35 protein-coding genes, 1 tRNA gene and 1 pseudogene are annotated in these 45,049 nt (G+C 73.9%); 26 read left to right on the top strand and 11 right to left on the bottom strand.

Going from position 1 to position 45,049, the window contains the following annotated elements:
• Together VGI02_RS24360 and VGI02_RS24365 are read right to left on the bottom strand one after the other, a co-directional pair.
• Positions 1-1,457 (bottom strand): hypothetical protein (locus VGI02_RS24360; protein ID WP_331631765.1); only part of this gene is annotated, 1,457 nt, incomplete at its 3' end.
• Complete coding sequence (locus VGI02_RS24365; protein ID WP_331631768.1) at positions 1,454-2,932, bottom strand: dynamin family protein; 1,479 nt, start codon at positions 2,930-2,932, stop codon at positions 1,454-1,456. The genes VGI02_RS24365 and VGI02_RS24360, both read right to left, overlap by 4 nt.
• A 214-nt stretch (positions 2,933-3,146) precedes the next feature.
• Here VGI02_RS24365 and VGI02_RS24370 point away from each other — a divergent pair, with 214 nt between their 5' ends.
• The gene (locus VGI02_RS24370; RefSeq protein WP_331631770.1) at positions 3,147-3,575 is read left to right on the top strand and encodes a hypothetical protein; all 429 of its coding nucleotides are present in this window, start codon (positions 3,147-3,149) and stop codon (positions 3,573-3,575) included.
• Here VGI02_RS24370 and VGI02_RS24375 read toward each other — a convergent pair.
• Complete coding sequence (locus tag VGI02_RS24375; protein ID WP_331631772.1) at positions 3,548-4,450, bottom strand: SDR family NAD(P)-dependent oxidoreductase; 903 nt, start codon at positions 4,448-4,450, stop codon at positions 3,548-3,550. The two genes, VGI02_RS24370 and VGI02_RS24375, sit on opposite strands and share 28 nt — an antisense overlap.
• A gap of 175 nt (positions 4,451-4,625) precedes the next feature.
• On the opposite strand from VGI02_RS24375, the gene trmB reads away from it, so the two are divergent.
• The 7 genes from trmB (at position 4,626) to VGI02_RS24410 (ending at position 10,788) form a co-directional block, all read left to right on the top strand.
• Positions 4,626-5,384 (top strand): tRNA (guanosine(46)-N7)-methyltransferase TrmB, encoded by a 759-nt coding sequence (trmB, locus tag VGI02_RS24380; RefSeq protein WP_414638370.1) that lies wholly within the window; start codon positions 4,626-4,628, stop codon positions 5,382-5,384.
• Between the two features lie 44 nt (positions 5,385-5,428).
• On the top strand, positions 5,429-6,139 hold the full coding sequence (locus tag VGI02_RS24385) for an NYN domain-containing protein (RefSeq protein WP_331631774.1): 711 nt from the start codon (positions 5,429-5,431) through the stop codon (positions 6,137-6,139).
• A gap of 86 nt (positions 6,140-6,225) precedes the next feature.
• Complete coding sequence (locus VGI02_RS24390; protein WP_331631777.1) at positions 6,226-6,942, top strand: TetR/AcrR family transcriptional regulator; 717 nt, start codon at positions 6,226-6,228, stop codon at positions 6,940-6,942.
• 45 nt (positions 6,943-6,987) lie between these two features.
• A complete protein-coding gene (locus VGI02_RS24395) occupies positions 6,988-7,155 on the top strand; it encodes a hypothetical protein (protein WP_331631779.1) in 168 nt (55 codons plus the stop codon).
• A 99-nt stretch (positions 7,156-7,254) separates the two neighbouring features.
• The gene (locus tag VGI02_RS24400) at positions 7,255-7,509 is read left to right on the top strand and encodes a hypothetical protein (protein ID WP_331631781.1); all 255 of its coding nucleotides are present in this window, start codon (positions 7,255-7,257) and stop codon (positions 7,507-7,509) included.
• A 14-nt stretch (positions 7,510-7,523) separates the two neighbouring features.
• Complete coding sequence (locus VGI02_RS24405; protein ID WP_331631783.1) at positions 7,524-8,840, top strand: amidohydrolase family protein; 1,317 nt, start codon at positions 7,524-7,526, stop codon at positions 8,838-8,840.
• A gap of 58 nt (positions 8,841-8,898) precedes the next feature.
• Positions 8,899-10,788, top strand: a complete 1,890-nt coding sequence (locus VGI02_RS24410; protein WP_331631785.1) for a propionyl-CoA synthetase — start codon at positions 8,899-8,901, stop codon at positions 10,786-10,788.
• Positions 10,789-10,839: 51 nt separating this feature from the next.
• Here VGI02_RS24410 and VGI02_RS24415 read toward each other — a convergent pair whose 3' ends face one another.
• Positions 10,840-11,661: a transglycosylase SLT domain-containing protein gene (locus VGI02_RS24415; protein WP_331631787.1), complete on the bottom strand. Its 822-nt coding sequence runs from the start codon at positions 11,659-11,661 to the stop codon at positions 10,840-10,842.
• A gap of 513 nt (positions 11,662-12,174) precedes the next feature.
• The gene (locus tag VGI02_RS24420) at positions 12,175-13,128 is read right to left on the bottom strand and encodes an alpha/beta hydrolase (protein WP_331631789.1); all 954 of its coding nucleotides are present in this window, start codon (positions 13,126-13,128) and stop codon (positions 12,175-12,177) included.
• A gap of 763 nt (positions 13,129-13,891) precedes the next feature.
• Here VGI02_RS24420 and VGI02_RS24425 point away from each other — a divergent pair.
• Together VGI02_RS24425 and VGI02_RS24430 are read left to right on the top strand one after the other, a co-directional pair.
• Entirely contained in the window at positions 13,892-14,125 is a 234-nt protein-coding gene (locus VGI02_RS24425) for a hypothetical protein (protein WP_331631791.1), read from the top strand.
• Complete coding sequence (locus tag VGI02_RS24430) at positions 14,122-14,607, top strand: hypothetical protein (protein ID WP_331631794.1); 486 nt, start codon at positions 14,122-14,124, stop codon at positions 14,605-14,607. The genes VGI02_RS24425 and VGI02_RS24430 overlap by 4 nt, the downstream gene beginning before the upstream one ends.
• A 49-nt stretch (positions 14,608-14,656) precedes the next feature.
• Here VGI02_RS24430 and VGI02_RS24435 read toward each other — a convergent pair whose 3' ends face one another.
• The gene (locus VGI02_RS24435) at positions 14,657-15,253 is read right to left on the bottom strand and encodes a TetR/AcrR family transcriptional regulator (RefSeq protein WP_331631796.1); all 597 of its coding nucleotides are present in this window, start codon (positions 15,251-15,253) and stop codon (positions 14,657-14,659) included.
• A 146-nt stretch (positions 15,254-15,399) separates the two neighbouring features.
• Between VGI02_RS24435 and VGI02_RS24440 the strand changes: the two genes are divergently transcribed.
• Both VGI02_RS24440 and VGI02_RS24445 read left to right on the top strand, forming a co-directional pair.
• Complete coding sequence (locus VGI02_RS24440) at positions 15,400-16,695, top strand: cytochrome P450 (RefSeq protein WP_331631799.1); 1,296 nt, start codon at positions 15,400-15,402, stop codon at positions 16,693-16,695.
• A gap of 16 nt (positions 16,696-16,711) precedes the next feature.
• Positions 16,712-18,226: a long-chain-fatty-acid--CoA ligase gene (locus VGI02_RS24445; RefSeq protein WP_331631801.1), complete on the top strand. Its 1,515-nt coding sequence runs from the start codon at positions 16,712-16,714 to the stop codon at positions 18,224-18,226.
• 97 nt (positions 18,227-18,323) lie between these two features.
• Here the strand turns inward: VGI02_RS24445 and VGI02_RS24450 are convergent.
• Positions 18,324-18,397 (bottom strand) — tRNA-Gly (locus tag VGI02_RS24450).
• A 268-nt stretch (positions 18,398-18,665) separates the two neighbouring features.
• On the opposite strand from VGI02_RS24450, the gene VGI02_RS24455 reads away from it, so the two are divergent.
• Positions 18,666-19,310, top strand: coding sequence for a hypothetical protein (locus tag VGI02_RS24455; RefSeq protein WP_331631804.1), 645 nt, complete (start codon positions 18,666-18,668; stop codon positions 19,308-19,310).
• Positions 19,311-19,555: 245 nt separating this feature from the next.
• Positions 19,556-21,271, top strand: a complete 1,716-nt coding sequence (locus VGI02_RS24460; protein ID WP_331631805.1) for a GGDEF domain-containing protein — start codon at positions 19,556-19,558, stop codon at positions 21,269-21,271.
• 6 nt (positions 21,272-21,277) lie between these two features.
• Here the strand turns inward: VGI02_RS24460 and dcd are convergent, their stop codons facing one another.
• A complete protein-coding gene (dcd, locus tag VGI02_RS24465; RefSeq protein ID WP_331631808.1) occupies positions 21,278-21,850 on the bottom strand; it encodes a dCTP deaminase in 573 nt (190 codons plus the stop codon).
• Between the two features lie 547 nt (positions 21,851-22,397).
• Positions 22,398-24,854: pseudogene (locus VGI02_RS24470) on the bottom strand ((Fe-S)-binding protein); the annotation flags it as partial.
• A 431-nt stretch (positions 24,855-25,285) separates the two neighbouring features.
• Here VGI02_RS24470 and VGI02_RS24475 point away from each other — a divergent pair.
• The 10 genes from VGI02_RS24475 to VGI02_RS24520 all read left to right on the top strand — a co-directional run bounded on the left by VGI02_RS24475 (position 25,286) and on the right by VGI02_RS24520 (position 37,851).
• Complete coding sequence (locus VGI02_RS24475) at positions 25,286-25,600, top strand: hypothetical protein (RefSeq protein ID WP_331631813.1); 315 nt, start codon at positions 25,286-25,288, stop codon at positions 25,598-25,600.
• A gap of 5 nt (positions 25,601-25,605) precedes the next feature.
• Positions 25,606-26,403 (top strand): hypothetical protein, encoded by a 798-nt coding sequence (locus tag VGI02_RS24480; protein ID WP_331631815.1) that lies wholly within the window; start codon positions 25,606-25,608, stop codon positions 26,401-26,403.
• A 262-nt stretch (positions 26,404-26,665) separates the two neighbouring features.
• A complete protein-coding gene (locus VGI02_RS24485; protein WP_331631838.1) occupies positions 26,666-29,533 on the top strand; it encodes an ATP-binding protein in 2,868 nt (955 codons plus the stop codon).
• A 194-nt stretch (positions 29,534-29,727) separates the two neighbouring features.
• Positions 29,728-31,503, top strand: a complete 1,776-nt coding sequence (locus VGI02_RS24490; protein WP_331631817.1) for an MFS transporter — start codon at positions 29,728-29,730, stop codon at positions 31,501-31,503.
• On the top strand, positions 31,487-32,071 hold the full coding sequence (locus tag VGI02_RS24495; protein ID WP_331631819.1) for a hypothetical protein: 585 nt from the start codon (positions 31,487-31,489) through the stop codon (positions 32,069-32,071). The genes VGI02_RS24490 and VGI02_RS24495 overlap by 17 nt, the downstream gene beginning before the upstream one ends.
• A 120-nt stretch (positions 32,072-32,191) precedes the next feature.
• The gene (locus VGI02_RS24500; RefSeq protein WP_414638371.1) at positions 32,192-33,199 is read left to right on the top strand and encodes a C40 family peptidase; all 1,008 of its coding nucleotides are present in this window, start codon (positions 32,192-32,194) and stop codon (positions 33,197-33,199) included.
• 162 nt (positions 33,200-33,361) lie between these two features.
• Positions 33,362-35,212, top strand: a complete 1,851-nt coding sequence (dnaK, locus tag VGI02_RS24505; RefSeq protein WP_331631823.1) for a molecular chaperone DnaK — start codon at positions 33,362-33,364, stop codon at positions 35,210-35,212.
• Between the two features lie 68 nt (positions 35,213-35,280).
• A complete protein-coding gene (gene grpE, locus VGI02_RS24510; protein WP_414638372.1) occupies positions 35,281-35,955 on the top strand; it encodes a nucleotide exchange factor GrpE in 675 nt (224 codons plus the stop codon).
• Positions 35,956-36,049: 94 nt separating this feature from the next.
• Positions 36,050-37,321 (top strand): DnaJ C-terminal domain-containing protein, encoded by a 1,272-nt coding sequence (locus tag VGI02_RS24515; protein ID WP_331631827.1) that lies wholly within the window; start codon positions 36,050-36,052, stop codon positions 37,319-37,321.
• The gene (locus VGI02_RS24520) at positions 37,318-37,851 is read left to right on the top strand and encodes a heat shock protein transcriptional repressor HspR (protein WP_414638368.1); all 534 of its coding nucleotides are present in this window, start codon (positions 37,318-37,320) and stop codon (positions 37,849-37,851) included. Before VGI02_RS24515 ends, VGI02_RS24520 begins: the two co-directional genes overlap by 4 nt.
• A gap of 15 nt (positions 37,852-37,866) precedes the next feature.
• Here VGI02_RS24520 and VGI02_RS24525 read toward each other — a convergent pair whose 3' ends face one another.
• Positions 37,867-39,432: an FAD-binding oxidoreductase gene (locus VGI02_RS24525; RefSeq protein ID WP_331631829.1), complete on the bottom strand. Its 1,566-nt coding sequence runs from the start codon at positions 39,430-39,432 to the stop codon at positions 37,867-37,869.
• A 302-nt stretch (positions 39,433-39,734) separates the two neighbouring features.
• On the opposite strand from VGI02_RS24525, the gene clpB reads away from it, so the two are divergent.
• Positions 39,735-42,332, top strand: coding sequence for an ATP-dependent chaperone ClpB (gene clpB, locus VGI02_RS24530; protein ID WP_331631831.1), 2,598 nt, complete (start codon positions 39,735-39,737; stop codon positions 42,330-42,332).
• Between the two features lie 67 nt (positions 42,333-42,399).
• On the opposite strand, the gene VGI02_RS24535 is transcribed toward clpB, so the two are convergent.
• Positions 42,400-44,055 carry an ABC-F family ATP-binding cassette domain-containing protein gene (locus VGI02_RS24535; protein ID WP_331631833.1) on the bottom strand — a complete coding sequence of 552 codons (1,656 nt, stop codon included), beginning with the start codon at positions 44,053-44,055 and terminating at the stop codon, positions 42,400-42,402.
• 137 nt (positions 44,056-44,192) lie between these two features.
• On the opposite strand from VGI02_RS24535, the gene VGI02_RS24540 reads away from it, so the two are divergent.
• Positions 44,193-45,049, top strand: an 857-nt coding sequence (locus tag VGI02_RS24540) for a TtfA family protein (RefSeq protein WP_331631835.1), incomplete at its 3' end; no start/stop codon positions are given.

A 45,049-nucleotide genomic window follows, 5' to 3' on the forward strand; every position in this document is an offset into this window, starting at 1 on the left:
GCGCGGTCGAGCGCGAGCGTGATCTCCCGCTCGGCCACGATGAGGGCACCCACGAGCACCCGCTCCAGGTCGGCGCGGGCCTGCCCCAGGGCCTCCGCGAGCCACGCGCGGGCGTGCGCCCGGTCGGCCGCCCGTCGCCGGGAGCGGGCGAGCCAGCCCGCCGCGCCCAGCCCGATCCCCACCGAGACCGGGACCAGCGCCGCGCCCACGACCGGCGCGACGGGCACCGCCAGCAACGGCAGCAGCGCCAGGCGGGACAGCCCCAGCCCGCCGGAGGCCCCCGCCACCACGAGGAGCCGGTCGGGCCGCCGCGGGCTCGGCACGGGCAGGTCCGGGCGCGCCTCCGGGGGCGGGATGCGCAGGCCGGCGAGCTCCGCGGGCGCCAGCAGGCTCGCGAGGGTGTCGACGACGAGCGCCCGCAGTCGCTCGCCCAGGTCCGCGACGACCGCGTCCGCCTCCCGCGCGACGTCCCGGGCGAGGGCCTCCGCGAGGTCGTCGAGATCGGTGCGCGGCGTGGCGTCGAGGCGCTCCCGGTGGTCGGCGGCGAGCGCGCGCAGGCGGCGGGCGAGGTCGTCGACCACGGCGATCCGGGCGGCGGCGAGCTCGGCCCGCCAGCGCACGTGGTGCTCGCGCCGCAGCGATACCCGCGCCGTCTCCAGCTCGGCGCGCGTGCGACGGAGGTCCTCGTCGGTCGAGGCGTCCGCGGCCCGCGCGCCCACGGTGCCGAGTGCCGTCACGTCGGCGCGCAGCGCGTTGGCCTCGTCGAGCATCCGGCGCCGCCGCGCGAGCAGGCCGTGCAGGTGGCGCTGCAGCGGGGCGGTCCCGGCCTGGCGCCGCAACGGTTCGCCCGCGGTGCCGGTCCCGCGGGCGCGGGCGGCCAGCGCCGGGGAGACCGGGAACCACGCCGCGTCCGCCCAGCGGGGTATCCGTTCGGCGACCAGCTCCCGGTCGGCGTCGAGCACGGTGCGCCAGCCCCGGTGCGCCTCGGTCCCGACCAGCGCGAACACCGCCGACTCGACACCGCCCGCCGCCGCCGCGAGCGCGTCGAGCTCGCCCGCGTCCACCGGTGCCCCCGCACCGGCGACCACGACCAGCAGCGAGGCGTCCGCACCCGGATCCCACCCGCCGTCGCGGGCGCGGGCGGGGATCGCGAGGTCCAGGTCCTCGAGCAGCGGGACGTCAACGACGATCCCGCTCGCGCCGGGGTCGCCGACGATCCGGGTCACGTCCGGCCCGACGGCGTCCGCCGGCAGGTCGAGCAGGGCCGCCGCGAGCGCCCGCCGTCCGCGCCCGGGGGCGCCGACCAGGGCGGCCACCGGGCGCCCGGGCGCCGGATCGACCAGCGGTGCGGGCAGGCCGGCCTCGGCCAGCACCCGCTCGACCTCCCGGCGCGCCGACGCCAGCTCGGTGGGCAGTGCCGCGAGCCCGGCCTGCGGATCGGTGGAGGAGGCGTTCACCCGGTGAGCTCCCCCCAGAGCCGCGCCCAGCCGCGGTGCACCGCGTCGGCGACGTCGGACCGTGCGGGCGGGCTCCCCCAGGCCGCGTAGGACCGCCACGCGGCGGCGCGCCGCGCGGCGTGCCCCGCGAGCTCCCCGGGCGCCGCGTCGGCGAGCCCGACGCGTCGCGCGAGGTCGGCCAGGTGCGCCCGGTCCGGCGCGGCGAGCCCGGCGCCCGCGAGGAGGTCGAGGTCGTCCACGAGCTCCCCGGGGAGCGCGACCGCCCCGCTGCGGGCACGGGCGCCGGCCGCGGCGAGCTCCAGTTCGAGATGCAGCGGCCGGGCGCGCAGGTCCTCGAGCAGGTCGGCGAGCCGGGCGAGGTCCCGGGTCCCCGTGGTCGACGCCCGGCCGGCGTGGCGGTCGGCGCGCACCGCGGCGCGCTCCCGATCGAGCAGCCCCGCCACCCGTCGCTCGCCCGCGGCCGCCGCGAGCAGGTCCGCGCGGTCGCGGACCCCGGTGCGCAGGCGCTCGACGACCCGGTCGAGCCCGGAGGCGCCGAGCAGGGCCGTCGCGATCTCTCCCACCCCGGCGTCCGGGCGCTCCCGCAGCACGCCCACCGCGAGCGTGATGCCCCGCCGGTCCAACAGCTCCAGCAGACGGGCCCGTGCCGGGGCGGGGACCGGCAGGTCGGCGCGCGCGAAGAGCTCCGGATCGGCGAGGGCGGCGTCCACCGCGGACGGGTCCGTCCCGGCGAGCGCGGCGAGCGCGTGCCGGTCCTCGGCGCGCAGGGCACCCGTCGTCGCGGTCTCGGCCAGCAGCCCGACCACGGGTGTCACCGGACCGAGCCGCCCGCCGAGCCGGTGCCCGAGTGTGGTCGCGACCGTGGTCGCGTCCTCGGTGGACCCGACCGTGTCGGCCCGGCCGAGGACCGCCACCACCCCGGCCGGTCCGTGGCGCGCGGCCTCGGCGAGCCGGTCCACCTCGTCCGCCCGGGCCGAGGAGGGCAGCACCACCAGCGCGGCCTCGGCGTCGTCGAGCGGAGTCGGACCGCGGCGGCGCGCCGAGCCCGCTCCCGGCGTGTCGACCACGGAGAGGCCGTCGAGCGCGTCGCTGGTCAGCATGACGAGCAGGTGGTCGACGTCGGCCGGGTCGACCCCCAGCCGGTCCCCGACGGCGGCGGGGACCCGCCCGCCGTCGGCCAGCGGCAGCGGGCGGCGGGTGCCGTCGGCGAGGACGACGTCGAGGCGGTCGACCGGCCCGCGCACGTACCGCGCGACGAGCCGGGTGCACTCCCCGGCGCCGGTGGGGGCGACCCGGCGCCCGACGAGCGCGTTGACCAGCGTCGACTTCCCCGAGGACACCGGCCCGGTGACCACGAGCGACGGCGTCCCCTCGGCGCGGGCCGCCACCGCGTCCAGCGCGTCGGCCGTCGGCAGCGCCACCGCGGGCGCGGCCGCCCGGCATGCCTGCGCCGTGTCCCGGGCCCACCGCCCCACCGCCACCTCCGTCGTCGCGTGCCCTCCCGTCGCCGCAGCGTAGGGAGCGCCGGGGACGCGCGGAGGCCGTTCGGACAGACCCGTCCGGACCTCATCCGTCGCGTCCGTCGCTGGTGTCACGCGCGTACCGGGTTTCGCCTGATCGCGCGGACGGGGATGCTGGTCCTCGGACCGGTGATGACAGGGGGTCCGACGACGGCAGAAAGGCACCACCGTGGCCACGAGTGCCGACACGGGCACCTACCTGCTCATCGTGGGGATCGCCGCTGTCCTGACGCTGATCGTCGGGCAGATCCTCATGCGCTCCGGAGTGGGCTTCCTCCGCGATGTCTTCGAGGACAACGACATCGCCATGTCGATCACCCGGCTGCTGGGGGTCGGTTTCCACCTGGTCGCGCTGGGTTTCCTGGCGCTGATCTCGACCTGGGACCCGGTCACCGTCCAGAACACCGCCCAGCTGGTCGTCACCAAGATCGGCGGGATCCTGTTCTTCCTCGGGATCCTCCACATGGGGACGCTGTTCGTCCTCACACGCGTGCGGAACAACAGCCGCGCCCAGCGGATGGCCGCGTCGCTGCGCAGCGGCGGGCGACGCCCGCCGCACGACTCCCGGGATCAGACGAAGGTCATCGAGTCCGGCTGAGCGTCGGGCGTCCCGGCCTGCGCCGGGACGTCCGGCCCGCCCAGCGTGGCCGCGACGGTCTCCTCGGTGCGCCGGCGCAGCTCGGCCCGGACGTGCTCGTCGGAGACCTGGGCGTGCAGCGCGGCGTCGTCGGGGTAGGAGCCGGAGAAGAAGCCTGCGGTGCGGTGGTCGAGCTCGGGATCGAGCGTGAGCCGGACCAGGGCGGTCACGCCCTGCTCGACGGTGCTCTCCGGGGGCACCTCCGCCTCCCGGATCATGGCGGTGTCCATGAGCGTCGCCGGGTGCAGGACGTGGACCGCGACGCCGGTGCCCCGGAGTCCCTCGGCGAGGTCGAAGGCGGACATCGTGGCGGCGAGCTTGGAGCGGCGGTAGGCGAGCGTGCCGTCCCAGTCGTGCTCGGTCTGCAGGTCGTCGAGGTCCAGGGCCGCCTGACCGATCGAGGTCACCGCGACGACGCGAGCGGGGGCGGACCGGCACAGCAACGGCGCGAGACGGCGCAGCAGGTGGTGCGGCGCGAGGTGGTTGACCGCCCAGCGCAGCTCGTGGCCGTCCGGGGAGACCTCGCGGTGCCCGGTGGGCGGTCCGAACCCGACACCGGCGTTGGAGACGACCAGGTTCAGCTCGTCGACCGAGGCGAGCACCTCGTCGGCCAGGCCGTCCACCTCCGCGAGGCGCGAGAGGTCGGCGCGCAGTGGCCGCAGGTCGCAGGCGCCGGTCCGTTCCCGGATGGCCGCGATCGTCGCCTCGATGCGCGCATCGTCGCGCCCGTGCACGAGCACCGTCGCGCCGAGCTGGGCGAGTCGCGTGGCCACTTCGCGGCCGACGCCGTCGGTGGCCCCGGTCACGAGAGCGGTCAGGGACTCGGGCGTGCGCACGAAGAGGACCTCCCGGCGGACATCGGTGTCAGGGTTCGACCGGAAGGGTGACCGGCGCGACCGGACCGCCATACCCCGATGTGAGACGTCTCCCCACGACCGGCCGGTGGCCGTGCCCGGACGACCGGGATGTGAGGATCGCGGGGTGGGTCAGGAGCACCCGAGGCCGGTCGGGGTGGAGGAGCGCGCGACGCATGCCCGCCGGGGCATCGTCAGCTTCGCCGACCGCGGTGGCCGCATGACCGCGGGCCAGCAGCGGGCCTGGGACCGGTCCTGGCCACGGCTCGGGGCGGACCTCGCCGATCTGACGCCGGACGGCCGCCGGGCCGACCTGCTCGACGACGACGGGCGCCTGGACCCGGCCGCCTGGTTCGGCCGCGAGGCGGATCTCCGTCTGGAGATCGGTTCCGGGATGGGGGAGACGACCGCCGCCCTCGCCGCGGCCGAGCCCGACGTCGACCACGTCGCCGTCGAGGTCTATCCGCCCGGGCTCGGCCAGCTCCTCATGCGCGCCGACGAGGCCGGCCTCGCGAACCTGCGGCTGCTGCGGGGCGACGCCGTCGTGGTCCTCAGCGACCGCATCGCCCCGGACCGCCTCGCCGGGCTGCGGGTCTTCTACCCGGACCCGTGGCCCAAACGCCGCCACCACAAGCGTCGTCTGGTCCAGCCCGAGACCGTCGCCCTCATGGCCTCGCGCCTGCGGCCCGGCGGCGTCCTGCACCTCGCCACGGACGTCGCCGACTACGCCGACTGGATGCTCGAGGTCACCGACGCCGAGCCGACGCTCGAGAACCCGCACGGCGGCTTCGCGCCCCGTCCCGCGTGGCGGCCACGGACCAAGTTCGAGAGCCGGGCCGAGGTCGACGGACGCCCCAGCCGGGACCTCCTGCTGGTGCGCACGGGTGGGTTCCCGACGTCGGGCACCGGCTCGTGATCGCGCGGCGGACGCGGCGACGGCGGGCGGTTAGAGTCGCCCCCGTGTCGCCCTCCCCCTTGCCGTCCCCGGCCGACCTCGCGCACGCCGTGAGCGTCCCGGGTGGGCTCGCAGGCGGGGCGCCGGACGTCGATCCCGGCCCCGTCGTCGAGCACGAGGGACCCGAGCGCACCCTGCTCGTCTGGGACGCGCCCAACATGGACATGAGCCTCGGGTCGCTGCTCGGCGCGCGCCCGACCTCGGCCTTCCGGCCGCGCTTCGACGCCGTCGGCCGGTGGCTGCTCGGGCTCGCCGGACCGGACGGGCTCGCCGAGGCGACGGTGTTCACCAACGTCGTCCCGGGGTCGACGGAGATCGTGCGCCCGTGGGTCGAGGCGCTGCGCAACGTCGGTTTCGCGGTCTTCGCCAAGCCCAAGTCCGCCGACGACTCCGACGTCGACGACGACATGCTCGCCCACATCGAGGCGCGGCACGCCGAGGGCGGGCTGGCCCACGTCGTCGTCGCCTCCGGGGACGGGCGCGCGTTCCGTGAGCCGCTCGAGGAGCTCGTCGAGCAGGGCGTCCGGGTCACCGTCATCGGGTTCCGGGAGTACGCCGCGTTCGCGGTGGCGTCCGAGGTCGTCACGTTCCTCGACCTCGAGGAGATCGACGGCGTGTTCCGCGAGCCGCTGCCGCGCGTCAGCCTCGACACCCTGCCCGCCGGTGGTGCCTGGCTCCAGCCGCTGCGTTCGCTGCGCTCGCTGCTCGACCGGTAGACGCGGGGCCCGGCCACCGTGGGGACGGACCCGGGCGAACGGCGTTCCAGCGACGAACGACGTTCCAGCCACGCTAGGGTGGCCGGGTGAACCCGCGAGAGCGACGCGCGGCGCGCCACCAGCCGCCGACCCCCGGGGGCGAGCCCGGCCCGCGCCGCCGCGCGGCCCCGATCACCGTCGACCAGGTCGTCGACGCGGCGCTGGACGTCATCGCCACCGAGGGCTACGAAGCGCTGACCATGCGCCGGCTCGCCGGCGCTCTCGACACCGGTCCCGCCTCGCTCTACGCGCACGTGGTGAACAAGGCCGACCTCGACGAGCTGCTCATCGGGCGACTGTGCGCCGAGCTCGTCCTCCCCGAGCCCGACCCCGCGACGTGGCGGGACCAGATCCGCGGCGTGTGCACCCGGATCCGCGACCAGTACCTGACCTACCCCGGTATCTCCCGCGCCGCGCTCGCGATGGCCCCCACCGACCTGGAGATCGCCCGCGTCAGCGAGGGAATGCTGGCGATCCTGCTGACCGGCGGCGTCGCCCCGCAGACCGCCGCCTGGGCCAACGACGCCCTCCTGCTCTACACCGCCGCCTACTGCCTCGAGACCTCGATCGTGCGCCAACGGGCCACGCACGACGACGACGCGTGGGTCCTCGACCGCGAGGAACTGCGGCGCCGGCTCACCGCGCTGCCCGCCGCGACCTTCCCCCACACGACCCGCCACGCCGACGAGCTCACCGCGGGCGAGGGCCACGACCGGTTCGACTTCACCCTCGGCCTGATGATCGACGGCCTCGCCCACCCCTGACCCGACGACGGTGTGGGGCGGCCGCCGCGCGAGCACACTGCGGGGGTGGACGCGCCGGAGCACTGGGGGACCTCCTCGGCGGAGCGCGCCCGGGCGACGCCCGCCGACGCGCTCGTACCCTCCCCGGCCACCCGCTGGACCCGCGGCACCACGGCCGCCGCCACTCCCGACCGGCTCTGGCGATGGCTCTGCCAGCTCACCGTCGCGCCGTAGGGCTACGACCTCCTCGACAACCGGGGCCGTCGCAGCCCGCACACGATCACGCCCGGCGCCGACGAGCTGGACGTCGGGCAGCGTCTGCTCGTCCTCTTCGTGCTCGACTCGTTCGTCAGCGGCGAGCACCTCACGCTGCGGCGTTCCCGACGTGGTCGGGGACGGGTGGCCGAGTTCGCGGTCACGTACGCGGTGCGCCCCGACGGTGAGGGACGCACCCGCCTCGTCGCCACCGTCGTCGTCGACGGCACCCCCGGCGCCGTCGCCTCCGCCGTCCGGTACGCCCTCGCGTGGGGCGACCTCGTGATGATGCGCCGCCAGCTGACCCGTCTCGCCGCCCTCGCGGCGCTCTGACCAGACTGGACTCCATGAGCGCCCGGCGACTCCACGCCCCGATCGTCCTGACCTGTGAGGAGAGCCTGCCCGTCCTGCGCGACGCGGTCGTGGACGTCGACGACGACGGCCGGATCACCTTCGTCGGGTCCCGGGCCGACGCCCCCGCCACGGACGCCCCGACGACGGCGCTGTCCGGCCTGCTCATGCCCGGGCTGGTCAACACGCACGCCCACACCCCGCTGGCCCTGCTGCGCGGGATGGGCGGCGACCTGCCACTCATGCGCTGGCTCACCGAGGTCGTCTGGCCCGCCGAGGCTCGCCTCGAGGCACCGGACGTGCGCGCCGGGATGCTCGCGGGCGGTCTCGAGATGCTGCGCCACGGGGTCACCACCTCCACCGAGATGTACTTCTGGGCCGACACCGTGGTCGACGCCGTCCTCGAGCTCGGCTCCCGGGTGGTGATGACGCCGGGGATCATCACGGCCCCGGGGATGGACCGGCTCGGCACCTGGGAGCAGATGCGTGACGGCATCTCGCGCTGGATCGACGCCGACGGGCTGCGCTTCGGGCCGGGCGAGCGCGTCGAGCTCGGGTACGGCGCGCACTCGGCCTACACGCTGACCCCGGAAGCGGTCGCGTCGACGGCCGCCGCCGCCCGCGAGCGCGACGCCCTGCTGCACATCCACGTCGCCGAGGCCGCGGGCGAGGACGACGAGGTCCGGGGGGTCTTCGGATCGGTGCCGGCGATGCTGGAGACCACGGGCAGCCTCGACGGCCGTGTGCTCGCCGCGCACGCCATCCAGCTCTCCGACTACGACCTCGAGATCTTCGCCCGCCACGACGTCGCCGTGGCCCACTGCCCCGGCTCGAACGCCAAGCTCGCGGCGGGCGTCGCGAAGGTCGCCGAGATGCTCACCGCCGGGCTGCGCGTGGGCCTGGGCACCGACTCGCCCGCCTCGAACGACGACCTCGACCTGTGGGAGGAGCAGCGGCTCGCGTCCCTGTTCGCGCGCCAGCGGGCAGCCGACGCCACGGCGCTGACCGCCGCCGACGTGCTCCACCTCGCGACGGCGGGCGGCGCCGAGGCCCTGGGTCGGGACGACCTGGGCCGGCTGCGGCCGGGTGCGTGGGGCGACGTCGTCCACATCGACCTCGACGACCCCGCCTTCGTCGACCCGGACGACGACGCCCAGCTCGTCTCCAACCTGGTGTGGTCGGCGGGCGCGCGGGCGGTCCGTGACGTCTGGGTGGCGGGCGATCCCGTGCTGGCCGACCGCGCCCCCACCCGGGTGGACCCGGGGGAGATCCTGGCCGCCGCCCGGACGTCGGGCCGCCGGATCAAAGGGTGATCACTGCGTCCGTCCGGGCGGGTGCGCTACGTCACCTGTCGTGGCAGCCTCGTCCACCATGAGCGGTGAGTACCAGCAGGCGTATCAGCGGAGCATGACCGACCCGGACGGGTTCTGGCGCGAGGCCGCCTCGCTCATCGACTGGTACACCGAGCCAGAGACGATCATGGACGACTCGGCACTGCCGTTCTCCCGCTGGTTCGCGGGCGGGGTGCTGAACACCTGCCACAACTGCCTCGACCGGCACGTCGATGCGGGGCGCGGCGACCAGGTGGCGCTCATCCACGACTCGCCGGTGACCGACGGCCGCCAGAAGTTCACCTACACCGAGCTGCGCGACCTCGTCGCCCGCTTCGCCGGGGTGCTGCGCTCGGTCGGTGTCGGCAAGGGCGACCGGGTGATCATCTACATGCCGATGGTCCCCGAGGCCGCGATCGCGATGCTGGCGTGCGCGCGGCTCGGCGCGATCCACAGCGTGGTGTTCGGCGGGTTCGCGGCCCGCGAGCTGGCGGTGCGCATCGACGACGCCAAGCCCTCCGCGATCGTCTCGGCATCCTGCGGTATCGAGGGCAAGCGGGTCATCGAGTACAAGCCGCTGCTCGACCGGGCCATCGATCTCGCCGAGCACGACCCCGGCCGCTCGATCGTCCTGCAGCGTCCGCAGGCCCGGGCCACGATGACCGACCGGGACCTCGACTGGGCCGAGGCGATGCGCACGGCCGAGCCGACCGAGTGCGTGCCGGTCGCCGCGACCGACCCGCTCTACGTGCTCTACACCTCGGGCACCACCGGCAAGCCCAAGGGCGTCCAGCGCGACAACGGCGGTCACGCCGTGGCGCTGCGGTGGTCGCTGCCCGCGATCTACGACGTCGGCCCGGGCGAGGTCATGTTCACCGCCTCCGACGTCGGCTGGGTCGTCGGACACTCCTACATCGTCTACGCGCCGCTGCTCACCGGGGCGACGACGGTGATGTACGAGGGCAAGCCCGTGGGCACCCCCGACGCCGGGGCCTTCTGGCGGGTGATCCAGGAGCACCGGGTGAAGGCGTTGTTCACGGCGCCGACCGCGTTCCGGGGCATCAAGAAGGAGGACCCCGACGCGACGCTGCTCGCCGACTACGACATCTCCTCGCTCCAGACGCTCTTCCTCGCCGGCGAGCGGCTCGACCCCGAGACCTGGCACTGGGCCTCCGAGAAGCTCGGCGTCCCGGTGGTCGACCACTGGTGGCAGACCGAGACCGGCTGGTCGATCGCGGCCAACCTGCGCGGGCTGGAGCCCCTCGAGCTCAAGGCGGGCTCGCCGTCGGTGCCGGTGCCCGGCTACCAGGTCGAGATCCTCGACGTCGACGGTTCGAAGCTCCCCGCGGGCGAGGAGGGCGCGATCGTCATCAAGCTCCCGATGCCGCCGGGCTGCCTGCAGACGCTGTGGGAGGACGACGAGCGGTTCCGCGAGTCATACATGTCGCGCTACGACGGCTACTACCTCACCGGCGACGGCGGCTACCTCGACGAGGACGGCTACGTGTTCGTCATGGGCCGTACCGACGACGTGATCAACGTGGCGGGCCACCGACTGTCGACGGGCTCGATGGAGGAGGTCCTCGCGGGCCACCCGGACGTCGCCGAGTGCGCGGTGATCGGCGTGGCGGACTCGCTCAAGGGCCAGGTCCCCCGCGGGCTCGTCGTGCTGAAGGCGGGCGTGACCCGCGGCGAGGCCGAGATCGGGCCGGAGCTGGTCGCGCTGGTCCGCGACGAGGTGGGCGCGGTGGCCTCGTTCAAGGACGTCGCCGTGGTCCCGGCCCTGCCCAAGACGCGCTCGGGGAAGGTGCTGCGCAAGACGATGCGCCAGATCGCGGACGGCCAGGACGCGATGGTGCCCTCGACGATCGACGACGCGACGGTCCTCGACACCCTGCGCCCGGTGCTCCAGAAGGGCCCGGGTGCCTGACGCGCTCTCCCCCGCGACGGGACGGGCGGTGGAGCCCGGCTGCGCTCTGGGCTAGGAGGCCCGGCCCAGCCCGTCGGTGGGGAGCTTCGCGCCGCCGTAGCCGACGTAGCTGCCGGAGGAGTTCGTGAGACCGCCGTCCATCACGGCGTCGAGCCCGTGGTTGGCGATCATGGTGCGGACCCCGGCGGTGATGTTCGCGACCGGGTCGAAGATGCCCTTGTCGGCGAGCGAGGGGAGCACGGCGTTGCGGAACGTCGTGTCGATCAGCTGCATGAGGCCCTTCGAGGGCGTGCCCGCGGAGGCGTTGGAGTCCCAGCCGTTGACGGCGTTCGCCTTGCCGGTCGACTCCCGCATGATGATCTTCTTGACTCCGGGGGCGAGCTTCTGCGGGAGGCCCATGAGACCGAGGGCCTGCGAGATCTGGCCGTTGAGGTCCTCGTCGTCGCCCGCCGAGTAGGGCCGGCCGAACTCCACGGGGCCGTTCTCACGGGCCATGGACATGGCCTTGCTGAGGTTCTTGACCCCGGAGTCGGAGGGCTTCGCGGCCGCCGCGAGGGCGTCCTTCGACATCGAGACCGTCGTGACGTCGCTGATCACCTGCGGCGCGGACGCTGCCGCGGCGGCCGGCCGGGCGGCGGCCTGCCCCGCACCGTGCTGCGCCGCGAGCGACATCTGCGCGGCGGAGAGCTGCGTCGTGGCGCCGGACTCGGCGTCCGCGCTGTGCGTGGTGTCGAGGGTCTGGACGGCGGGCACGACCGCGCCCGCCGCGACGGCCGCCACGAGGATCTTCCCCGAGGTGGCGGCCGAGAGCGAGCGGGGCGCCGGACGGGGCGGCGCGGGGCGGGGGTCGTAGACGCTGGCGCGCGAGGGCATCGGGCGAGCGGGCGCGGCTGCGGCGAATCCGGGCGTGTAGCCGAAGGCGGGGCGGGTAGCCCCGAATGAAGGCCCGTTCGTTGTGCCGTGTCGCGCCACGTTCTCGCCCGTCGCCGCAGGGGATCGAGTGACGAGGCCGCTGGGGAGCGTGACACCGGCGTGATGTCGTGACCTCGTCGTGATCTGGTCCGGTGAAACATAACGGGACCGTGACCGTCTCCGGCAGTGAGGGTTCGACTGCGGAGCGGAATCGGGTGCTCCGCAGGCGCAGTCGTCGGGATCCGGTGAGACCGGCCGGACGGAATCCACCGTCCACCGACCCGATCGGCCCCGAACGAGGGTCCGGCGCGCGCTGAGCGGTCGGGACGAGCGGCACCACGACGAGCCGTCGACCGTCGAGCGGCCGATCGGCAGGCGGACGACCTCCCGGCGACGAGAACCGGCTTTTCGTCGTGGTCGGCGCGTCCGGGTGTGCCGCGTGCCGCCGTTCGGACGAGCCACCTCAGCCTGGGCTCAGGTCGTCGACGCCCGCAGCTCAGTCGGCTGGTCCAGCAGCGCGGAGAGCGCGTCGAGCGCGCGATCCCCCTCGGCCCGGGCCGCGGCCGAGGCCGTCCCGAGGCCGAAGTACCCGTGGACGAGTCCCGCACCGTGCAGCACGTGCACGCGGACGTTCGCCGCCGTCAGCGCCGCCGCATGCGCCAGGCCCTCGTCGCGCAACGGGTCGAGCGCGGCGGTGGCAACGACCGCGGGTGCGAGCTCCTCCAGCTCGCCGAGGCGTGCGGCCTCCCCGAGGTTCACCGACGGATCGAGCCGTGCCTGCTCCTCGGGCACGTAGCGGTCCCAGAACCACCGCATGTCCGCGGCGGTGAGGAACGGCCCGTCGGCGTTCTCGGTCACGCTCGGGTGCGACATCGTCGGGTCGAGCCCGGGATAGAGGAGCAGTTGGGCGTCGAGGTGGGGGCCCCAGTCGCGGGCGAGCAGAGCGCATCCCGCCGCGATGCCTGCCCCGGCACTGTCCCCGCCCACGACGAGCCGCCCGGTGCGGCCCGATGCCCAGCGCAGCACGGCGTGCGCGTCCTGCAGCGGCGCGGGGTGGGGGTGCTCGGGCGCGAGGCGGTAGTCCGCGGACACCACGGTGGCCCCGAGGTGTCGGCAGACGCGGCGGGCCGCGGCGTCGGCGGTGTCGAGGTCGCCGAGCACCCAGCCGCCGCCGTGCAACCACACCACGGTGAGGTCGCGGGGCTCGGGCGGTGTGTAGACGCGCACCACGACGTCGGCGTCGGGACCCTCGACCACGTCGTCGTGGACCGAGGCGACAGGCTGGTCCCCCGCGCCGCGACGGATCAGCGCGAGGTCGCGGTAGTTGCGTCGGGCCTCGTCCACGTCCTCGCGGGTCAACGGGAGCCGGCCGTCGGCGGCGAGTCGGTCGATCGCGGTGGCGAGCTCGGGGTCCAGGGCGTTGCTCACCCCGGCGAGCCTGGCACGGGTGCCCTCGGCCCGCCCGGGACGGCTACTCCCCGCGACGCCCGGCGCGCGGGGCCTCGGCGGATGCCGCGAGGTTCGCCCTCCAGCCGGGGTGGTGTGAGCGGGGAGAGACCACGGTCTCGCTGTCCGTGACCGGTATGCACCCGGAGTTACCCGGTGGTCACCGTGTTGCTGCGCCGCTACTCTTTGCGGACTGGACAGACCGGTCGCTCGTGGCCTTCCGCCACCGGGCGATCGACGAGACTCGTCGCCCCGGACCCCGGCGGCAGCCCTGGACACAGGGCCCGCACCCAGGGGCTTGACATGGTGGCACCCGCGAGACCGACCACGGTCCGACCGACGGCGAGCACGCCGTCCGTCGCGCCCGGGTGTCCGCGCCACGCCCCGACACCCCTCGGCCGACGCCCCGGTGACCCTGTCCCGGGCGTCCTCCGAGTCCGCCCGCCCGGTCGCCCCGTGATGGCGGACCGGGCTTCCGGTGGCATCGCGTTCCGGCCGCGGCCGCGGTCCGTGGTGTCACCCAGGCCGTGCGCGACCGGGGGCATGGACGTCGCGCACGGCCTGCCCCCCGTGCGGTCCGGGGAGCGCGAATGATCACCGAGCGGGATCTGGCCCTCATCGGCCCGCCACCGCCGCGGCGGCGTGTCGCGCGCGTTGGCGGCCGGCCGGCCGAGAAGCCGGACCCCGGCCCGACCGATCCGAGAGCGCCCGCGCCCGGCCCGGGGACCACCGGCCGCGTCGACCGATGACCACCTCGGGCGGATCGTGCGTGTTCTGCGGAGCCGATCCGGCCGGGGACGTCGAACCGGTGTGCATCCGATGCGCCGGTGAGCGCGCCGAGAACAGCTACGTGTTCGCGCCGCCCCGGTTCGGCCTCGACACGTGCCACGGCACCAACCCGGCCCGGAACTGCACCGATCCCAGCCACGCCGCCGGGCTGCCCATCAACCACTGGAGCGCCCGGTGGCGGGCGGGGTGAGCGACCCCGACCTCGAGCCGGGGGTCACACCGGTCAGTCCGTGGGCGGCCGGGCTGTCCCAGCGTCGACGGCGCGCGCTGGGCGAGATCGCCGCGGAACTGGGTCCCGCCCACCGCAGCGCGGGCCCGCCCGCGGTGGCCCTGCGTGACTTCGGGCCCGGCTGTCTCTGTCTCGGGATCGCCGGTCCGGTCGACCGTCCCGCGGCCGAGCGCCTGCAAGCGATGCTCGGCCGGGTCCGCGTGCACGGCCGCCGCGAACTGCTCATCACCCTGACCGCGCTCGGGCCGTGGCACCCGCACCTGGCCCGTGTACTGGCCCACGCGCGGATCCAGCACCTCGTCGACGGGGCCAGCGTCGAGCTCCGCGACCTGCCGGAGGCCCTCGCCGCCGAGCTCGGGTCCGCGCGGCCGACCAGCTTCCGGGACGTGGACGGTCCTCCTGTCGACCCGCGGGCGGCCCCGCCCCGGGAGGGGATCGGGTGACGACCCGGGCCGGGGGCGCCCGGGGTCGCGGCCATCGGCGCGGGACCGGTCAGACGCCGGCCGCGGCGGGAGCGGGCGCGACGGTCGCGGCGAGATCGGCGATGTGGGCGGCGACCTTCTGGGGCGTGTGCAGCGGTAGCACGATGTGGCTGATCGTGAGCCGGGTGACGGTCTCCGAGGTCGCCGTGAGGGCCCGGGGATCGATGTCGGGGTGGTAGCCGCCGAGGGTGGCGCAGACGTGGTCGCGGGCCCGGGTGATCACCGGCCCGCCGTCGGTGGTGAGCAGCGGGAGGAACTCGTCGCTGCTGGTGCCGGTGAGGACGGCGGCGAGGAGAGGTTCGGTCGCGGCCGTCTCCAGCGCGAAGCGCACGGTGGCCTCCCACTGCTCGCGCAGCGCTGATTCCCCGGCGATGGCGGCGTCGATGCCCTCGAGGAAGCGGTCGAGCAGTCGCTCGATGAGCGCCTCGGCCACGCCGTGCTTGTCGCCGAAGGCGTTGTAGACGGTCTGGCGGCTGACCCCGGCGCGGTTGGCGACCGCGCGGACCTGCAGCCCGTCCCAGCCGTGGGCGATGACCTCCTCGGCCGCGATGTCGAGCACGGCGTCACGCATCAACTGTCGCGCGGAGTCCCGAAAGCGGTTCGCCATGCCGCGATGGTAGGCACCAGAGCCACATCAGTCGACTTCATGGACACAAATACCCAATGTGTTTGACAACTTGCTCGTGAGTGTCCATCCTCGGTGTCGTCGCCGTCACGTCCGCCGCCCTGACGGCCCGCACGAGGAGGCCAGCGATGTCCGAACACGTGACCAGCACCGCCAGCGGAAACCCCGACCGACCCCGCGACCACGAGGACATCTCGTCGCGGGCGTTCTGGGCGTCCACCGCCGACGAGCGGGAGAAGACCTTCGCCCGGCTGCGCGAGCGGGGCACGATCACGTGGCACGCGCCCTTCGAGGACTCGCTGCTCGACGACCCGGAGGACTTCGGGTTCTGGGCGGTGACGACCTACGACGACCTGGTCGAGGTCACCAGGCGTCCCGACGACTTCCTCTCCGGGCCGGGCATCCTGATGGAGAGCCTGCCGCCCGAGCTCGTCGAGTCCGCGCAGTCGATCATCGCGATGGACCCGCCCCGGCACACGAAGATGCGCAAGCTGGTCGCCGCGGCGTTCACCCCCAAGCAGATGCGCCGTATCAACGACCGCATCGAGGCCAACGCCCGCAAGGTCGTCGACAACCTCGTCGAGAAGGCGAGCGCCGGTGAGGGCACCACCGAGTTCGTCGCCGAGTGCGCCGAGCTGCTGCCGATGCACAACATCAACGACATGATGGGCGTCCCCGACGGCGACCGGCAGGAAGCCAACCGCGAGATGAAGGTCCTCGTGGGCTGGAACGACCCGGAGCTGGTCGGGCACTCGCAGGAGGAGCGCGTGGGCCGGATGTTCCAGGCCATCGTGTCGACCCACCAGCTGTGCCTGCGCCTCGCCGACGAGCGCCGCCGCGAACCGCAGGAGGACCTGATCACCGCGCTGGTGCAGGCGGAGGTCGACGGCGAGCAGCTCGCCGACGAGGACATCGCCGCGTTCTTCTGCCTGCTCACGATCGCGGGCACCGACACCACCCGGCAGTCCACCAGCCACGGCCTGCGCGCCCTGACCGACCATCCCGACCAGCGCCAGTGGCTGCTCGACGATCTCGAGAACCGCATCCAGCCTGCGGTCGAGGAGTTCGTGCGCTGGACGACCCCGATCATGACCTTCCGCCGCACCGCGTCGCACGACCTGGAGTTCCGCGGCCAGCAGATCACCCAGGGCGACAAGGTCGTCATGGTCTACAGCTCGGCCAACCGCGACGAGTCCCGGATCGACCGGGCCCACGAGCTCGACCTGTCGCGCAGCCCGAACCCGCACATCAGCTTCGGGGGCGGCGGCATCCACCACTGCCTGGGCAACCAGCTCGCCCGCTTCCAGCTGCGCGCGCTGTTCACCGAGCTGCTCACCCGCGCCCCGCAGATCACCGCGGGAGAGCCCGAGCTCATGCCCGGCAACTTCTTCCACGTCGTCAAGCGCATGCCCGCATACCTCTAGGGAGGAGGCCCCAGCCATGAACCTCGCCGACATCCTGGCCACGACCGCCGCCACGTTCCCGGACCGGCCCGCGCTGCGCCTGGGCGACCAGGCCACCAGCTATCGCGAGCTCGACACCGCCGTGCGGGCCAGTGCCGCGTGGCTGCGCGCCCGCGACGTGGCCCCGGGCGAGCGGATCGCCCTGATCGCACCGAACGTCCCCGGGTTCGCGGTGCTCTTCCACGGCGCGCTCGCGGCCGGAGCCGTCGTCGTCCCGATGAACCCCCTGCTCACCGAGCGCGAGATCACCCACTACCTCGACGACGCCGAGGTGGCGCTGGTCCTCGTCGTCGACTCGGTGCCCGACGGCGGCGCCGCCGCCCACGCTGCCTCCGCCAGCAGCGGCGTCGATGTGGTCACGGTGTCCGCCACCGGTCTGCCGGAGGACGAACTCGCCGCTCTCACCCCGCTCGACGGCGCGGTGGAACGCGACGGCGAGGACCTCGCCGTGCTGCTCTACACGTCCGGGACCACGGGTGCGCCCAAAGGCGCCGAGCTGACCCACGGCAACCTGGCCACCAACGCCACCACCGTCGCCGAGACCCTGCTCGACCTCGGCCCCGACGACGTCGTCATGGGCTGCCTCCCCTTGTTCCACGTCTTCGGGCTGACCTGCGGGCTCAACGCGTCCCTGTTCACCGGCGCGTGCCTGGCCCTGCTCCCGCGCTTCGGGCCCTCCCGTGCGCTCGAGCTCGTCGCCGAGCACCGGGTGACCGTGTTCGAGGGCGTCCCCACGATGTACTCCGCGCTGCTGCACCACGGCGACGCTGATGGCTACGACACCACCAGCCTGCGCGCCTGCGTCTCCGGTGGCTCCGCCATGCCCGTCGAGGTCCTCACCGGCTTCGAGGAGAAGTTCGACGCGAAGGTCCTCGAGGGCTACGGCCTGTCCGAGACGTCCCCGGTCGTGAGCTTCAACCATCCTGACCGCCCCAGTCGGCCCGGCTCGATCGGTACCCCGATCCGTGGCGTCGAGGTCCGCGTCCTCGACGACACCGGAGAGCAGGTCCGCGACGGCGAGGTCGGCGAGGTCGCGGTCCGGGGCGAGGGCCTGATGCGCGGCTACTGGCGACGCCCCGAGGCCACCGCCGAGGCCGTCCCCGACGGCTGGTTCCGCACCGGCGACCTCGCCCGCCGCGACACCGACGGCTACCTCTGGATCGTCGACCGCAAGAAGCAGCTGATCATCCGCGGTGGCTACAACGTCTACCCGCGTGAGGTCGAGGAGGCGCTCTACGAGCACCCGGCCGTCGCCGAGGCCGCCGTCATCGGGGTTCCCCACCCGGCGCTCGGCGAGGAGGTCGCCGCCGCCATCGCGCTCGCCCCCGACGCCGAGGCCACCCCCGAGGAGCTCCGCGAGTTCGTCAAGCAACGCGTCGCGGCCTACAAGTACCCCCGGCACGTGTGGCTCGTCGAGGCCCTCCCCAAGGGACCCACCGGGAAGATCCTCCATCGCGAGGTCGAGGTCCCGTCGGACCTCGGACAGGGGTGAGCGCGGCCCCGACGCCTGAGCGCGACCGGGTCCGGAGACGACGGCGGCCCGCCTCCGGATGATCCGGTGACGGGCCTGCGAGCTGGGGAAATCCTGGTGGAGCGAGTGACGGGAATCGAACCCGCGTATTCAGCTTGGGAAGCTGATGTTCTACCATTGAACTACACTCGCCTGCTGCGCTGAACACGATACACGGGCAGCGCCGATCCCCGGCCGACCCCCTGTCCGCGGACGGACGGTCCCGCGCATACCGCAACGACATGGGTGTAACTCACTCGGATCACAGCATGGTCTCGGACTGATTGCCGACGCCTCGGTCACGGTGCGTGGAAACGATTGCGCCCAAGCGGTACTCCTGGAGCAATCGCCTGTCCCGCGGGGACGTTGTGGTGTGTGCTGTTGCCGAGGGTGCACGACCGTCGAGGGGGAGCAGGTGAACATGACTTTCCGTGATCACACGATCGAGGAGGGCGCCGGGGGCCCCGTCGCGGCCGTGCCGGATCTCCTGGTGGTCGTCGCCACCGCCGACGACGCGGCCGCGCTCGCGCCCCTCGGACGCCCGGTCCGCCCGGGTCAGGACGACGCGGACGGGCCGGTGCACCCGGTCCTGGTCGCCACCGGGCCCGAGCCGCTCGACGTGGACGCCGCCCTCGACGACCTGGACGCGCCCGCCGGGCGACTCCTCCTGCTCGACAGCCCCTGCGAGACCTGGGCGGAGGAGGCCGCGCGCATGGTCGTGCGTCTCGACGCGCTGCTCGCCGAGGAGCCGCCCGCGGGCGTCGTCGTCCGCGGGGGCACCGAAGCGGCCCTCGCGGCGGCCCGCAGCGCCCTGCGGCTGTGCGTCCCGGTGCTCCACCTCTCGGTCGAGCCCGACAGTGCCGAGCATGCCGCGACCCAGGCCGCGCTGGCCGAGCTGGTGGCCTGGCAGACCTCGCCGGCGGGCGGAATGCCGTACCCCACCGAGATCGATCTGCTGGTGCACCGCCTGCTCGAACCCCCGCCCCCGCACCGCCACCGGGCGGCCGATCCGACGGTCGTCCGGATGCCGTCCGGGCGGGGCTCGCGCTCGTCGATGACTGCCTGATTGCCAGGCCCTTTCGGCGCAGCCTGTTCGTCCGTCCGGCGCTATCCAGCGCGGTGGTCTCCCCTCACGCCCCGGGAAATCTGTGACCAATTCCCCGGAACGGCTAACGTCATGCGTCCGAGCGGTGATGTGCAGGGGGAGGGCTCCGGTCAGCGGACCGGGACCCGTGAGGGGCCGGACCCTCGGAGGGGTGTGGGCGGGTGAGACGGGCGCCGAGGTTGATCACCGAGGTCCAGCGTCTCGGTGTGACCGTGTCGGTGGCGGCACTCGTCATCGTGCTGCTCGTCGTCGCCCGGGTCCTCTTCAGCGCCGGGGTGACCGGACCCGCCCAGGACCGCCTGCAGGCGGGTCTCCTCGCCGTCGAGGACTCGAACCAGGCCATGCTCGAGATGGACTCGTCGCTGCGCGGATACCTCGCGACCGGTGACAAGTTCTTCGCCGACGAGGCCACGAGGTCGAGCCCGGCGCTGGCCGCCGCGGACACCCAGATGGTCAACCTGCTCGAGGAGCCGGCGCTGCGCCAGAGCGTGCTGGGGCTGCTGCTCGCCCAGCAGCGCTGGCGGACCGAGTGGGCCGATGTCGCCCGCCAGGTCCCGCCGCCCGGTGGTACCGAGGCGTTCCTGCTCCAGGGCAAGGCCCTGTTCCAGAGCTACCGGGACCGCAAGGACGACACGCGCGCGGCGACGCTCGTCGCCCTGGACGACACCGCGCGGCAGGCCACCTTCGCGCAATGGTCCGTCGCCGTCGTGCTCGTCCTCGTCGGGCTCGCGACGCTCGCGGTCGCGCTTCGTGGTCGGCGGCGTCTCGAGCGTCACGTCGTCGCCCCGGTCGAGGGCCTCCTCGCGTCGGTCCGGGGGATTTCCGAGGGACGGCTCTATCCGCCCGAGCCCGTGACGGGCTCGGCCGAGCTGGTGGCCCTGCGTGACGGTCTGGCCGACATGACGGTGGCCCTGCGCCACCAGCAGGAGGAGACGACCGCCCAGGCGGAGCGCCTCCAGGCCCAGACCGACCGGCTGCGGACCATTCTGATCATGACCCGCGAGATCGCGGGCTCGCTCAACACCCGATACGTCGTGGACTCCACGGTGCAGGCCGCCGTGGCGGTCACCGACGGCCGCGTGATGCTCTGGCTGCTCGACGAGGACGGCGCGGGCCTGGAGCTGGCCTACGACTCGGAGCGGGGCGCCGTCCCGCCGCTCGAGTGCCAGCGCAGCCTCGGGGTCGGTGTCGTCGGCCGGTCCGCCCGCTACGGGCAGATCTCGCGAGGAGACCCGGACACGGACGACGCGGCGTCGGTGGCGGTCCCGCTCGTCGTCGGCGCGCGGGTCATCGGCGTCCTCGAGTGCTTCGACGGGATCGAGGGCGAGGTGGGCGGGCAGGCCCTGTCCGCGGTCGAGATGCTGGCGACCCTCGCCGGCTCCTCGATCGAGGCGAGCCGCCTGCACGCCGCGACCGAGCGGCTCTCCCAGTACGACCCGCTCACCCAGCTCGCCAATCGCCGCAGGCTCGGCACCGATCTCGACAACGCCGTCGCGAACGCCAAGCGGCACGGCCACCCGATGTCGGTGATCATGCTCGACCTCGATCACTTCAAGGAGCTGAACGACCGCTACGGCCACCAGCAGGGCGACGTCGTCCTCCAGGAGGTCGCCAGCACCCTGCGTGCCTCGATGCGCGACGGCGAGACGGCCTACCGCTACGGCGGCGAGGAGTTCGCCATCCTCATCACCCAGGGCGGCCCGGACGACGCCGCCGCGCTCGCCGAGCGCCTCCGCGAGCGGGTCGAGGCGGACTTCAAGCGCGGTGGTCGCCAGCTCGTCACCGCGTCGTTCGGGATCGCGACGCTGCCCGAGCACGCGGGCGACGGCGAGGGACTCGTCTCCGAGGCCGACCGCGCGCTCTACTCCGCGAAGAACTCCGGCCGCAACCGCGTGCACCGCGCCGGCCAGCTGGTGGGCTGACGCCCGCTACAGGCCACGCCGGAAGTTGACGTACGAGCGCGACGGCGTCGGGCCCCGCTGGTCCTGATAGCGCGACCCGTAGACAGGGGAGCCGTACGGGTGCTCCGACGGCGAGGAGAGCCGGAACAGGCACAACTGGCCGACCTTCATGCCCGGCCACAGCCGGATCGGCAGATTCGCGACGTTGGAGAGCTCCAGCGTCACATGCCCGGAGAAGCCCGGGTCGATGAAGCCCGCCGTCGAGTGGGTGAGCAGGCCGAGGCGCCCGAGACTCGACTTGCCCTCGAGCCGCCCCGCCACGTCGTCGGGCAGTGTGATGACCTCGTAGGTCGAGCCCAGCACGAACTCGCCCGGGTGCAGCACGAACGCCTCGTCCGGCGCAGGCTCGACCATCCGCGTCAGGTCGTCCTGCTGCAACGCCGGGTCGATGTGGGTGTAGGCGTGGTTGTTGAACGTGCGGAAGTGCCGGTCCAGGCGCAGGTCCACGCTCGAGGGCTGCAGCAGCGTCTCGTCGAAGGGGTCGAGCGCGACGCGTCCGGCGGTGATCTCGGCGCGGATGTCGCGGTCGGAGAGCAGCACCCGCGCACACTATCGGCGCAGGCGACAGGCCGAGGGGCCGCCCACGGGCCCGCCGGATCTCCGCCCGTGCGGAGGCGCCCCGGGACGAGCGAAGGGCCCCTCCGGCCGGACAGACCGACCGGAGGGGCCCTGCGCTCGAGAACCGCGGCTACTCGCCCGGGTTCTTCACGTTCGCCGAGGTGGCGGAGGTCGACGGGTCGGTGTCACCGGGCCCGTCGGTCTCGGTCTCCGGGGCGGGATCCGACCCGCCCTCGGGGGCGGCGTCCGACCCGGCCCCGGAGGCGTCCGACCCCGCAGCCGTCTCGGAGTCGGTCTCCGGCACGGCAGCCGTCTCGGAGTCGGTCTTCGGGACCGCGGTGGTCTCGGCGTCGACCGGGGCGACGGCGGTGGTCTCGGCGTCGACGGACGACACGGCCGTGGTCTCGGCGTCGACCGGGGAGACGGCGGTGGTCTCCGCGTCGACCGACGACACGGCCGTGGTCTCCGCGTCGACCGAGGACACCGCCACCGTCTCGGCATCCGTCCCGGCGGCCGCCGCACCCGGTGCCGGCGTTCCGCGCTTGACGGCGGCCAGAAGCATCTGCGAGACGTCCATGACCTCGGTGTCGACGGCCTTGGCCTCGCTCTGGCGCTCGGTGAGGCCGTCGGTCAGCATGACGCGGCAGAACGGGCAACCGGTCGCGATGGTGTCGGTCTCGGTGGAGATGGCCTCGTCGACGCGCTCCATGTTGATGCGCTTGCCGATGTTCTCCTCCATCCACATCCGCGCACCACCCGCGCCGCAGCACAGCGCCCGGTCCGCGTGACGCGGCATCTCCTTGAGCACCGCGCCCGCCGCCTCCACCAGCTCGCGCGGCGGCGTGTAGACCTCGTTGTGCCGGCCCAGGTAGCAGGGGTCGTGGTAGGTCACCGTCTTCGGCCCGGCGGCTCCGCCGCCGTGCCCGTTCGAGGAGTTGGACGAGGACCCGTTCGACGACGACCCGGGAGCGGACGACCCGTTCGAGCCGGCGCCCTCGTTCTCCGCGAGCGCGACGGCGGCAGGCGCGGCCTGGTCGGCGCCCTCGCCCGACCCTTCCCGCCCGGCCGTCGAGTGCCCGTTCGCGGTGACGAGCGCGCGCTCGGTGCCGTCGTTCTGCGGACCGTGGTACTGCAGGTTCGTGGCCGGCCGGATGTCCAGCTTCGCGGCGGGAACCGGCGAGGGCTCGGGCGCGACCGGCACGAGCTTCTTCTCACGGACCAGCTGGTTGAGCAGCTGGGTGTGGTGGACGACCTCGTAGTGACCGTCGAGCTGCGGGTACTCACGCCCGAGGGTGTTCATGCAGTGCGGGCAGGTGGTGACGATCTTGCGCGTCCCCGGCTCGCGGCCCTCGAAGACGGTGTTGAGCATCTCCGCGGTCTGCTGGGCCATCATCTGGAAGAGGAACTCGTTGCCCGAGCGCCGCGCCGGGTCACCGGTGCAGCTCTCCTCCTTGCCGAGCACGACGTAGTCCACGCCCGCGATGTGCAGCAGCTCGGCGGTGGCGCGCACCGTCTTCTTCGCGTTGTCGTCGAACGCACCCGCGCAGCCGATGAAGAAGAGGTACTCGGTCTCGGGCGAGAGCTCGCCGTCGAACTCGGGCACGTCGAAGGGCAGGTCCTTCGCCCAGTCCATGCGCGAGGAGTTGTTCTGGCCCCAGGGGTTGCCCTTGTTCTCCAGGTTGCGGAAGAGCACCCCGAGCTCACCGGGGAACTCCGACTCGATCATGACCTGGTTACGGCGCATGTCGACGATGTGGTCGACGTGCTCGATGTCCACCGGGCACTGCTCGACGCAGGCGCCGCAGGTGGTGCAGGCCCAGAGGACCTCGGGGTCGATGACCCCGAGCTGCTGGGCGGTGCCGACGAGCGGGCGGACGGCCTGGGCGTCGTCGGAGCCGGTGTGGCGCTCGTAGCCGGACTCCGGGACTCCGTGACCGTTGCCGCCGGCGCCCAGGAGGTCCACCGACCCGTGGTCGGGCATCTCCTTGCCGCCGATCAGGTACGGCGCCTTCGCGAGCATGTGGTCGCGGAGGTCCATGATCAGCAGCTTCGGCGAGAGCGGCTTGCCTGTGTTCCACGCGGGGCACTGCGACTGGCAGCGGCCGCACTCGGTGCACGTCTCGAAGTCGAGCATGCCCTTCCACGTGAAGTCCTCGATCTTGCCGCGGCCGAACGAGGCGTCCTCCGGCGGATCCTCGAAGTCGATCGGCCTGCCCTCGTGCTCGAGGGGCTGCAGCGGACCGAGGGCCTTGGGCAGCCGCTTCGCGGCGACGTTGATCGGGGCGATGAAGATGTGCAGGTGCTTCGAGTAGAGCACCTGGACGAGGAAGACCAGCGCCACACCGATGTGGAGCAGCAGGAAGATCGTCTCGAGGACGAACAGCGTCGTCGGGGAGAGCCCCGTGAAGAGCTGACCGACCGCGATCGAGACCCAGGCGCCCGAGGTGTAGGGCAGGTTGCCTGCCGCGGACTCCACGCCCCGGAAGACGAAGAGCGTCCAGACGACGTTGAAGATGAGGAACAGCACGATCCACGCACCGCTGGAGTGCGAGCCGTAGAACCGGGAGGAGCGCTGCTTGCGCTCCGGGTCCTGGCGCACGCGCATGACCGCGAACGTGATGATCGAGATCAGGACCATCACGGCGATGAAGTCCTGCAGGAAACCCAGGATCGGGGAGTGGCCGATGCCGGGGATCGCGAAGTCGTCCACGAACAGTGCGCCGTAGGCCTCGATGTAGACCGTCAGCAGGATGATGAAGCCCCACATCGTGAAGAGGTGGGCGAGACCCGGGATCGACCAGCGCAGCAGCTTGCGCTGACCGAAGACCTCGACGAACTGTGCGCGCACACGGCCGCCGAGCCCGTCGGCGCGCTTCGCGTCGGGCTGGCCCGAGCGGATGAGCGTGAAGAGCCACCACGCCCGGCGGGCGGCGACGACTCCCACGGCCACCGTGAGGGCGAGGCCCAGGATCAATCGGACGAGCACTGTTCGACCTCCCAGCGGACCCCTGCCCGGGCGGCACGGGTCGAGAACCGTCGTTCGGCGCACTGTATCGGCTGGTCCGGGCGGCGGCCCGCCGAGGGCAATGAGAACCTACTCACCAGTAACCCGAAGTCTGCGCGAACGGGTGCACTCGACCCCCGGTGACCGCTCGATGTCACTCCGTGGTGAGCGGATGCGGCGACCGGCGCAGTCCCGTGGGCGCGCGTCCCCCCACTGCGGCGGTGTTCGGGCCACCATGAGTCGTGGTCGGGGACGACGGAGCAGAACGCATGGCACACGGTGACCGTCCGTGTGGCAGTCCGTCGCGCGCCGCAACGGCGGGGGGTGGTCAGGTCCGGCGGCCGCCGTGTTTACTCGACCGGTCGAGAACGGCCGAGGACAGCGCCATCGAACGTCCGGGGAGGACCACCGCCATGACCGTCACGACCCTCGGTGCTGCGGTGGTCGGCTCGGGCCTCCCGATCGCCGACCTGCACTCCTTCGGGTCGGCCGTGGTGGCGCAGGGCCTCGGGACGAACGGCCTGCAGGGCTGGATCCGCGACAACATCGTCCCGCTGCTGCTTCTCGGTATCGCCGTCATCATGCTGTGGATCGGCGGCCGTGGTGACAACGCCGGGGTCGCCCGCCGGGGGGTCGGCCTGCTCGTGGGCCTGGTCGCGCTCGGCATCGCGGTCTCGGGCAACGGGCCTGCGGTCGGTCAGTTCCTGGCCCAGCTGATCACGGGGTGACGCGGGTGCAGATCCGCACCGACGACGACGTGTACCGGGTCGACGCCGTCTGGCTCGGCCCGCCCCGGGCGACGTTCCCGTGGCGCGCCCGCTACTCGAGCTACGGCGTCGGGCTGATCGTGATGGTCGCCGTGATGTTCTTCCAGCGTCGGCTCGGCATTCCCATCGGCTTCTTCTCGGTGGCCTGGGCCCTGCTCATCACGGTCGTCGTCGTCCGCTTCGTCGCGAAGCGGATCGACGAGGACCGGCCGCTGCTGGAGTGGCTCACCCTCTTCGTCCACGAACTGCGCGGACCCCGCAGGCGTACCCGCGGGGAGGGCAGCACCGTCGGCACCGGCCACGTCGCGATCGAGTCGGCCCGCCCGCAGCGGGCGCTGCCCGCCGGGCACACCGACCCGCGGGCCGCGGTGGCCACGGTGTCCGACCGGTCCGGGGGCACGGGCGCCCGCCGGGTCCCCGACGACGAGGACCGCACCCGCCGTCGCCGTCGGCCGTCCCGCCGTTCCTGGACGACGCGCGGCGACCGGGCCGCCCCACCGCAGGCATCGGGGCCGTCGCCGTCGGCGGGGTCCCGGGAGACCACGACCACCGCCGGGGACGACGACGGCGTGCTGCACGTCACCGCCCGGCGCGCCGACCGGTCACCCGCGTCCCGGGCGCGCCGACCGCGCACACGGCCCACCGGCGGACCCCGCCGGTTCGGCCCGAGCGCCCGGGCCACGACCGAGGGCTCCGACGGACCCGCACCGGACGGGTCGCGACACGACGAGGAGGGCGACGGTGCTGCGCCGGCGCGGTCCTGAGACGGGCCGGGGCCGTCGCTCGTCGTGGTCGGACCCCTGGCCCGACGCGCGCGACGCCGAGCCCGAGGCGACCACGGGATGGGGCTCGTACCCGGCCGGCTACGCGCCGACGCCCGCGGAGGTCGTCCCCGTCGAGCGCCGGGACGTCCCGGAGGACCCCGGCCCGGCGACCGACGACGACCTGCTCGGGAGCTTCGGCGACGACGCAGGCGAGTCGTGGGACGAGCCGGAACCGCCCGGAGACGACACGCCTCCGTCGGCACTGCGCACCGCAGGCTCCCGCCGGCGTCGGGGCCGGGCGCGCGCCGGGGCGGCCGCGGCGCCGACCTACCGTTCCGCCATCGCGCTGCGCTCCATCGACGGCAACATCGCGCGCACCGGCTCGGCGGTCACCGCGTGGTACCGGCTCGCGCCACAGCCGTGGAGCTTCCGGTCGGACTCCCAGCGCGAGGCGCTCATCCGGCGTATCGCCAACCAGCTCGGCGAGCTGCAGGGCCGCTGGTGCCACCTGCGCGTGACCACCCGCCCGTTCCCGGTCGCGGGCTGGGCGGAGGCCTTCGACCGCAACTCGCCCGGCCGCCCGCCCGACGTCGGGGACGCCCTCGGGTGGGAGGACTTCCTCACCGGCGAGCAGCAGCACCTCATGGGCCTGTCGATGGCCGACAAGGAGGTGTTCCTCGGCGTCGAGGTGTCCGGCCGCTCGGTCGTGGACCGCTGGCTCGAGACCGCGGCCCCCGTCCTGCACCGGGTCCTCCCGTCGGCCGCCAACGCCGAACTCACCGCGCTCGAGACCGAGATCGCGCACGTCGACGCGCTGGTGTCGGGCCCGGGGCTCGACGGGGTCCCCTGCAGTGCCGAGGACATGGCCTGGCTCATGCACCGCTCCTGCGCGCTGGGACTGCCCGCGCCGCGGTCGGTGCACGCCGAGCCCGGCGTCGCGTGGGAGGCCGAGGACCTCGCCGCGTTCACCGACGGCGTCGCCATGCACCAGGAGCCCTACGCGCCCACCGTCACCGTCGCGGGCAGGCACGGTCTGCAGCCGGTCTCGCGGCACGTGGCCGTGCTCTCGGTCGGGCTGATGGACTCGCTGCGCATCCCCGAGGCCGACGACCCGTGGATGCAGCGCAGCGACCGTCTGCCCTTCCCCGTGGAGTGGTCCGCGCGGATCTACGTGCGCCGGCCCGAGGAGGTCTCGGGCGAGCTGCAGCGTCAGATGGGCAAGGTCCGCAGCCAGATCCGGCACTACACCCACGACCACGACCTCGACCCGCCGATGTCGCTGGAGCGCCAGGCCGACCGGGTGCTGCAGATCGAGGACGAGCTCTCCGGCGGGCTCACCCAGCTCAACACCCGGGTGTACGGCTGGTGGCGGGTCGCGGTGTCCGGCCGGGACGAGTCCGAGGCCCTCACCCGCGCGCAGCAGGTCCTCGACCTCTATCGGCCCCGCGTGGCCCTCGAGCACCCCGAGGCGCAGTACGCCTACGCGCGCGAGTTCATCCCCGGCGAGCCGCTGGCCTCCACCGCCTACCGGCGGCGCGGCTCGGTGACCTGGGTGGCCGCGGGCGTGCCCGCCGCCTCGGCCTCGGTAGGCGACCGGCGCGGGGTCCTGCTCGGCGAGACCTGCACCGCGACGCGGCGCCCGGTCGCCTGGGACCCGTGGATGGCGCAGGAGGTCCGTCGGGCCTCGGGCCTCACCGCCGTCGTCGGCGGCCTGGGCTCGGGGAAGTCGTTCCTGACCGGACTGATGGTCTACAAGACGCTGCGGGCCGGGGCGCGGTGGACGGTGCTCGACCCGTCCGGTCCGCTCGCCGCCCTGACGCGGCTGCCCGAGCTCGCCCCGTTCTCCCGGCACATCCACCTGCTCGGTGCCGATCCCGGCATCCTCAACCCCTACCGGGTCGTCGCCGAGCCGCGCCGCGACCACTTCCTCGACGAGCCCGACCCGGAGAAGGCGTGGCGCCGCGAGCGCTCGCTCGCCGCCGCCACCCGCCGCAGGCTCGTGCTCGACGTGCTCACCGGCCTGCTGCCCTACGACGTGGCGCGCATGCCCCACACCCGGATCGTCCTGCTGCGCGCCGTCCGCGAGGTCGGGGGTGGCCAGCACCGCGACCCGGGCCAGGTCATCTCGACCCTGCGCAGGCACGCGCGGGAGGGCGAGGAGCACGCCGACGTGGTCGCGGACTTCCTCGAGGAGCGTCGCGAGCTGCCGCAGGCCGCCCTGCTCTTCCCCGAGCACACCGTCGACCCGGCGGACCCGCGCGGTCCCGACGAGGGGGCGGGTGGCAGGGCGACCGGCGACCCCTCGATCCTGGACGAGGAGGAGTACCGGCTCACCGTCCTGACGATGCAGGGCATGTCGCTGCCGCGCCCCGGCAGCCCGCGCGAGGAGTGGACCGACGGCGAGTCGCTGGCCGTCGAGCTGCTCAACCTCGCCTCCTGGCTGACCCAGCGGACCGTGTACACCGCCGACCGGGACCTGCGGAAGGGCGTCGCCCTCGACGAGACACACTTCCTGTCCCAGATCCCCACCGGCAAGGTGCTGATCGACCGGCTCGCGCGCGACTCCCGCAAGTTCAACGTCCGTGCGCTGTTCGCCTCGCAGCTCGCCGGCGACCTGCTGCGGGTGCCCGGGTTCGCGTCGCTGGTGGACGCGGTCTTCGTCGGGCGCACCGACGACAGCGAGGCGCAGGCCGAGGCGCTGCGGCTGCTGCGGGTCCCGACCGACGTCGGGTACGAGGAGATGCTCGGCACCCTCTCGCCCCGGCCGACGTCGGGCCGTTCCCTCGGCGAGCACGACGAGAACCCGGACGACACCCCCCGACAGTTCGTCTTCTCCGACGGGCACGGCGGCGTCGAGAAGATCCGCGTCGACCTCGAGGGCCCGCACCTCTCGCACCTGCGCACGGCGCTGGACACCAACCCCGACGCGCGCCGCGCCCACCTGCCCACGACACCGCACCGCACCGCACCGCAGACCCGGGAGCCCGGAGACCAGGACCCGGGCCACGGCACCGGAACGCCCGACCGTCCCGACCCGCCGTTCGGTCCCGCGGCCACCGACGACACGGACGACTCCGACGACGGCGTCCCGGCGGCCCGGGGACCCGGCCGGGGTGGAGGCGACGGGTGATCGTCGTCGTCGGCATCCTCGTCGCGGCACTCGTCATCGGCTGGCGGCGGGGATCCCGACGGTCCCGCCGTGCCGGCAATGGCCCCCTATCGGCGTGCTCCCCTCCCTCTGACGAGCGCACGACGCCATCCACTCGTTCGCGGCGCCGGCTCCGGCTGCCCCGCACGCGGCGCGCCCGCGCGCTCCTGGTCATCGTGTCGCTGGTCGGGGGCCTCGTCCTCGTCGGCGGCACGGCCTCGGCGCAGGCGTTCGACTGCAAGGCCCCACCCGACCCCGACCGGCCGGCCACGGGCCTCGTCGGGTCGCTCGACCCCGCCCCGATCGGCGTCGGCGCGCCGGGCAGCGTGTACGACGAGGTCGGCTACGCCGGGCAGGTCTGGTGGACCTACGACCTGGGGTGCGGTCCGGGCGGGGCCCGGGATCCGGCCGCCTCGACCGACACCTGGCTGGGCAACCAGGTGTTCGACGTCGCCAAGCTGATCGTCGGCGGGGTCAACTGGGCGCACTACCTGATCGCCCGCGGGTCGAGCCTGCTCACACCCCTGGACGCGGTGATCCAGACCGGGACCCGGGCGATGTACGAGGCGGTCTTCACCACCTGGGTGGGGGTGGCGCTGGCTGCGCTCGCGGCGATCCTGCTGGTGCTGGCCATGCGCGGCGAGCTCTCGCAGCAGGCGCGGCGGGGGTTCGTCGCGGTCCTCGCGCTGGGCCTGGCCGCGGCGGCGTACGCGGCGCCGATCCAGTGGTCGCGCGCCCTCGACGGGGTGCTCCTCGACGGGGTCACCGCCATGCAGCAGGGATTCCTGCGCCAGGTCGGCGTCGGGGATCAGAACACCCTCCCCACCGTGCTCACCGATCAGATCGTCTACTCGAACTGGCTGCGCGGCGAGTTCGGGTCCGCCGACGTGCCCCAGGCGCGGGACCTCGGCAGGCCGTTGCTGCAGGCGCAGACGTTCACCAAGGTCGAGGTCGCGACCGGCCAGGACGGCCAGGCCCAGGCCGACGCCAAGAAGCAGCAGTTCACCGACGTCGCGAACAAGGTCGGTGACCGCTACTCCTACTTCCAGGGGCGTTCCGGCTCGCGGGTCGGTGCCGGGGCGCTCGCGCTGATCCAGGCCGCCTGCATCGCGCTGTTCCAGCTGATGAGCAAGGTGCTCGTGCTGGTGTCGATGCTCATGATCAGGCTGCTCGTGATGGTGGCGCCCGCCCTCGCGGTGGTGGCGCTGCTCAAGCCCGAGGTGCTGCCCGCGATGCTGCGGATCGGCGGCGCGGCGCTGGTCAACACACTGCTCGTCGGCGCTCTGGCCGGGCTGCACTCGCTACTGGTGATCTCGCTCTTCCGCCCCGGCTCGGGGGTCGACACGTGGCTCGCGCTGCTGGTCACCGGCGTCGTCACGGTGATCCTCTGGGCGGTGTCGCGACCGTTCCGCCGGCTGACCTCCATGGTCAGCCTCACCCGCGAGCAGGTCGGCGGCTTCTTCCCGGCCTCGGGTACCGGGGCGCTGGGCCGTGCGGTCGGGCGGATGCGCGGCGCCGATCCCCACGAGGAGTCCTGGTGGGGCGAGCGCGTCGAGCGCCGCCGCGGCGGGTCGATGCTGCGTCCGGAGGAGTCCGGGGGCGACGAGGCGGTGCGCGCCCGCTCCGGCCGGGCCGTGCACGTCGACTCCGAGATCGTGCGTCCGACCACGGGCTCGCCGGGCTCGTCGGGACCGAGGGACGGCGTGCCCCACCGCGAGATCGACGCCTCCCGCCCGGCCCTGCCCCGTGCCGCGCCGCGCGTCCCCGAGGTCGACGGCGCCCCCTCGCAGCGCCTCTACCGCCCCGCGCGCCGGCCGGGCGTCGACGGACGGCCGGAACAGGTCGTCGAGGGGCGGGTGCTCGACAGCCGCGTGGACCAGGGATCGGCCTCCGACCGCTCCGGCCCGGCCGTGACGCCGACCCCGGGAGCCCCGCGTGCCGATCCGGACTAGGCGCGGCCGGTCGTCGGCCTACCGCGGCCTGTGGGAGTGGCCGCTGCACTCGCCGGTCCGGTTCCTGGTCGTCCTCGTGCTCCTCGCGGTGGTCGTCGGGGGGGTCGCGTACCTCGGGAGCTGGGCCTCGTCGGGTCCGGGCCGCTCGCGCGGCGCCCTCGCCCCGGTCCCCGACGTCCCGACGGTGACCGCGGTCCCGAGCGTGCCGACCGCGCCCCCGCCGGAGCTCACCCCGACCACCCTGCCGCTCTCGGCCGCCCCGCCCGCGGCACTCGGCGTCGCGCAGCGCTGGGCCACGGCCTGGGCCGACCACCCCGCCGGGACGACCGGCGCCCAGTGGAGCGACCGGTTGCGGCCCTACACCACCGACGAGTACCTGCCGGTCCTCGCGTCGGTCGACCCGGGCAACATCCCGTCCTCGCGGGTCACCGGATCACCCCGGGCGGTCGAGGTGCGCCCGGACTCGGTGCGCGTCCAGGTCCCCACCGACGCCGTGACCCTGCAGCTCCTGCTCGTCCAGATCGGGGCGGGCGACTGGCGCGTCGCGGGCTACGACCGGGCGTCGTGAGGACGCCTCGTGTCCACCCAGGTCCGTCCGCCCCGCCGTGACGGTCCGCCGCGCCGCCGGCCGGACGGGTCGGGCCCGTTCCCCCTGCGCATCCCGCGTCTCCCCTCGCGACTGCGGTTCCTGCGGCTGCTGATCCCCGTCGGGGTGCTCGCGCTCGGCCTGGTGGTGGTGCTGCTCGGCGGGCTGCTCGTCGTCGGTCAGTTCACGGTCGGCGGCGACCAGCAGGCGGCCGGGACGTGCGACGCGGGCGCCGACCGGTCCGCCGTCGGGGTCCCCCGGACCGCCGCCGACCTGCAACCGGTCCAGCGCCAGGCCGCCGCGACGATCGTCGGGGCGGCCAAGGGCATGGCGGCCCCGCCGCGGGCGTGGATCGTCGCGCTCGCCACGGCCATGCAGGAGTCCCGGATGGGGACGGCGGGCATGGACGTCGCGGTCGACCACGACTCGCTGGGACTGTTCCAGCAGCGGCCCAGCCAGGGATGGGGTACCGCCGACGAGATCCGTGACCCCGTCTACTCGACCCGCACCTTCCTGTCCCGCCTGCTCGCCATCCCGGACTGGCAGGACATGCCGATCACCCTGGCCGCCCAGACCGTCCAGCGCTCGGCGTTCCCCGGCGCCTACGCCAAATGGGAGCCGCTGGCGGCGAGCCTGGTCGGTGACCTCGCGGGAGTGACGAGCGCGATCCGGCCGTGCGCCGAGGGCCCGGCCGCCGGGATCGCCACGACCCTGCCGCCGGGCGTCGCCAAGACCGCCATCGACTTCGCGGTCGCCGCGAGCGGCAAGCCCTACGTGTGGGGCGCGACCGGCCCGTCGAGCTACGACTGCTCGGGCCTGATGCTCCGCGCCTTCCAGGCCGCCGGCGTGGTGCTGCCGCGCGTGTCCCAGGACCAGTACGGGGCGGGCGCCCACGTGCCCGTGGCGCAGGCCCAGCCCGGGGACCTGCTGTTCTGGGCGTACGACTCGTCCGATCCGAACACGATCCACCACGTCGCGCTCTACCTGGGCGACGGGAAGATCATGGAGGCGCAGCAGACCGGGGTGCCCCTCGCGGTGCGGCCGGTGAAGCTCCCCGAGAAGGGCATGGTTCCGCTCGCGACGCGTCCGGGTACCGCGCCGCCGGTGTGATCTCCGCCGGGTGGGAACACGGTGGGCACCGCTCTCGTTGGGGGTACCGAGAGCAAGTTGAGCCTCCGTGACTCACACTCGGGTCGCACCGGACTCACCGGGATCGCTAGACTTGAGTGCAACGGGCTCACACCGAACCTTTGTTGAGAGGAGTCATCTCCCATGGCGCGAGCGGTCGGCATCGACCTCGGCACCACCAACTCCGTCGTCGCCGTCCTGGAGGGCGGCGAGCCGACGGTCATCGCCAACTCGGAGGGCAGCCGCACCACCCCCTCGGTGGTCGCGTTCGCCCGCAACGGGGACGTGCTGGTCGGCCAGTCGGCCAAGAACCAGGCCGTCACCAACGTGGACCGCACGATCCGTTCGGTGAAGCGGCACATGGGCACCGACTGGTCCACCGAGATCGACGACAAGAAGTACACCGCGCAGGAGATCAGCGCCCGCACGCTGATGAAGCTCAAGCGCGACGCCGAGTCCTACCTCGGCGAGGAGGTCACCGACGCGGTGATCACCGTCCCGGCCTACTTCGAGGACGCGCAGCGCCAGGCCACCAAGGAGGCCGGCCAGATCGCGGGCCTCAACGTGCTGCGCATCGTCAACGAGCCCACCGCGGCCGCCCTCGCCTACGGGTTGGAGAAGGGCGAGAGCGAGCAGACGATCCTCGTCTTCGACCTCGGCGGCGGCACGTTCGACGTCTCGCTGCTCGACATCGGCGACGGCGTCGTCGAGGTGCGCGCCACCAACGGCGACAACAACCTCGGTGGCGACGACTGGGACGAGAAGATCATCGGCTGGTTGGTCGACAAGTTCAAGAGCTCGCAGGGCATCGACCTGTCCAAGGACAAGATGGCGATGCAGCGTCTCCGCGAGGCCGCGGAGAAGGCGAAGATCGAGCTGTCCAGCTCGTCGTCCACGAGCATCAACCTGCCCTACATCACGGTCGACTCCGACAAGAACCCGCTGTTCCTCGACGAGACGCTCTCGCGCTCGGAGTTCCAGCGGATCACGTCCGACCTGCTCGAGCGCTGCCGTAAGCCGTTCAACCAGGTCATCAAGGACGCGGGCATCTCGGTCGGCCAGATCAGCCACGTGGTCATGGTCGGTGGTTCCACCCGCATGCCCGCCGTGACCGAGCTGGTCAAGGAGCTCCTCGGCGGGAAGGAGCCCAACAAGGGGGTCAACCCGGACGAGGTCGTCGCCGTCGGCGCCACCCTCCAGGCCGGCGTGCTGCGCGGTGACGTCAAGGACGTCCTGCTGCTCGACGTCACCCCGCTCTCCCTCGGCATCGAGACCAAGGGCGGCGTGATGACGAAGCTGATCGAGAAGAACACGACCATCCCCACCAAGAAGTCCGAGGTCTTCACGACGGCGGAGAACAACCAGCCCTCGGTGCAGATCCAGGTCTTCCAGGGTGAGCGTGAGATCGCGGCCTACAACAAGAAGCTCGGCATGTTCGAGCTGACCGGCCTGCCGCCCGCCCCGCAGGGCGTGCCGCAGATCGAGGTCACCTTCGACATCGACGCGAACGGCATCGTCAACGTGTCGGCGGTCGACAAGGGCACCGGCAAGTCGCAGGCCATGACGATCACCGGCGGGTCGGCCCTGTCCAAGGACGAGATCGACCGGATGGTCTCGGACGCCGAGGCCCACGCCGACGAGGACCGTCAGCGCCGCGAGGAGGCCGAGACCCGCAACCAGGCGGAGTCGCTGGTCCACCAGACCGAGAAGGTCCTCTCGGAGAACGGCGACAAGGTCCCGTCCGAGGTCAAGGACAAGGTCCAGGGCTCGCTCGACGACCTCAAGAAGGCGCTCGAGGGCGACGACACCGACGCCGTGAAGTCCGCGGTCGAGAAGCTCGCCACCGACTCCCAGGAGCTCGGCCAAGCGATCTACTCGCAGCAGGACGGCGGCGACGCCACCGATGCCGCGGGCGCGGCCGACGGTTCCTCCGGCTCCGCCGGTGACGACGACGTGGTCGACGCCGAGATCGTCGACGACGACAAGAAGCAGTGACCGGACCGGACACCGGCGCCGCGCCCGGCCCCACGGCCGGGCGCGGCGGACCCGAGGAGGAGGTCACCGTGCAGGACCCGACCCAGGTCCACCGGGACGAGTCGGTGCAGGAGCCGCAGAACGGGGCTGCGCCGGAGGGCGTGACCGTCGAGGGTGCGCCCGCGGACGGGGACCAGGTCCCCGACGCCGCCGTCGGCGGGATGCCGACGACGGGGACGGGCGGCGACGCCGGAGCCGAGGCTCCGTCGGACCTGCCCGACCCCGAGCTCACCCGGCTGCGCACCGAGCTCGACGAACGCACCGCCGACCTCAAGCGCGTGTCGGCGGAGTACACGAACTACCGGCGCCGGGTGGAGCGTGACCGTGAGGCCACGATCACCGGTGCCAAGGCCCAGGTGGCCGGCGAGCTGCTCACCGTGCTCGACGACGTCGAGCGGGCGGGTGCCCACGGCGACCTGACCGGCCCGTTCAAGGTGGTGGCCGACCGGCTCACCGAGACCCTGACGCGGGCCGGGCTGGCCGGCTTCGGCGAGGTGGGCGACGCGTTCGACCCATCGGTGCACGAGGCGGTCGCCCACGGCACGTCGGCGGAGGTGGACGGTCCGACCGTCACCACCGTGATGCGCCGGGGCTACCGATTCGGTGAGAAGGTCCTCCGGCCTGCCATGGTGGAGGTCACCGACCACGATCCGGACGCGGTGCCCGCGGGCAGCGGGTCCGCGGGCGGCGGCGAGTCGGCCTGACGGTCGCTGTGCCGGACCCTTTCCGGGCGAGGATCGGAACTGACGAGAGTGCCCGCGCGCACGCCGGGCTCGCGGGAGGGAGGACGAACCCACGATGGCCAATCGTGACTGGCTCGAGAAGGACTTCTACCGCGAGCTCGGCGTCGCCAAGGACGCCTCGCAGGACGAGATCAAGAAGGCATACCGCAAGATCGCCCGGGAGAACCATCCCGACACCAAGCCCGGTGACGCGAAGGCCGAGGCGCGGTTCAAGGCGGCGGGCGAGGCGTACGGCGTCCTGTCCGACCCGACCAAGCGCTCGGAGTACGACGAGGCCCGCACGCTGATGGCGGGCGGCCGCTTCGGCGGCTTCGGTGGTGGTGGCGGCCGCGGTGGCGCCACGAGCGCCCCCGGCGGCTTCGACGTCAACGACCTGTTCGGCGGCGCCGGCCGCGGCGGTGGCGGGGCCGGAGGCCTCGGCGACCTGCTCGGCGGCATCTTCGGCGGCATGGGCGGGGCTGGCGGCCCCGGCCAGGCCGACCCGACCGGCGGCATGGGCGGCCCGGGAGGCATGGGCGGTGGCCTCGGTGGCGCTCCCCGCCAGCGCCGCGGTGCCGACGTCGAGACCGAGGTCCGCATCGACTTCGCCGAGGCCGTGAACGGCGCGACGCTGCCGATGCGGCTGACGTCGCCGATGCGCTGCGGTACCTGCGAGGGCTCCGGCGCGAAGCCGGGCACCACGCCCCGCACCTGCCCGCGCTGCGGCGGCGCCGGGCTCGTCTCGCGCAGCCAGGGCGCGTTCGCGTTCAGCGAGCCGTGCCCCGACTGCCGTGGCTCCGGCCACCTCGTCGACGACCCGTGCTCCGAGTGCGGTGGCGACGGCGTGAGCTCCCGCCCGCGCACGCTGACGATCCGCGTTCCCGCGGGCGTGGAGGACGGGAAGCGCATCCGGCTCGCGGGCAAGGGCCAGCCCGGTCCGAGCGGCGGGCCGGCGGGTGACCTCTACGTCGTCGTGCACGTGAGTGCCGACCCCGTGTTCGGCCGGTCGACCAAGAACCCCGACGACCTGACGCTCGCGCTGCCGGTGACCTACCCGGAGCTCGTCCGCGGCGCCACGGTCGCCGTCCCCACCCTCGAAGGCCGCATCTCGCTCAAGGTGCCGCCGGGCAGTTCCTCGGGGCGCACGCTGCGGGTCCGCGGCCGCGGGGTGAAGCGCAAGGAGCACACCGGGGACCTGCTCGTGACCCTCGAGCTGGCTGTGCCCTCGCGGCTCTCGACCGAGGCGAGCGAGGCGCTGGACGCCTACGCCGCGGCGACCGCCGACGAGGATCCCCGCGCCCACCTCACGGATCGGGCGGAGGCCGGCCGCAAGGAGGCGGCGTCGTGACCGGCGGGCGCGGGCCGGGCGAGGGTGCCCGCGGTGCCGGTCCTGGACGCCCACCGGGCGGCTCCCCGATCCCGGGGCTCCCGTCGTGGGCGGACGAGGACACCCCGGTCTTCGTCATCTCCATCGCCGCGGAGTTCTCCGGCATGCACGCCCAGACGCTGCGCTCCTACGACCGCATCGGCCTGGTGCGGCCCGGACGCGCGAGCGGTGGCGGGCGGCGTTACTCGGTGCGCGACATCGCCCTGCTCCGCGAGGTGCAGCGGCTCTCCCAGGAGGAGGGCGTCAACCTCGCGGGCATCAAGCGGATCATCGAGCTCGAGCGCGAGGTCGACCAGCTCACCGATCGGCTGGCCGAGGTCACCGACGAGCTGGCGCGCAGCCAGACCAGGCTCCAGGCACTGATCGAACAGGGCGGGCGCCGCGGGGATCTGCTCCCGGTCCGCCGGACCCAATCCGTCGTGGTCTGGCAGCCCGGCCGGCGCGGTCCCGGTGCTGCCGGGGAGCCCCCGGACGGCGACGGCGCATCGTGACGCCCCCGGCGCCGCTCAGTCCTCGTCGTCCTCGGTGAAGGGGTCGTAGTGGATGCGGTCCAGCGGCGTGCCGTCGACCAGCAGCGCGGCCGTGGTGGCCCGGATCATCTCGGGCGACCCGGCCAGGACGACGTCGTGCCCGAGCCACTGCCCCGCACGCGTGACGGCGTCGACGACGGTGCCGGGCGCGAGCTCGAGGTCGAGCGGGTCGGACTCGCAGGCCCCGACGACCGCCAGCCACTGCGCGTGATCGGCGATCGCGGCGAAGCGGTCGAGCGTGTGGAGGTCCTCCGGGGTCCTGCCCCCGACGACCACGGTGGTCGGTCGCACGTCGACGCCGGCCGCGGCCTGCGCCGCGAGGTCGTCGCACAGGGCGAGTGCGACGGAGGCGCCGGTGCCGCCCGCGACGATGAGCAGCTCGCGCTCGGCGGTGGCGTCGGCCGCGAGGTCGCCCTCGGCCGGACCGATCCGCCAGCGCTCGCCGCACTGACTGTGCGCGACGAGGCACCGGCTGACCCAGCCGCCCTGCACGGCACGCACGTGGAACTCGAGCAGGCCGTCCGCGCGGGGCGCACCGGCCGGGGTCAGGCGCCGCCACATCCGCGGGCGCTGCGGGACCTCGACGGTCACCGACTGGCCCGGCCGGTAGTCGACCGGCACGTCCGGGGCGACGGTGACGACGGCGAGGTCCCAGCTCAGTCGCCGGTGGGCCACCACGGTCCCGGTCACGACGCCGGGCAGGGTCGCCGCACGCCTGCGTGCAGGCTCGACGGCCAGGGAGTAGGCGAGGCTCCAGGCGGCGTCGGCGCCGGGCGCCCACAGCTCGCCCGCGAACTCCCGGACCGCTCCGACGAGGGCCACACCGACCGGCTCGTCGGCCGAGTCGTCGAGCCCGAGCGCGCGGGTCTCCTTGGCGAGCGAGTCGATCGCCGTGGCGAGCTCCTGGGGCCGGTCGACCGCGGACATCGCGGTGATCGAGGCCCGCAGCAGCCGGCGCGCCGCGCGGTCGGCCTGGGTCGGGAACTGCGCGCGCAGTCCCGGGGCGAGACTGAACAGCAGAGCGCCGAACCAGTGGGCGAGGTCGGCCTCCTGGTCGTCGAGGCGCGCCCACACGGCGCGCACGGCCTCACCGGCGCGGGCAGCGTCCGACCGGGGCGAGGTGGGCGGGGTCGTGGCGGTGGGCCGGGGGCTCCGAGGCGGCGCGGCGGGTGCGGCGGCCTCGGCGCCCACGGCGACGCCCTCGTCCGTGACGCGGGGCACCACGGCGGTGCGGGCGTCGTCGGGGACCTGGCGGTGCGCGGGGAACGGGACGTGCGGGGCGGGGGCGGGCACCGGCGCGGTGGGCATCGCCTCCGGGGGAGGCGGCACGGTGGGGGGTGTGGCCAGCGCCGTGGGCCGGGGGGACGCGGGGACCAGGCGCAGGACGCGCCCGCGGCCCTGGCGCTCCGGAGCGGTCTCGGCGGGAGCGGGAGTCGGGTCCTCGGCGCGCGCGGGGGTCTCGTCCCCGGCCGGCCCGCCGTCACGTGCAGCCCTGCCCCGCGGCACGGCTGGGCCGATCGGCTCGGCAGGTTCCGCCGACATGCCGAACTCCCCTCGTTGCCCGGCAAGGTCCCGTCCCTCGCCCGAGTCGGGGTCAGCATGACAGAGCGTGCCATGGAGCGGCGCACCGTCCCCAATCTGTCACTCAGAGTACTGACCGGGATGTCCGGAACGTCAAAACCCCCCTGACTTGAGCGGAATAGACTCAAGTCTGAGGGCGCTGTCCCTCACGAGGGTCGGCCACGCGTTCATGGCGCGTCGGACACGACCCGCACCGTTCCGCCACCCACGATCACCGAGCACCTCGGACCCCGTCGGGGACCGGGTTCGGAAAGGCCAGGCAGATGGACTTCTCGCCGACGACGCGCACCCAGCAGGCGGTGTCCGCCGCGGTCCGCGCCGCCACCGCGTCGGGGAACCCGCAGGTGTCCCCGGCCCACCTCGTCGTCGCCCTCCTCGACCAGACCGACGGGATCACGACACCCCTGCTCAAGGCGGTGTCCGCCGACCCCGTGGCGGTCCGCACCGAGGCCGAGCGACTGATCGCCTCGATGCCGAGCGCCACCGGCTCCGGCGTGTCCGCCCCGCAGTTCGACGGGGACTCGGCCCGGGTGCTCGCCCACGCCCAGCAGCTGGCCGCCGACATGGGGGACGAGTACGTCTCCACCGAGCACCTGCTGGTCGGTGTGGCCGCCACGGGCGGGCGCACCGCCGAGGTCCTCAAGCGGCACGGCGCCACCGCCGAGGCGCTGCAGGAGGCGTTCGGCAAGGTCCGCGGCTCCGCCCGCGTCACCTCGGCCGACCCTGAGGGCACCTTCCAGGCGCTCGAGAAGTACGGACAGGATCTCACCGAGCGTGCGCGGTCCGGTGCGCTCGACCCGGTGGTCGGCCGCGACGCCGAGATCCGGCGCGTCGTGCAGGTCCTCGCGCGTCGCACGAAGAACAACCCGGTCCTCATCGGCGAGCCCGGCGTGGGCAAGACCGCGATCGTCGAGGGCCTCGCGCAGCGCATCGTCGCCGGGGACGTCCCCGAGTCGCTGCGCGACAAGCGGGTCGTGGCCCTCGACCTCGGCTCGATGGTCGCCGGCGCCAAGTACCGCGGCGAGTTCGAGGAGCGGCTCAAGGCCGTGCTCTCCGAGATCACCGACTCCGCGGGTCGGGTGATCACCTTCATCGACGAGCTGCACACCATCGTCGGGGCGGGCGCGACCGGCGAGTCCGCGATGGACGCCGGCAACATGATCAAGCCGATGCTGGCGCGTGGCGAGCTGCGGATGGTCGGTGCGACGACCCTCGACGAGTACCGCAAGCACATCGAGTCCGACCCGGCCCTGGAGCGCCGTTTCCAGCAGGTCCTCGTCGGCGAGCCGACCGTCGAGGACACCGTCGGCATCCTCCGCGGGCTCAAGGAGCGCTACGAGGTCCACCACGGCGTGCGGATCACCGACGCCGCCCTCGTCGCCGCGGCCGCGCTCTCCGACCGCTACATCACCGCGCGCTTCCTGCCGGACAAGGCGATCGACCTCGTCGACGAGGCCGGCTCCCGGCTGCGCATGGAGATCGACTCGCGCCCGGTGGAGATCGACGAGGTGGAGCGTGCCGTGCGCCGCCTCGAGATCGAGGAGATGGCGCTGGCCAAGGAGTCCGACGCCGCCTCCGCCGAGCGGCTCGTCGCGCTGCGGGCGGAGCTCGCCGAGAAGCGTGAGGAGCTCGACGCGCTGACCGCCCGGTGGCAGAGCGAGAAGGACACGATCGACGCCGGCCGGGGCCTCAAGGAGCAGCTCGAGACGCTGCGCGGGGAGGCCGAGCGCGCCCAGCGCGACGGCGATCTCGGGCGGGCCGCCGAGCTGATCCACGGCCGCATCCCCGCTCTGGAGAAGGAGCTGGCGGCCGCCGACCAGACCTCCGCCACGGCGGGGCCCGTCATGCTCAAGGAGGAGGTCGGGCCCGACGACGTGGCCGACGTCGTCGCCGCCTGGACCGGTATCCCGGCCGGGCGCCTGCTCGAGGGCGAGACCCAGAAGCTGCTGCGCATGGAGGGCGACCTGGCCGGGCGCGTCGTCGGTCAGGACGAGGCCGTCCGGGCGGTGTCCGACGCCGTGCGCCGGACCCGGGCAGGCGTGTCCGACCCCGACCGGCCGACCGGATCGTTCCTCTTCCTCGGGCCCACCGGCGTCGGGAAGACCGAGCTGGCGAAGGCCCTCGCCGCGTTCCTCTTCGACGACGAGCGGGCCATGATCCGCATCGACATGAGCGAGTACGGCGAGAAGCACACCGTCGCGCGGCTCGTCGGCGCGCCCCCCGGGTACGTCGGCTACGACCAGGGCGGCCAGCTCACCGAGGCCGTCCGGCGCCGTCCGTACTCCGTGGTGCTGCTCGACGAGGTCGAGAAGGCGCACCCGGACGTCTTCGACGTACTCCTCCAGGTCCTCGACGACGGCCGCCTCACCGACGGTCAGGGCCGCACGGTGGACTTCCGCAACACGATCCTCGTGCTGACCTCGAACCTCGGGTCGGCGGCGCTGACCGACACCTCGCTCGACGACGCCGGGCGCCGTGAGCGGGTCATGGAGATCGTGAAGCGCTCGTTCAAGCCGGAGTTCCTCAACCGGCTCGACGACGTCGTGGTGTTCCACGCGCTCTCCACCGCCGAGCTGACCTCGATCGTCGACATCCAGATCCAGCGGCTGGCCGCCCGGTTGGCCGGACGGCGGCTCACGCTGGCGGTCAGCGACGCCGCGAAGGAGTGGCTGGCCCTGCAGGGCTTCGACCCCATCTACGGGGCGCGGCCGCTGCGACGGCTGGTCCAGTCCGCGATCGGGGACCAGCTCGCCCGCGAACTGCTCGGCGGCGAGGTCCGCGAGGGCGACACGGTGCGGGTCGACCTCGACAAGGACGCCGACGCCGGCGCGGGTGCGCTCTCGGTGGTGCGCGCCGAGTAGCCCGCCAGCCCACGTCAGAAAAGTCCCGTTGCCGACACTGAACGTCGGCAACGGGACTTTTCTGACATCAGGGCCGGACCTCCGTGACCCGGCCCGCGTCGACGTGCCAGCGCCGCGTCGTCGACACCGCCGTGAGCATCCGGCGGTCGTGCGTGACGAGCAGCAACGTCCCCTGGTACGACGCGAGCGCCGACTCCAGCTGCTCGATCGCGGGCAGGTCGAGGTGGTTGGTGGGCTCGTCGAGCACGAGCAGGTTCACCCCGCGGGCCTGCAGCAGGGCGAGCGCGGCCCGGGTGCGCTCGCCGGGGGAGAGCGAGTCCGCGCCGCGGTGCACGTGCTCCGCGCCGAGCCCGAACTTCGCCAGCAGCGTGCGGACCTCCGCGGTCGGCCACCGGTCCACCTCGGGCTCCCGGGAGAACGCGTCGAGCAGGGAGGCCCCCGAGGAGAACAGCGCCCGGGCCTGGTCGACCTCCCCGACGACGACCCCGGACCCGAGCGACGCCGAGCCGGCCTCGGGAGCCACGCGCCCGAGCAGCAGTGAGAGCAGCGTCGTCTTCCCGGCGCCGTTCGCGCCGGTCACCGCCACCCGGTCGCCGTAGTCGAGCTGCAGGGTCACCGGGCCGAACCGGAACTCGCCGCGCCGCACCACGGCGTCGGACAGTGACGCCACGACCGTGCCGGACCGCGGGGCCGCCGCGATCGACATCCGCAGCTCCCACTCCTTGCGGGGCTCCTCGACGACCTCGAGGCGCTCGATCCGGCGCTCGGTCTGCGAGACCTTCGAGGCCTGCTTCTCGGTGGCCTCCGCACGGAACTTGCGGGCGTTCTTGTCATTGTCGGACCTGCCGCCCTTGCGCCGCGCGTTCCGGACCCCGTGCTCCATCCAGTTGCGCTGCTCGTGCATCCGGGTGGTGAGCGAGGCGCGCTTGTCCGCGTACTCCTCGTAGTCCTCGCGCGCGTGCCGCCGGGCCACGTCCCGTTCCACCAGGTAGGCCTCGTACCCGCCTCCGTACGAGGTCACCTGCTGCTGGGCGAGGTCGAGCTCGAGCACCTCGGTGACCGTCCGCGCGAGGAACTCCCGGTCGTGGCTGACCAGCACCGCCGGAGCCCGCAGCTCGCGGACGAACCGCTCCAGTCGCTCCAGCCCGGCGAGGTCGAGGTCGTTCGTGGGCTCGTCGAGCAGGAAGAGGTCGAACCGGGCCAGCAGCAGGGCGGCGAGGTTCACCCGGGCCGCCTGGCCGCCCGACAGCGAGGTCATCAGCGTGTCGTCTCCGAGGGCGAGACCGAGGTCCTCGGCCACCTCGGGGACACGGTCGGAGAGATCGGCCCCGCCCAGGGCGAGCCAGCTCTCGAGGGCCGTGGCGTAGCGGTCGTCGGCGCCCGCTGCATCCTCGGCCAGGGCGGTCGCCGCCTCGTCGAGCTCGGCCTGGGCCGCCGCGACACCCGTCCGGCGGGCGAGGAACCCGCCGATCGTCTCGCCGGTCCGCGGTGCCGGCTCCTGGGGCAGGTGCCCGACGGTGGCCGTGGGCGGCGCGAGCTCGACCGTCCCGGTGTCGGGGGCCGCCAGCCCGGCGAGGACGCGCAGCAGTGTCGACTTCCCGGCGCCATTGGCCCCGACGAGCCCGACGACGTCGCCGGGGCCGACGCTGAGGTCGACGCCGGAGAAGATCGTCCGGGCGCCGTGCGTGGCCGAGACGCCCCGCGCGACCAGGGTGGCGCTCACGGCGCCGACTGTATCCGTGCCCGGTGCCCCCGTCCGGGTGCACCGGCCCTGACCAGGCGGATTCGGCGCCGGGAAATGCGCCGCCGCCCCGAGTGTCGTCCCCCGGTGGGGTCGGGGGCAGGCCGTAGGCTCGCCGGGTGCCTGCCTGGATCTGGTTCGTCGTGGCGCTCGCCGCCGCAGCCGGCGGCGCGCTGCTGCTCTGGTATGACCGCGCGCGCCCTTCCCGCCGGGGTAACGGCCGGCGTGACTGGGCGGCGTCGAAGGGCTGGGAGTTCACCGACGCGCTGTCCTCACCGCCGCACGCGTGGCGCTACGGCACGCTGCGCGGGGACGGTCCGCGCCACGCCTACGACGTCGCCACGGGGGCGGTGCCCGGCCCCGGGGGCCGCCGCCTGGGCTGCATCTTCGACCAGGAGCAGGACGGCGAGACGGTCGCGACGGTGGCCGCGGTCCGCGGCACGATCGCGGTGCCGGTCGCTCTCGAGCTGCGGCTCCCCGAGTCGCCGCGGCCCGACGACGACGAGCTCGACAACCTGGGACAGGTCGGGCGCCGCTACGCGTTCGTGAGCAACGCGCTGGAGGGCCGCCGGCTGCTCACGCGCCAGGTCACCGACGCGGCCGACCGCGTCGGCGCCGACGTCCCGCTCGTCTGGGCCGAGGACACCTGGGTGCTGGCCTCCATCGAGCCGGAGGCCGACCCGGACCGCGTCGAGGGGCTCATCGAGTCCCTCGTCGACGTCTCCGCCGCGATCAAGGAGGCCGTCGAGGGCGGCGGCTCGCGGGGCGGGGCGGGAAGCCCGGCCGACGAGGCGCCGACGGCCGTGGTGGCCGGCGGTGCGCGCGGCGGCGACGAAGCACCGACCGGGACGGTGCGCGGGGCGGGCGACGCCTCGACGACCACCGTGCGCGGCGACGAGGCCCCGGCGAGCACGGCGCGCGGCTCCGCCGCCACCGACGACGACGCGCCCACCACGGGCGTGCGGGGCTCCCGCGT

Source organism: Actinomycetospora sp. (assembly GCF_036497245.1).
Taxonomy (GTDB): Bacteria; Actinomycetota; Actinomycetes; order Mycobacteriales; family Pseudonocardiaceae; genus Actinomycetospora.

Bases quoted from the DNA above. Each gene is read 5' to 3' on its own strand.
- VGI02_RS24405 (WP_331631783.1), top strand. From the start codon at position 7,524: ATGAGCGCCCGGCGACTCCACGCCCCGATCGTCCTGACCTGTGAGGAG.
- VGI02_RS24410 (WP_331631785.1), top strand. From the start codon at position 8,899: ATGAGCGGTGAGTACCAGCAGGCGTATCAGCGGAGCATGACCGACCCG.
- VGI02_RS24415 (WP_331631787.1), bottom strand. From the start codon at position 11,661: ATGCCCTCGCGCGCCAGCGTCTACGACCCCCGCCCCGCGCCGCCCCGT.
- VGI02_RS24425 (WP_331631791.1), top strand. From the start codon at position 13,892: ATGACCACCTCGGGCGGATCGTGCGTGTTCTGCGGAGCCGATCCGGCC.
- VGI02_RS24435 (WP_331631796.1), bottom strand. From the start codon at position 15,253: ATGGCGAACCGCTTTCGGGACTCCGCGCGACAGTTGATGCGTGACGCC.
- VGI02_RS24440 (WP_331631799.1), top strand. From the start codon at position 15,400: ATGTCCGAACACGTGACCAGCACCGCCAGCGGAAACCCCGACCGACCC.
- VGI02_RS24445 (WP_331631801.1), top strand. From the start codon at position 16,712: ATGAACCTCGCCGACATCCTGGCCACGACCGCCGCCACGTTCCCGGAC.
- VGI02_RS24455 (WP_331631804.1), top strand. From the start codon at position 18,666: ATGACTTTCCGTGATCACACGATCGAGGAGGGCGCCGGGGGCCCCGTC.
- VGI02_RS24475 (WP_331631813.1), top strand. From the start codon at position 25,286: ATGACCGTCACGACCCTCGGTGCTGCGGTGGTCGGCTCGGGCCTCCCG.
- dnaK (WP_331631823.1), top strand. From the start codon at position 33,362: ATGGCGCGAGCGGTCGGCATCGACCTCGGCACCACCAACTCCGTCGTC.
- VGI02_RS24515 (WP_331631827.1), top strand. From the start codon at position 36,050: ATGGCCAATCGTGACTGGCTCGAGAAGGACTTCTACCGCGAGCTCGGC.
- VGI02_RS24525 (WP_331631829.1), bottom strand. From the start codon at position 39,432: ATGTCGGCGGAACCTGCCGAGCCGATCGGCCCAGCCGTGCCGCGGGGC.
- clpB (WP_331631831.1), top strand. From the start codon at position 39,735: ATGGACTTCTCGCCGACGACGCGCACCCAGCAGGCGGTGTCCGCCGCG.